The following is a 56124-nucleotide window of genomic DNA, read 5'->3' on the forward strand; positions in this document are numbered from 1 at the left end:
CCCGCTGAGCACGTCGCTGTAGTCCGGCACCACGTCGCCCAGCATTTGCCGGGCTCGTTCCTGGAAGGCGTCTTTGCCCGCGGCCGTCATGGCGTACACCGTGCGCTCCGGCCGTTTGCCGTCTCGCTGCGTCTCGACCACGTCGACGAAACCGTTGCGCTGCAACCGGTCCACCGTGTGATAGAGCGAGCCTGCCTTGAGCTTCACGCGGTTCTCGACGTGCCGTTCCCGCATGAGCTGGGCCATTTCGTACGGGTGCATCGGCCGCTCGTGCAGCAGCTCGAGCACGGCGACGCCCAGTGCCGTGAGCTTGGCCGCGACCATGACGTACTCCTCCAGAAGATCCGATCGAGTGACCCCACGTGGGTTATTCCACATGGACTATACGGTGTGGAACAAGCAGCGGTCCAGTGTGATCTGCGCTGGTGAGCAGCTTGTCGCTGACGGTGATGGGTGCTGCGAGATGGGGAGAGCGTAACCACGGCCACCGACAAAAACCGGCGATCGCCTGTTCGACGGCCCTTTCGCGGCCCTCGGCGGGCTGGTTGCCCGCAGCGGGAGACCCGGGCCAGGATCGGCTGATGGGCGAGAACCGGGCAGTGGCGTGGGAAGGCTTCTTCAACACCAGAGACCTCGGCGGTCCCCCGACCCGATCCGGCGGCCGCACCGATCCGGCGCGGTTCTACCGGTCCGCCAGCCTCCGCTTCGTCACCGGCGCGGGCTGGGCCAGCGCGCGAGAATCCGGCCTCCGCACCGTTGTCGACCTGCGAAACCCCGCCGAGGTCAGCACCTACGCCGCCGTCGTGCCGTCCGGAATGACGCGCCTCGAAGTCCCGCTGGACGACGTCGGAGACACCGAGTTCTGGCAGTACATCGCCGATGAGCAACTCGATGGCACCCCGCTGTACTACCGCGTTTTCCTTGACCGCAAAGCAGAACGCTGCGCAACCGTCCTGAAGACGCTGGCCCGAGCGGAAGGCGGCGTGCTCTTCCACTGCACGTCCGGACGAGACCGCACCGGCCTCGTCTCCCTCCTCCTGCTCGCCCTCGCCGACGTCGACCCGGAAACCATCGCCGCCGACTACGCCCTCTCGACCGAAGCCGTGCTGCCGCTGTACCGGGCGCTAGGCGTCGAAGATCAAACCGCACTGCTCGAAGCGGCTTTGGCTCGCCGCCAGACCACCCTTCGCGAAGCCGTCCTGGCCATCCTTGACGGCTTCGACGTCCGCGATTACCTCGTCCGCGCCGGAATGGCCGCGGACGAGGTAGACCGGCTCCGGGCCCGGCTCAGTCGGTGACCTGGTGCAGCTGCCGGGCCCGGCGGCTGCCCAGCGAATACCACCCGGCGATGCCGGTCCCGACGGTGAGCGCGGCCGCGCTGATGCCCAGCGACCAGTGCACCCCGACCGCGGATCCGAGCAGCCCCACGGTGAATCCGCTGCCGGCGCGAAGGCCGTTGGCGGACACGCTGTACACGCCGATCACCCGGCCGCGTTCCTCGGGTTTCGCCAGCAGCTGCACGACGGTCTGGCCGATCGACATCGACGCCAGGTTCGCCACGCCGCCGATCACCAGCAGTGCCACGGCGATCGGGTAGCTGGCGGTCAGCGCGAAGAACAGGCTCGAGAGCCCGTAGATCGCTGTGCTGATCACCGCCGCGGGCACGTTCGGTTTGATCTTTCCGGTCGCTTCCAGCAGGATCCCGCCGATCACGCCGCCCGCGCCGTTGGCGAACAGCAGCACGCCGTACGCGGTTCCGGCGCTGCCCGCGCCGAGGTCCTGGGCGAAGATCGGCATCGAACTCTGCATTGAAGCGCCGACGAAGAACGCGCCGAGCCCGGCGAGGATGATCATCCCGACCATCGTCGGATTCCCGCTGATTTCCTTCAGGATCCGCACCGAATCCATCAGCCCGACCCGTGGCCTGCGGACGATTCCGCCGTCTCGGGTGTGTCCGGTGAACTTGGTGCGGAACAGGAACACGGTCAGCGGCAGGTAGAACGCGACGTTCGCGAAAATGCCCGCCACCGGACCGAGCCCGAGCAGCAGTGCCGAACCGACGACCGGGCCGAAGAGAATGCCCAGGCTGCGGAAGGTGGCGTTGAGCCGGACCGCGCTCGGCAATTCGGCTGGGCCGACGAAATCGTGCAGCATCAGCTGTTCGCCCGGGCCCCAGATCGCGCCCGCGCAGCCGTGCAAAATCAGCAGTACGCAGGCATTCCACACCTCGAGCGTGTCGGTGACGATCAGGACGCCCCACGCCACGGACACCGCCATGAACAGCGCCTGCGCGGCCTGGATGATCCGGCGGCAGTCGTGCCGGTCGGCGAGGCCGCCGAAGTAGACCGAGAACAGCAGGAACGGCACCCAGTGGCTGATCACCTCGAACCCGGTCAGCGCGGGCGACTGGAACTTCTCCCACAGCACCCAGTAGGTGATGACGTGTTCGATGTTGTCGGCCATCATCGCCAGGCCGGTGCCGATGAGATACGGACGGCAATCCTTGTTGTACAGCGCCGCGAATTTGCGCGGGGCTGCGGCGACCCCGGATTCGGGTTGGTGCGTCGGCACCCCGCACGCGGAACACATGACTGAGAACCCCCTAGTGAGCTGGTGCTCGTAACGCTAGACGAGACGTTGCGTCTTGGCTAGACTTCCGCACGTGGGCGACGTCACTGAGTCCGGCCAGCGCCGGCATCACGGGAACCGATACGGCCGCAGCGAGAACGCGCGCCGCGCGGTGCTGCACGCGGTCGACGACCTGCTGGTGGAGGTCGGTTTCGCCCGGCTGACGATGGAGGGCATCGCGGCCAAGGCAGGAGTAGGGAAGCAGACCGTCTACCGCTGGTGGCCGTCCAAAGTGGACATCCTGCTCGAAGCGCTCGGCGACGACCTCGTCGAGGAACTCTCCCCGCCCGACTCCGGCGATCTGCGCAAGGACCTCTGCGCGCACCTCGCCGCGATCGCGTCCTTCTTGACCACGGCCGACGCCGGCGCGGTCTTCCGCACGCTGCTCGGTCAGGCCCAGCACGACCCGGACCTGGCGCGGCATCTGCGCGAGGTGCATCTTCGAGCCCAGCACGTGCGCGACCGATCGCCGCTCGAACGTGCCGTCGCCCGTGGCGAACTGCCGTCGGACGTCGACCTGGACAGCGCGGTCGAGCAGCTGGTCGGGCCGATCCACTACCGCGTGCTGGTCACCGGCGCGCCGGTGCCGCCGGAGTTCACAGATGGCCTGGTCGAGCGATTCCTCCGGGAGCATCCGCCCGGGTAGGCTCCTGGAGACATGGGAACGGTCTTGTGGCTGGTCGGGCTGGCTGTCGCCGCCGCGGTCGTGGCCGGGATTCTCTGGGTTTTCCGGGACCGGGCCGGCGGGCTCGATCAGCGGTTGCGCGCGGCCGAACAGGCCTCGCGCTGGCGATTCCTGCAGCAGCAATGGGAATCGGAACCGATGGCGCGGCTCGCGACCGTCCAGCAGGTGCACGCGCTCACCCAGAACGGCGGCTGCCAGGTCCGGATCGTCTGGACGGACAGCTACCACGCCGAGGACGTCGAGATCGAGCACGATCAGGCCGACGCGGGCGATTACCTGCTGCTACGGGGCGTTGGGCCGTTGGGGTCGATCACCCGGGAGGAACTGCTGGCGCACGCGGGTGCGGACGCGCCGGATTGGGCTCAGCGCGGGCGTTGAAGCCGCGTAGGTGGTCGTGAGTGCCGGCACCGGTTAGAACCGGCGCCAACACTCACGAGAACTTCAGCGAGGCAACGACGAAGCGCGCCAAGCTCCGTCGCCAGCTGCCACCGGCGCGTGCACCGCGGCCGCCCGGTCGCCCCACCACGACGTACGGCGCCGTGGAGGAGCGGGTGCCGACGCGGCCGCGGCAGTGGCGACCACCGCGGTGAGCGCGGCGAGTTCGGCGTCGTCCGGGTTGCCGCGGACTACGCGGAGCAGGGGAGTGTCCGTCATCGCGGCCTCACAGGGGGATGTTGCCGTGCTTCTTGGGCGGCAGCGATTCGCGCTTGGTACGCAGCAGGTTCAGCGCCTTGGCGATGTGGCCGCGCGTGTGCGCGGGCACGATCACCGAGTCGACGTAGCCGCGTTCGGCCGCCGCGTACGGGTTGAGCAGCGTGTCCTCGTACTCCTGGATCAGATCGGCGCGCAGTGCGTCGACGTCCTTGCCCTCGGCGGCCGCGTTGGCCAGCGTCTTGCGGTGCACGATGTTCGCCGCGCCCTGCGCGCCCATCACCGCGACCTGCGCGGTGGGCCAGGCAAGGTTGACGTCCGCGCCGAGGTGCTTGGAGCCCATCACGTCGTACGCGCCGCCGTACGCCTTGCGCGTGATCACCGTGATCAGCGGGACGGTCGCTTCCGCGTACGCGTAGATCAGCTTCGCGCCGCGGCGGATGATGCCGTTCCACTCCTGGTCGGTGCCGGGGAGGAAGCCGGGAACGTCCACAAAGGTCAGAACCGGGATGTTGAACGCGTCGCAGGTCCGCACGAACCGGGCGGCCTTCTCGGACGCGTCGATGTCGAGGCAGCCGGCGAACTGCGTCGGCTGGTTCGCGACGACGCCGACGCTCTGCCCGTCGACCCGGCCGAACCCGACCAGGATGTTGGGCGCGAACAGTTCGTGCACTTCGAGGAATTCGCCGTCGTCGAGCACGCGGGTGACGACCTCGTGCATGTCGTAGGGCGTGTTCGGCGAGTCCGGGATGAGCGTGTCGAGTTCGCGGTCGGTGTCGGTGACGTTCTCGAAGAACCCGGCCGGCGGCTGGTTCGCGTCGAACTCCGGCGGCTCGGACAGGTTGTTCTGCGGCAGGTAGGAGAGCAGTTCCTTGACGTAGGCGATGGCGTCCTCGTCGTCGGAACCGAGGTAGTGCGCGACGCCCGACTTGGTGTTGTGCGTGCGCCCGCCGCCGAGTTCCTCGAAGGTGACGTCCTCGCCGGTCACCGTCTTCACGACGTCCGGTCCGGTGATGAACATCTGCGACGTCTCGTCCACCATCACGACGAAATCGGTGAGCGCGGGGGAGTAGACGTGCCCGCCCGCGTTCGCGCCCATGATCAGAGAGATCTGCGGGATTACGCCGGAGGCCATGGTGTTGCGGCGGAAGATCTCGCCGTACAGGCCGAGCGAGACGACGCCCTCCTGGATCCGCGCGCCGCCGCCCTCGTTGATGCCGATGATCGGACGGCCGGTCTTGATCGCCAGGTCCATCACCTTGACGATCTTCTCGCCGTAGACCTCGCCGAGCGCGCCGCCGAACACCGTGACGTCTTGGCTGAACACGCACACCGGACGCCCGTCGACGGTGCCGTAGCCGGTGACGACGCCGTCGCCGTACGGGCGGTTCTTCTCCAGCCCGAAGTTCGTGGAGCGGTGCCGCGCCAGCTCGTCCAGTTCGACGAACGAGCCCTCGTCGAGCAGCAGATCGATCCGCTCGCGGGCGGTTTTCTTGCCCTTGGCGTGCTGTTTTTCGATCGCGCGCGCCGAACCGGCGTGCACGGCCTCGTCGTAGCGGCGATAGAGATCCGCGAGCTTGCCGGCCGTGGTGTGGATGTCCGGTTCTCCCTCGGGCGGCGTCCCGAGCGGCTGCGTCGCACTGCTCATGTGGCGGAGCTTAGCTACTGCGCGGTTGCCGCGCGTGTGGCGTAGGACTCTCTCCTTGCTGTTTCGCAGACCAGCACGCGGCCGTCGAGCGCGCCGATGACGAGCCGATCCGGGCCAGCCGCTCTGAGCGAAAGCGGGACGACGGAGTGGCCGTTGACCTGCAGGTGTTGCCGTCCGAGTTCGTGGCCGTCCGTGGCGTCGAGGGCGATGATCTCGCCGGAGTTGTACGCGACGTAGACGGTGTACCCGATGGTGTCCATCGCGGTGACCTGGTGGTCGGCGTGGTGCACCCAGCTGGCTTTTCCGTCCGGGTACGAGCGGCGGACGACGCAGGAGTTGCCAGGCAGGAGCCCTGCTCCGTGGTGGATCGCGGTGGCGTGGACGAGCGCGCCGTCGACGAACACGCCGGGGCCGCCGAAGAGGTGCCTGCCTTGGGCGGCGTCCCATTCCAGCGGGAACAAACGCTCGGTTCGCCGCCGTGCCGGATCGAAGGCGACGACCCATTTGTCTTCATGCGCTCGCGGGCCCATGCCTTGCAGGAACACCAGCGCCGGGGCTCGGCGGATGTCGAAGAAATGGTTGAACAGGTCGTAGTCGCCGAGGTCGAAGCGGCTTTCCGGGGACAGCACCTCGGTGGGGCCGGAATGGGGACGGATCGCGAGCTGTCCGGTCGCGTCGGTGGTGAGCACAACAGGATGGTCGAAGGTCCGGAGCGGTTCGACCTGCCCATCGGCCAGCCGGACGCGTTCGACGATCGAGGTGGATTCGTTCCAGCCAGACCAGGTGGCGAGGACGGCGGTGTCCTCCTCTCGGTCGACGAAGAGCTGGCAGCCGACGCCCGAGGCGGGCACGGACCATTCGCGTTCGCCGTCGGCCGACCAGCACTCCGCGGCGACGTGCTCGAGACTGGCGAGAATCCGTCCGTCGCTCAGTGCGGCGACCGCCCATACCTGCCGCCGGGTCCTTTCCCGCGAGACTGGTGTTACGCCCGGTGTCGTCGCGGGGCCGTCGACCCGCAGCGAACGCGCCTTCACAGCTCGCCAGTCCGGCACGGTGATCGTGGCGGCCATGGTGGGGGACCCGAGGTCTTCCTCGTCGTCCTCGTTGAGCACCGAAATTTTCGCTTCGAGAGTGTGGTGATTCCGCCAGCGAAGTTCGGTGACCTCACGACGGTCGTGCAGCAAAGAGGTCGCGCGGCCGGATTCGAGGTCGAGGATGGTCAGCTCGCCCTCATAGAAGTAACCGCCGTCGTAGGACCCGGAGCCGATGGCCAGGATTGGCAGCTCCGGGTGGAACGCCAGCGCATTGACCGGCCAATGCAGGCTCACGAGGTGAACGCATTCGAGCGTGTCGGCACGGTAGACGCCGACGCGGTTCCAGGCGGTCGGTTCGGACAAACTCATCACGCTGTGCCCGGCCCACTGCGGAGATCCCGGCGAACCCCCGACGGCCACGTAAGTTCCGCTGGGATCGGTTTCGGTCAGCCGCATCTCGCCGACTTCGGCGAACCGGCCGTCGCCGAGAACCTGCTGGACGGTCAGCACTTCGGAGTCGGTCACCAGCAAAGCCTATGCCGGGCGTCAGTTGAATTTTCGGCGTCGGCCTGGCCATCGGCGGCGTTCTCGGGCCTAGGGTGGGCAGCGTGCTGCTCGCCGACGCCTCGGTCCGCTCGCTCGGGCCCGCCGATCTGTCCGCTTGCCTCGACCTCGGAACCGATCGCGGGTGGCCGCGCGAGGATCGGAAATGGGCGATGCTGCTGGAGGTCGGCCGCGGATTCGGCATCGACGCCCCGGACGGCGGTCTCGCCGCGGCGGCGGTGCTGACCCGGACCGGGCCGACCGCGTCGGTGTCGATGGTCGTCGTGGCGGAACGGTTCGCGCGGCAGGGGCTCGGCCGTCGGGTGATGGCGGAGGCGCTCGGCGAGGCCGGTGACGCGGTGGTGTCCTTGCACACCACGGAAAACGCGCGTCCGCTGTACGAATCGATGGGCTTCGAGTTCGACGGCGGCTGCAACGACCATCGCGGCCGGTTCACTGACGACGGCGGCCCGGCGTCGCGGCCGATCGGTCCGGCGGACGTGGCGCGAGTGTACGAATTGGACAGTGCGTCGCAAGGCTTCGCGCGGCGGGAGTTGTTGAACCGCATGCTGTTCGAGGCCGAGCACGTCCACGTGACCGACGACGGTTACGCGCTCGGCACCGCGCAAGCCGGGGTGCTGGTGATCGGTCCGGTGGTGGCGGCGGACGAGGACCAGGCCCGTGCGCTGATCCGCGGCATCGCTCGCACCACGTCCGGCGATCTCCGGCTCGCGGTCGACCACCGCTTTCCGGAGCTGTCGGCGTGGTGCGAGGCGCGCGGGCTGGCGGTGCACGGTCCGGCGCCGCGGCTGGTGCTGGGAGGGAAAGCATTGCCGGGACCTGCGGAGGTGCGGTTTTCGCCGTACAACACTGCGCTGGGGTAGGGGGTGTCGTGAGTGCTAATCCCGGTTAGAACCGGCATAGACACTCACGAGCTGTACCGCCGCCGAACCGCTGCCCGCCGCTCCTCGCCCCACGGCTCCAGCTCCACCTTGAACGTCCCGGCGAACAACGCGTTCAGCTGCTCATGCCGTGCGGTCAGCAAGTCCGGCAGCTGATCGGCAAGCTCCGCCGGAACGGTCTGCGTCAGCTCCACCCGCACGCCGTCCAGCGGATCCGCGGTCACTTCCCACTGCACGCGCCCGGCCGGTTTCCCGTCGTGCAGCCAGGTGTAGGCGAGCACTTCCGGCGATCGCGACTCCAGCACCTCCGCCCCGTCTTCCGGCTGCGGCAACCGATTCCAGACATCCTCGGCAGGCGGCCAGACCAGGTCGCGGCGGAAGCGGATCGTCCCGTCGTCCAGGACTTCGCCGTTTTCCAGGCCGAATTCCTCGACGTAGCGCACCATCCGCGCGTGCCAGTCGGTCGGCAGCTCCGGCGTCCGGCCGTCCAGCGTGGCTTCGAGGGAATCCAGGCAGGCGACCCAGCCGGTGACGTGCCGTCCCGCGCCGAGCAAGGCGATGTCCGGTTCGCCGCGGTTGAAGACGTGCGTGAAGGCGAGCTTGCTGCCCGTGCCCTCGGCGGACACCTCGATCCGGATCAGGTCCGAGTTCCAGGTGAACTCGAAGACCTCCGGCGGCTGGTAGCCGACGATCTCGCCCTCGCTGACGTCCCCGGTTTCGGTGAAGGTGAACGTGATTTTCCCGCCCGGCGCGGGGGCGTCCGGCAGCGTGACCGCGGCGGGGAACCAGTGCGCCAGTTCTTCCGGCGAGGTGACCGCGCGCCACACCTTCTCCGGCGGATGGGCCAAGGTCCGTTCGAGGGTGACGCTCGGTCGCCCGGCAGGAGTGGTTCGCAGGATCGCCATGCCCGTATATAACCATGGAGGTATATACGGGTCAAGCCGTCAGATGCACGCCGTACCCGGTCTGACCTGGGGCGACCTCGGGAAGCAGGACGAGCCGCCGGTCGTAGTCGCCGCCGTCCTGGGTGCGGTACGGCAGCGGATCGGTCGTTTCCAGGGAGTGCAAACGTTTGCGCAGCCGCTCGACGACGCAGTCGTACTTCTCCAGTGTCATCCGGTTCGTGCCGGTCACCTTGAGCGGCGGCAGAACCGTCATGCCGGTGTAGAAGAGCGTGGCGTGCTGGACGTTGAACAGCAGATCGTCCAGCGAACCGTGCGCGCCGCGCGGGCCGAGGCTGTCCTCGTGCGCGCCGGCGGTGACGATGACCATCGCGCGTTTGCCTGCCAGGACGCCGTTGCCGTAGCGCAGGGTGTGGCCGGTTTCGTCGCGGTAGTCGTAGCCGAATCCCTGCACGAAAACGCGGTCGAACCAGCCCTTCAGGATGGCCGGGGTGTCCGCCCACCAGAGCGGGAACTGGACGACGACAGTGTCCGCCCAGCCGAGTTTTTCGTGCTCGATCCGGACGTCCTCGGGCACAGTCGCGATCTCGTCGACGACCGGGTTCCAGTGCATCGCGTAGAGATCGGATTCGCGCACGTCGTGGCCGAGATCGCGCAGCGTCGAGACGCCCTCGTCGCGAAGCGCGCCGTTGAGCGAGGCGGGGTCGGGGTGGGCGTAGATCCACAAGACGTTCATGAGGCCAGGGTGCAACCGGCGAAACGGCCAAAACAGTGGCCCGATGGCCACCTTGTGCAAGAATCGGGCCATGGCTGTTTTTCGTCATCCGGAGCGGCACAAGGTCGCGGTGCTGGTGCGGCACGGCATGCTCGTGATGGAGCTCGGCATCGTCCACCGGCTGTTCGGCCAGGCCAAATCCGCTGATGGGGAGCGGTTGTACGAGGTCGTCACCTGCACGCCGGAGCCCGGCGACATCCGCACTGATTCGGACTTCGCCATCCCGGTCGCGCAGGGCCCGGAGGCAGTAGCCGAGGCCGACACGGTGATCGTGCCCGCGTCGTCGCTCGAGTACGAGCCCACCGGACGGCAGCTGACCCCGCAGCTCAAGCACGCGATGAGCCTGGTGTGCCCGGACAGCCGGATCGCCTCGATCTGCACCGGCGCGTACGTGCTCGCCGCGATGGGCCTGCTCGACGGCCGCCGCGCGACCACGCACTGGCGTTCGGCGTGCGAGTTCCAGCTCGAATACCCGCGCGTGCAACTCGACCCGGACGTGCTCTACACCGAGGACGGCAACGTCTTCACCTCGGCGGGCGTCGCGTCCGGCATCGACCTCTGCCTGCACATGATCCGGCGCGATTTCGGCGCGGCGGTCGCCAACGAGGTCGCTCGCGGCACGGTCGTCTCACCGCATCGCGAGGGCGGGCAGGCTCAGTTCATCCGCCGCCCGGTGCCGGAACCGCGGTCGTCGTCCACCGCGGCTGCGCGGGCGTGGGCGCTGGAACATCTCGACCAGCCGATCACGCTGCGCGACCTGGCGGTGCGCGAGTCGATGAGCACGCGGACGTTCACTCGCCGGTTCCGGGACGAGGTCGGGATGTCGGCGTTGCAGTGGCTGACCCAGCAGCGAGTGGAGCGTGCGCGGCAGTTGCTGGAGGAGTCGGAGCTGCCGGTCGACCGGGTCGCCGAGGCGTGCGGATTCGGGACGGCGGCGTCGCTGCGCCAGCACCTGCAAGCCGCGCTCGGGGTGTCGCCGAGCGCCTACCGGACCACCTTCCGGCGTCCGGCCTGAACGCGGCGGTCCGTGGCAGCGCTGACCGCAGCTGCCACGGACCGACCCCCAGCGGGACTCATCCTTGCCAGCGGACCAGGGTGTTCGGTACCCCGGTGACCAGGTCTTACAGAATCTGACACGGGTCAGGAGACGACCGTCACCAGTACGTACACCGGACGGCGCGTGGAGAAGAACTCCGCGCCGTTCGCGTCGACCATCTTCCAGCCGATCCAGCAGCGCCCCGGCGCGGGCGAGGCGGTCAGCGGAACGCTCACCATCACGTGATCGCCCGGCGGGGTGTCGCCGATCAGCACCCGGTCCGGGGTGCGACACGTTCCCGGGCTCGGCGGCAGGTCCATCCGCTGGAGGTAGCGCTGGTGCCAGGCCACCGAGCCGGTGTTCTGCAGCTCCCATACCTTCTGGACGGTCTCGCCGACGTGGAGCACTGTGCCGTCGGGCACGGTCACGTCGCCGACGAACAGGGAGTTGTCGCCGGGAACGCGCGCGCCGACGTCGACCAGGCTGCCGCTCTTCAGCTTCGGCACCACGATCGCGCCGACCGCGGCGACCAGCACGACGACGGACGCGACCGCGGCCAGTGCGTACTTACGACGGCGCCGGGGCTTGTCCGGGACGTCCGGTTCCGCGCTGATCAGCACCGGTTCCGCCGCCGTATTGACGATGGCGGCCTCGGCCGCATCGACGACGGGCACGGCGGGTTCCGGAGGGACGCCCTTCAGCTCTTCCCAGCGTCGCCGCCACTGCTGTTCGTCCGCGTCGCAGGCCCGGACGAACTCGCGCGTGGTGTCCCACGACGGGAACCGGGTGCCGCGGACCGCCTCGTGCAGCGTGGTGTGCGAGATCCGCCCGGAGCGGTCGGCCATCTTGCGGAACGACGGATTCCCGGCCCGCGCGCGCAGTGCGGCCAGTTCCGCGGAGAGCACCTCGGCGGCAGATTGCCCGTCGCCCATTGCTCTCCCTGGTTGTCAGATCCGCTGGTCGGACCAGTCTGACATTCCAGTTCGGCACAGCTGGGCGCACCCCGGCCGCGGCCGCGGCGTGGCGGTCGCGACCGGTGCGCGTCACTGCCAGGCGTCGGTGATCGGCGTCTCGTTCGCCGCGTTGCCGAGGCCGGGGAGACCGTTGGCGGCCTCCATGGTGCGCAGGACGGTGTAGTGGTTGATCGTCTCCGCGTAGTCCCCCTGCTTCACGTGCGCGCCGGTGAACGACGTGTAGATCTGGTTCGTCGAGGTGCCTTCGTCCTCGTCGAACGTCACGATCAGCAGGCTGTTGTGCGTCTTGGCCCACTGTGCGTAGCCGTCGAGGTTGTTCTTCAGCCAGGTGTCGCCGGTGCCGACCGAGCAGTCGTGCATGTCGTTGCACATGTTCGGGGTCACGAACGCGACGCTGGGCAGCTGCGAGTAATCCGTCGGGAACCGGGAATAGCGCAGGTTGCTCGACGCGGGCACGTTCGAGAAGTCGACCCAGCTGTTGTGCTTGCGCCGGTACTCGCCGGACGAGCAGCCGGTGTAGCCGTCGGACGGCATGGACTCCGAGTAGCCGGTGAAGGTTTTCCCCGCGCCGGCGAGCTGCGAACCGAGGTTGTCCACTGCGCCGAGGTTTTGCGGGCAGGTGTCGTCGGTGACGCCCTGGGTGTCGCCCGAGAACAGTGCGACGTAGTTCGGCTGGCTTGGGTGCGTCAGGGCGTGCGAGTCGGTGAAGTTCGCGCCTTGCGCGGCGAGTGACGCGAAATAGGGCGCGGTTGTCGAGTCGATCGACGTCGACGATTCGTTCTCGAACATCACGAGCACGACGTGGTCGAAGGTGGGCACGGACGCCGCTGCTGAGGCGGGTTGGGCGGCGGTCGCCGCACCGAGAATTGCCGTCGCGACGGCGGCCACGATCCGCTTGCCGAACACAGGTCCTCCAAGATCGGTCGGGAAACGCGCTCAGGTGGGAGCGGCATAGACCGTGCCACGGCGAAGGTGTCCCGGAGAGCGATCGGTGGGTGAATAACTGGCGACCACTCGTCCGGGGCACGACTTTCGGCGGGTCAGCGCGCGAGCAGGTCCCGCAGCGATTTCGTAACGCTGGCAGGGGAAGTCTCGGCCATGAAATGTCCACTGTGTACGGTTTCGTGCACAAGGTCCGGTGCCCACGCGCGCCAGAGCGCGGCGGCGTCGTAGCCCAGTGCGACACCCCAATCCTGCTGAATCACCGTGGCCGGCATCTTCAGCTGATTGCCCGCGGCGCGGTCGGCGCGGTCGTGTTCGATGTCGATGCCCGCGGAAGCGCGGTAGTCGGCGACGATCGATGGGACGGCGTTCCGGCTCGCTTCGAGGTACCGGGCGCGGATGTCGGCCGGAATGGACTCCGGGTCCGCGCCCCACTGGTCGAGGAAGTAGCTGAAGAACGCGTCCGGCGCGCCGCTGATCAGCTGCTCGGGCAGACCGGGCGGCTGCGCCATCAGGTAGAGGTGGAAGGCGACGGACGCGGTGACGCCGTGTAGCACGTCCCACATGTCCAGCGTCGGCAGCACGTCGAGGATGGCCAGGTGGGACACGTGGCCCGGGTGGTCGAGGCCGGCCCGGATCGCGACGAGCGCGCCGCGGTCATGTCCGGCGAGCGCGAACTTCTCGTGGCCGAAGGCGCGCGCGAGGGCGACGACGTCGGCGGCCATGGTGCGCTTCGAGTAGGTCTCGCCCTCGTCGGCCGGCTTGTCGCTGTCGCCGTATCCGCGCAGGTCAGGGCACAGCACGGTGTGGTCGGCGGCGAGGTCGGCGGCGACGTGGCGCCACATCAGATGGGTCTGCGGGAAGCCGTGCAGAAGGACGACCGGCGAGCCGGAGCCCGCGACCGCCACGTTGAGGGACACGCCGTCGGCGACGGGCACCCGCTGGTAATCGAAGTTCATGCGACCCAGCGTGCGCCGGGCCGATCAGCAACCGATCAGCAACGAGCGAGCTGATTACAGTACGGAACTGATGACCATCTCGTTCTCGGTGCTGGGCCCGTTGGCGGCCTATGACGCGCGCGGGCCGGTGGCGTTGCCCGGGCCGCGGCATCGTGCGATGCTCGCGCGCCTGCTTGTCGCCCGCGGGCAGGTGGTGTCGACGGACGCGCTGGTCGACGCGTTGTGGGCCGAGCCTCGGGCGGGCGCGGTCGGTGCGGTGCAGACGTTCGTCGGCGCGTTACGGCGTTCGCTCGAACCGGACCGTCCGCCGCGGACGCCCGCGAAGCTGCTGGTCACCGCTGGACCGGGGTATGCGCTGCGTGCTGAACCTGAGCAGGTCGACGCGTGGCGGTTCGAGGCATTGCTGCGCGGTACACCGTCGGTCGCGCAGTTGGACGAGGCGCTCGGTTGGTGGCGGGGCGAGCCGTACGCGGAGTTCGCCGACGAGCCGTGGGCGCGTGCCGAACGGTCGCGACTGGACGAACTGCGGTTGCTCGCGCTGGAGCGTCGGGCAGCTGGTTTGCTGGATCTCGGCCGGGCTGCCGAAGCCGTGCCGGATCTGGAGTCCCTTGTGGACGCTCATCCGCTGCGCGAGGAGGCGTGGCGATTGCTGGCGCTCGCGCTGTACCGCGCTGGACGTCAGGGTGACGCGCTTGCCGCTTTGCGCCGGGCGCGGGCCGGGCTGGCGGCGGAGCTTGGAGTTGACCCTGGTCCGGCGTTGCGGCAGGTGGAGCAGGACATCCTGGCGCAGGCTCCGCAGTTGGCGCCGTCCGTACCCGGGCGGCTCGCCGGGCGAGATCCGGAGCTGGCCCGGCTCGCTGAGGTCGCCGCGGAAGTGGCTGACCGCAAGCGATTCCGGCTCGTGCTGGTGTCCGGCGAGGCAGGCGCGGGCAAGACGGCGCTGGTCGAGGAATTCGCCGCGCGGCTGGGCTGGACCACGGCGTGGGGCGTGAATCCGGACGGTGCCGGGGTGCCGCCCGCCTGGCCCTGGACGCGGATCCTCGCCGCGCTCGGCGAACCGGTCCCGCCGCGCTCTGCGGACGGCGATCCAGCGGTGGCGCGCTTCGAGTGGCATCAGGCGGTGACCGCGCGGATCGCGGAGGTGGCTCGCCGGGGTCCGCTGCTGCTCGTGCTGGACGATGTGCAGTGGGCGGGCGAGGAAACCCTGGCGCTGTTGACGTCGATGACCGCGGCTCCGGTGCTGTTGATCGCGACGTATCGGACCACCGAAGTCTCCGCGGAACTGACCGCGGCGTTGGGCAGACTCGCGCGCGCCGACCCGGTCCGGCTGTATCTGGGCGGGCTTTCGGTCGAGGCGGTGGCCGAATTGGTGGGTCCCGAGTCCGCCGCGGTGATTCACCGGCGATCTGGCGGAAACCCGTTCTTCGTCAAGGAACTCGCCCGCGCGCTGGATGCCGAAGGCGACCTGCCGGACGGAGTGCGCGACGTTGTCCGGAACCGGATCGCCGCGTTGCCCGACCACGTGCGCGCGGTGCTCGGCAAGGCTGCGGTGATCGGCGCGGACGTCGACCTCGGCCTGCTCGGCGATGTCCTCGACGAACTGGAAACTGCTGTGCAGGCAGGGTTTCTCTGCGAAAGCGGACCGCGCGCGTTCCGGTTCGCGCATGCGCTCGTCCGTGATGCTGTCTATAACGATCTTTCGCTCGCTCGACGCGCACAGCTGCACCGCGAAGTCGGCGAGGCTTTGGCAAGCCGCCGACCGTCCGAGATTTCCTTACTGGCCCAACATTTCCTGCTCGCCGGAGACGACCGTGGCACTGCCTACGCGCAAGCAGCCGCAGAACGCGCCGAACGAGATTTCGCGCCGCACGAAGCACTTCGGCTCTGGCAAGCGGCTTTGGCGCAAGGCCCGCGTACGGTGGAATTGCTGATGGGCCTCGCCCGGACATCCGCGTTCACCGGCTCACTCGCCGCCGCACGCCGCTACCGCGCCGAGGCGTTGGACCTGGCTGGCGACGATTCCGCTTTGACCATCCGGGTTTTGACTGCCTTCGACGTGCCGGGAATCTGGACTGAAAACGACGACCCCGCGCTGGCCCGCCGCATCGCCGGCGCCGCCGAACGCGTGCACACCACCGATCCGCTCGTCCGCGCCCGGCTGCTGGCGACCGTCGCGTTGGAACTGCGCAACGAAGGCGGTCAATGCGCCCACGACGCCGCTGTCGAAGCGGAGAAACTGGCGCGGTCCGCCGAGGATCCGGCGTTGCTGGCGTTGGCGTTGAACGCACGCTGGACGCAGACCTTCACCCGCGCTGGTCTGGCTCCAGAACGCGCCCGGATCGGCGAGGAACTGGTCGAACTGGCTGCTCGGCACCGTCTGGTGACCTTCGAAGTGCTCGGTCACCTGATACTGATGCAGGCTCGTTCCGCGCTAGCCGACTTCGTGGCCGCCGACACCCACGCGGCCGCGGCGGATCGGCTGGGGGAGCAGTACGACCTCCCGCTCGTCAGCGTGTTCACCGAGTGGTACCGCGCGCTCCGCCTGGCCGTCACCGGTCCGGTCGCTGCCGCGGAAGCCGCCTACCGCGGCGCCGCGGCCCGGTTGCCCGGCAGCGGAATGTCCGGAGTGGACCGTGGCCTGCTTCCGCTGGCCAGGCATTGCCTTTACGTCCAACACGGTCTGGAATCCACAGTGGACTTCACGCTGCCGCCGGATCGGCCGGACCTGTTCCTGGAACTGCGCGCTTGCCTCACCGCATCGACCGGAGACGCACGCGAGTTATACGCGCGCTTGGCCCCCGCGGAGAACGAACTGGCCGGTGCCGGTTCCGGCATGGTGACCCTCGGCCCGGTCGCCTATTACCTGGGCGAACTCGCTGTCCGGTTGGGATTGCCGCCCGGCGAGCACTACCGCAAGGCTGCCGAAGTAGCCCGCCGGGCCGGTGCGGCGCAGTGGGTCAGTCGACTACGTACCATGTGCCGCCGCGATTCTCCATAACCGCGTCGCCGAGGTCGCTGTCGGTGAACTTGACGGACGCCTTCACCGCGCGCGCCGGAATCTCGACCCGCTTGGCCCCTTCCTTGATCTTGGACCGGTCCACCGTGGCCGTCTGGAGTGCCTTCTTCTGCGCCGGGGAGATCAGCTGGAACGCCATCGGCATCGTCTTCTCGCACGGTCCCATGCCCTCGTCCTCCGCCTTCTTGGCGGCCGGACCGGCGATCTCGCACACCGTCGCGAGATCCTGCCTGCCTGCCGCGTGCATGAAGGCCTCATACCGCTCGACCGCGTCCCCGCCAGTCGATTCCGACTCCGCCGCAGCTGAGGACGACGGTGCCGCGGAGGTGGACGGCGACGGCGACGGCGACGGCTGCGTTGCGGCCGAGGAGGACGCGGGCGCGGTCGAGGGCGCGGGAGAGGCGGTGCCGCCGCTTTCGCCGGAGCAACTGCTGATCAGGAGGGCAGCGCCCACGGCAAGAAAGGGGAGGATGCGAGCGGACATGGCGTGCCTTTCCCGTCAGGAAGAATGCTCCGGAGCATAAGCGACAGACGGGTGCGGCGTGCGAAAACGGGAATCTTGGATACGGATCTCCGCCGAATCCGGCGGTCAGTTCGCCGGATGCCCCGCACCGGCGTAGTCGTCCCCGGGCCGGTGGAACGTGTGGATCTGAATCGCCTGTCCCTCGGTCGGCGCGTTGATCATCAGCCCGTTCCCCAGGTACAGCCCCACGTGGTGGATGCGCGTCGCCGGGCTGCCGTAGAAGACGAGGTCGCCCAGCTGCGGTTCCTGCCCGCCCGGAACCGGCGGCACCGAGCGGAACTGGCTGTCCGCCGTGCGCGGCAGGGAGACCCCGGCGCTGTCGTAAGACGCCTTGGTGAGACCAGAGCAGTCGAATCCCGCCGCGCCCGCGTCCGGGCCGTTGCCGCCCCACACGTACGGCAGGCCGAGTTGTCCGAGCGCGAATCGCGTGGCGTGCACGGAAGGCGCGTTCGCCTTCGCCGGGTCCAGCGAAAGCGTCGCGTACAGCTGGGCGTAGCCGAGCACTCGCTGCCGGAACAGCTCCATGCCGCTGCCGTTCTCGTAACCGGCGACCGCCTTCCACCAGCCATTGCCCGCGGACAGGTCGACACCGCTCGCGCACAACGCGCGTCCCGCGGCGACGGACGCGGCCGACGGGTCGGACAGCGCGGGGTTCGCGATGCCGGGGATCTGTGCGCCGTACTTCTTCCACTGCTGCGTCGAGAGCCCCATCGGCTCGCCGTCGCCACGGCCGTGGTTGTTGCCGGCGACGCCGAGGCCCGCCAGCGTGACCCACGACAGGTGGCAGTCCGGGCGCTCCTTGCGCATGGTCAGCTCGCCGTTGGCGTACCCGAGCAACGCGGGGGCCGGGATGTCCAGCGGTCCGGCGAGCGAATCCGCCCACTTCTGCAGCGGGGCCGGACCGCCGCCTCCGCCAGCCGCGCCCTGTGCCGGTTCCTGCGCTTGCACCGGCGCGCTCGCCTGCAGCACCGACGGACCGCTGACCGTCTGCGCGGGTGCCGGCGCGGTGAGCGCGGCCTGCGCCGGAACAGGAGCGGGCTGGTCGCGTCCGGCAACCAGCCAGCCCGCGGTGGCGAGGCCGGCGACCAGCGGCAACGCCACGAGTCCGCGATACAGCGCGCCGCGAGCCCAAGTGGGCTTCGGCGGCGCGTCGGCGGTGGGGGTCTCCGGCGTCACGGCGTCCAATCTAGAAGAGCGCACCTCTGGGTAACGAGCGAACGGCTTGCACGTTAGGGGGACTCTCATATTGTGGGCACATGGCTGAACTCGACGCGGCGCGGCTGCGGGACGGACTCGGCGGCCGCTACACCCGCCTCGACGTCGTGGAGACGACCGGTTCCACCAACGCTGACCTGCGGGAAGCCCTTGTCGCGGGCGCGGAGGACCGGACCGTTTTGCTGGCCGAACACCAGACGGCCGGGGTAGGACGACGGGCTCGGTCGTGGAGTTCGCCGAAGGGCGCCGGGCTGTACCTGAGCATCGCGCTGCGCCCGGCGGGCGTGCCGTTCTCCGCGCTCGGCTCACTGTCTGTGGTCGCCGGTCTCGCAGTGCACGCGCTCGCCACCGATTTGGGCGTCGACGCCGCCCTCAAATGGCCTAACGACGTGCTCGCCGGGCCCGAGCGGGCCAAGTGCGCGGGCATCCTCGCCGAGGCCGTCGGCACCGGCAACGCGGCCGTGGTGCTCGGCATCGGACTGAACGTCCTGCCTCTGGGCGACGACGTCCCGGCCGGCCCGGGCGGGCTGCCCGCGACCTCGCTCGCCGAGCAGGGCGCGACGACCACCGACCGCACCGAGGTCGCGCTCGGCCTGCTGACCAGGCTCGACGACCTCGAACGCCGCTGGCGGACGGCGGGCGGCGACCTCACCGAGGCCGGTCTGCTCGGCGACTACCGCGCCCGCTGCGCGACGCTCGGCCAGGACGTCCAGGTGCAGCTGCCGGACGGGTCGACGCTCACCGGCCGCGCCGCGGACCTCGACGCGTCCGGCCAGTTGCAGGTCGACGTCCCCGACGGGCGGCGGCTGACGGTTTTCGCCGGTGATGTGGTGCACGTCCGCCCCGCTTGACCGGAACGGGCGCGCCCGCGCGAGGCCAGCGCCGGTACGGTGGATCCACCACATCGGCACACATTCGCAGGGGAGCGCCCGCCGTGGCCTATCCGGACGATTTGCTCAGCCAGAACGAACGCGTGGTGGTGCACAGCCACCCGCATTTCAAGATGCTGATCTTCCCGTTCCTGGCGTTCGTGATCACCGTCGGGGCGGCGGTGTGGCTGCTCGTGGTCGCCAAGGACTTCGCTGGGCCGTGGAACAACATCACGATGATCGCGGTCGCCGCGGTGGCGCTGATCTTCGTGGTATGGCTGTTCCTCGCGCCGCTGGTCCGCTGGCGCACGACGCACTTCATCGTGACCACCGACCGGCTGATCGCGCGCGAAGGCGTGCTCAAGCGCACCGGCATCGACATCCCGCTGTCGCGGATCAACAGCGTGCAGTTCGAGCACGGCCTGCTCGACCGGATCTTCGGCTGCGGCACGCTCATCATCGAGTCGGCCTCGGACGAGCCGCTGCGCTTCGATGACATTCCCCACGTCGAGCACGTGCATACGGTCATTTACCGCGAAGTCAACGACAATCCCTACGACGACTACCACGGCGCGCCCGGTCCGCAGGACACCGAACCTCTGCCCCCGCGCGGCCGGGAACCGCGCGGAAGGAGACGCTGACGTGGGTGCTCGAGAGGTCGGCCTGCCGGAACGGGTCCCCGCGGGCGGGTTGCCGCCGCGGGTCGAGATCTGGGAGGTCGGGGCGCGCGACGGGCTGCAGAACGAGAGCTCGGTCGTGCCGGTCGAGGTCAAGCTCGAATTCCTGGACCGGCTCGCCGGCTCCGGGCTCACCACCCTCGAGGCGACCAGCTTCGTGCATCCGAAGTGGGTCCCGCAGCTCGCCGACGCCGAACAACTGCTCGCCGGGCTCGACCGCCACGACGGCGTCCGCTACCCGGTGCTGGTCCCGAACGACCGCGGCCTCAACCGCGCGCTCGAAGCGGGTGTCGACCACATCGCGATCTTCGCCAGCGCCACCGAGACCTTCGCCCAGCGCAATCTGAACTCGACCTTCGACGACCAGTTCGGCATGTTCGAACCGGTCGTCACGCGGGCCCGCAAGGAGGGCCTGGAGGTCCGCGGCTACCTGTCGATGTGCTTCGGCGACCCGTGGGAGGGCGTGGTCGACGTGGAGCAGGTCGTGCGGGCGGGCAAGCGGCTGCTCGACTTCGGCTGCTCGCAGCTCTCGCTCGGCGACACCATCGGCGTCGCCACCACGAACCAGGTCACCCGGCTGATCGAGGCGTTCGGCGACACGTCGGCCCTGGCCGTGCACTTCCACGACACCTACGGCCAGGCGCTGGCCAACACCGAGGCCGCGCTCCGCGCCGGGGTGTCCACTGTGGACTCCTCGGCAGGCGGGCTCGGCGGCTGCCCGTACGCCGAGTCGGCGACCGGCAACCTGGCGACCGAGGATCTGGTCTGGCTGCTGGAGGGGCTCGGCGTGGAGCACGGGGTCGATCTCGGCAAGCTGGTGGAGACCAGCGTGTGGATGGCCGGGCAGCTGGGCCGTCCGTCGCCGTCGCGGGTTGTGAACGCGCTTGCCGGATAGCACTCCCGAGTTCGTCCCGCTCAGCGCGGAGACGTGGCCGTTGTTCGAGCAGCTCTTCGGCCCCGGCGGGGTGCAGGGCGGCTGCTGGTGTTCGTTCTTCCGGCTCAGCGGCCCGGACTACAAGGCCGCCGGTCGCGACGGCCGCAAGGAGCATGTCCGAGGCGAGGCTCAGGACGGGAAATCGTTGGGGCTCTTGGGCATTGTCGACGGTGAACCGCTGGGCTGGGTGGCCGTGTCGCCGCGGAAGGACAATCCGCGGCTGGCCACCTCGCGCGTGATGGCGTCGGACGAACCCGGTGCGGTCTGGTCGGTGACCTGCTTCTACATCCACCGCCGCGGCCGTCGGCGCGGGCTGGCGACGGCGTTGCTGCGGGCCGCCGTGGACTACGCCGCCGAACAGGGCGCGGAAAGCGTCGAGGGGTACCCGGTCGAGATCGGGCCCCGGTCGACCTCGTCGGACCTCTATCACGGCAGCACCGGCATGTTCACCGACGCGGGGTTCGAGGTGGTCGAGAAGCGCGGCACGGCCCGCGCGTTGGTGCGTCGGCGCATCGCGATCGCCCGATAAGGTGGGTTTCCCGCTCGCCCGGAACCTTCCGGTACGGGCGAGCGTCCGATCCGGTGCCGGCACGACCGAGAAGAGGGTGCCAGTGTCCGACCAGCCCGAACCGGCAGACACCGACGTCGCCACCGGCCCGGTGCGCGTGCCCGCCCAATACGGCGGGCTGCTGCACCGCGGCTTCGACGAGGTGCCCACCCCGCCTTCGGGCACCGGCGTGCTGCCCGCGCACAGCCGTCCGCCGGTCGGTTCTCCGCGCACGGACCGGGAAAGCGTGCTGGCGCTGTTCGCGGTCCACATGTTCCCGCTCGGGCATTTGCCGGTGGCGGCGGACCGTCCGGACCGGCAGTTGCCGCTGCCCTCGGACGGGGTCGCCCGGCGTCCGCTGTTCGACCATCCGGAATCGGCATTGCTCGACGACACCGCGGTGCTCGGGTACGTCAAGCAGGGTTTCCGTCGTTCGCCCGCGCCGCCGGTGGATCCGGAGCCGCCCGAGTCGGTCGTCGAAGGCTATGTGCCGCCGGAAGGTCCCGAGTGGGAGCGCCGGTTCGTAGCCGGCGCCGAGTACGTGTGGCCGCCCGCGGAAGGCGGCGTCGAAGAGCCGAATCCGGTGGTACTGCCGGAAAACACGGTGCTGGACCGCTTCGGCAGCGACCACGGCCGGGTGTTCGCACCGGACGGCACGCCGTTCGCGGAACGCGCGTTGCCGCCCGCCGCGCTGCGTTCCGGCTACCGCCGTTACCGCGTGCTGAAGCCGATGCCGGTGTGGCAAGCCACGTCGGCGGAGTGGTTCGACGGGCCGGGCGGCGGGATCCGCTACCGTGCGGTGCTCTCCGCGGACGAACTGGTCACGCTGGGATTCCTGGTCGACGTCACGCGGGAGGCACGATGAACACCCAGTCGATTCGCAAATGGCTGGACGTCATCGGAGTGCCCGGGGAAGTCGTGTCGATCGGCAGGGAAGCGGACAACACGTGGTGCCTGCTGCCGACCGCCGACGGCGGCTGGGAAGTGTTCTGGCGCGAGCAGGGCAACCGCTACGACTGGGCCGCGTTCACCTCCGAACAGGTCGCCTGCCACTACCTCTTCGGCAGGCTGACCTGGTCACAGGTGGCGCGCGGCGCGGTCGGCGTGCTGCCCGGCGCTCACTGACGGCGCAGGACCGCCAGCGCCTCGTCGTGCAGGAGGCCGTTCGTGGACAGTGCTGAGCCGCCCTCGTAGGTCTCGGCACCGGAAAGATCGGTGAACCGGCCGCCCGCCTCGGTGACGATCACCTGCGCGGCCGCGACGTCCCACGGGTTCACGATGCACTCGGCGGCGACGTCCATCGCGCCCTCGGCGACGAGGCAGTGGCTCCAGAAATCGCCGAACGCGCGGGACTCCCAGCACGCCTCGGTGAGCGCGAGGTACTTCTCGCGGGAGTGGTATTCGGTCCAGCTGTTCAAGTCCGTCGTGGACAGATAGGCGTCGCCGAGCGTCGCCACCTTCGACACCGACATGCGCCGTTCGCCGGCCGCGTCGCGCAAGTGCGCGCCCTCGCCGCGAGCCGCCCACCAGCGCCGGCCCAGCAACGGCGCGCTGATCATGCCGACCACCGGCGTGCCGTCCTCGACGAGTGCGATCAGCGTCGCCCACACCGGGACGCCGCGGAGGAAGTTCTTGGTCCCGTCGATCGGGTCGATCACCCACGCCCGGCCCTCGCTGCCCGCCGAACCGCCGCGTTCCTCGCCCGCGACCGTGTCGCCGGGCCGCTGCGCGGCGAGGATTTCGCGGATCGCGTCCTCGACGGCCGTGTCGGCGTCGGTCACCGGCGTGCGGTCCGGTTTCGCGGACACCGCGAGGTCGAGCGCACGGAAACGGGCAGTGGTCAGCGCGTCGGCGGCGTCCGCCAGCCGGGTGGCGAGAACGAGGTCATCCGAGTAGGCAGGCACGGTCACGATGGTTTCACGCCCGTTCGCCGTAAGGTTGGCCAGGTGAGCATGGTCCTACTTGCCGAAGACGATCCGGCCATCGCCGAGCCGCTGTCCCGCGCGCTGCACCGGGAGGGGTACGAGATCGAGGTCGTCACCGACGGCCCGGCGGTGCTCGCCGCGACCGCCGCGCACCGGGTCGACCTGCTCGTGCTCGATCTCGGGCTGCCCGGGATGGACGGGCTGGAAGTGTGCCGCAGACTGCGCGCGAGCGGCACCGAACTGCCGGTGCTGATGCTCACCGCGCGCACCGACGAGGTCGATTTCGTCGTCGGCCTCGACGCGGGCGCGGACGATTACGTGGCCAAGCCGTTCCGGCTCGCCGAACTGCTCGCGCGGATCCGCGCGCTGCTGCGCCGCCGGGTGCCGGAGGTGCTCGAAGCGGGCGGCGTCCGGATGGACCTCGGCGCGCGACTGGTCACTGTGGACTCGCACGAGGTACAGCTGGCGAACAAGGAGTTCGAGCTGCTGCGCGTGCTGATGAGCCGGGCCGGGCAGGTCGTCAGCCGCGACGAGATCCTCGCCGAGGTGTGGAACGACCTCGAGTCCAAGACGTCGAAGACGCTCGACATGCACATGTCCTGGCTGCGCCGCAAACTCGCGGTCGCCGCCGACGAGGCGGCGGGCAGGCAGGCGAAGCCGGCGCACTCCGACGCCGAACGGCGCATCGCGACCGTGCGCGGCGTCGGGTTCCGGTTCAATGTCGAGTAGCCGCCGATGAGCATGCGCCGCCGGATCCTGCTGGCGATCCTCCTCGCCGTGCTGGTCACCGCGGCCGTTCTGGGCATCCCGCTCGGCGTCACCGCGTGGCGGCTGGTGGAGAACCTCAACCGGGAAAGCCTGGCCGAACGGGCGCGCAACATCGCCGCGACGGTCGACACGCAGGTCGCGAACGGCCAGGAGATCGACCTGGAGCAGTTTCGCGTCGGCGTTCCCGAGGGCGGCATGCTGATCGTGCGCGCCGAGGGCTTCAGCGAAAAACACCTCGGCGCGAACCCCGGCCCGGACCCCGTGGTCGAATCGGTCCCGACCGCACGCAGCGGCACCGTGATGCTGGCGATCCCCAGCGGTCCGGTGCGCACGAAGCAGACGCAGGTGACGCTGCTGGTCGTGCTGCTGGTGGTCCTGTCGGTCGGCACCGGGACCGTGGTGGCGACCGTGACCGCGCGCCGCCTGGCGAAACCGCTCCGGCACGTCGCAGACCGCGCCTCCCGCCTGGGCGGCGGCGATTTCCGCCCCGATCCCAGCCGCTACCGCGTGGCCGAACTGGACATGGTCGCGGAAGCCCTGGACACGTCGGGGTCCGCCTTGGCACAGCTCGTGCAGCGGGAACGGCAGCTGGTGGGGGACGTCTCGCACCAGCTGCGCAGCCGGTTGACCGCGCTGCAGCTCCGGCTGGAGCCGCTGACCGGCCATGAAGACCCGGACGTCGTCGAGGAGTCCCGAGCCGCGCAGGAGCAAGCGGACCGCCTCGCGCAGGCCCTGGACGAGCTGTTGGCCGCCGCCCGCGCTGCCCGTGAGGTAGACGCCGAGCCGGTCGATCTGCCGGTGACGCTGCCCGCTGTCGCGGAGGAATGGCGTCAGCTGCTGCGGGTCGAGGGCCGGAACTTGCGGCTGAAGGTCGCGGACGGCCTGATGGTGCGCGTGACCCCGGCGCGGCTGCGCGAGGTGATCGGAGTGCTGCTGGACAACGCCCTCCGCCACGGCGCGGGGACCGTCACGCTGTCCGCTCGCCGCGGCGATGCCGAGGGGACCGTGGTGATCGAGGTCGCGGATACCGGGTCCGGGGTGCCGGATGAAATCGCGCCGCACATTTTCGAACGCGGTTTTTCTGGCGGGGGTTCGACCGGGGTCGGGTTGGCTCTCGCCCGAGCACTGGTCGAGGCGGACGGCGGGCGGTTGGAACTGTCGAATAAGCGTCCGGCGATTTTCAGCCTGTTTCTGAAGGTGCCTCGGCCGGATGAGGTGGGGGAATTGCGGTGGCCTGCGGAGCCGGTTCCTCGCTGAGGATCTGAACGGCTTCCCGCAGATTTGCCGCAGTGCGATGCGGCGGTTGACCTTGTGGCCACATGCGGTCGTGGCTGATCCAAAGCGTGCGCGATCCGGCGTTGTGTCCGCCCGCGATGTCGAGGCCGGGGCTGTCGCCGATGATCCAATCGTCGGGGGACAGCGTGGTTCCGCAATTTCGCGCGGCGAGACGGAAGATGCGCGGATCGGGTTTGCGCAGGCCGACGGCGGCGGAAACGCAGTAACCGTCGACCGCATTGACGAGACCGGTGCGGCGGAGTTTCGCCAGCTGGTTGTCGGGCATCCCGTTGGTGACAATGCCGATTCGCCATCCAGCGGCACGAAGGGCGCCGAGATCGTGCAGCGCGCCGGGATAGAGCCGCACTAGCTGCGGAATCCTCGCGCGGTAACTCGCCCACAGTTGTTCAACAGGCTCAACCAACTCGAACTTCTGCCGGACCTGCGCGAAGAACCGGTCCATTGGTCCACCGCGTCGCGCCGAGATCAGCCAGGCGGCCGCGTCCTCGGGAAGCCGGTAGTCCGCAGCGAATTCCGCCGCCCAGCGGGAAAACGCCCCGCTGAGATCGGTCAGCGTGTCATCGAGGTCGAACAGCGCCAGCCGGGTCACCGGGGAAGCCGGGTGACCCCGTCCTTCCGCCGTTCCCCGAGCTCATCGGGGAACACCCACTTCTTGAAGCCCCAGAACCGGAACACCATCGCCAGCAGCATGCCGATGATCGATCCGCTCGCGAAGTCCGCGACCTCCTGCACGAACCGCGACACGTGCGGCACTTCCAGGTGCAGCCAGTAGCGCGAGATCAGCAGCGGAATCAGGTTCACGACCACCGCGACTCCGCTGATCAGGAAGAACAGCGTCGCCTCGTGGGCGCGTTCGCGGCCGCCGCGGGTGCGGAACGACCATTCGCGGTTGAGCACGTACGACACGATCGTCGCGACGATGATCGCGATCGCCTTCGCCGTGGTCGGTTTCGACTCCAGCACGCTGAGCTTCAGCAGGTACCAGACGCCGTTGTCGACCAGGAAGGTCGTGCCGCCCACGATCGCGAACTTCAGCAGCTCCCGGTGCCTCACGAGCACGGAGCGCAACGGCTCGGGCGTGCGGGCGAGCACGGTTTCGACGACGGTCACGTATCGCAGTCTAGAGAATTCGAGGTCACGGCAGGTCTCAGGCGGCCTTACGGTCCGGAATATCCGGATTGTCGTTCCGTGCGGGTTCCGTCCGGGCGCCCTCCGTGGGGAACACCCACTTTTTGAACGCCCACCAGCGGAACAACGTCCCGAGCAGAGTGCCGAGGAGCATCCCGCTGACGAAGTCGGCCGTCTCCTGCCCGACCAGGCTCACGTGCGGCACCTGCAGTTGCAGCACGTAGCGCGAAATCCACTGCGGCAACGCGTTCAGCCCCAACGCGACCCCGCTGATCAGGAAGAACAGCGCGGCCTCGTGGGCGCGTTCCCGCCCGCCGCGAGTGCGGAACGCCCATTCGCGGTTCGCGACGTAGGAGAAGATCGTGGCGATCAGCACACCGACGATCAGCGCCGTGACCGGATGCGTCCGCAGCACGGTGAACTTCAGGACGTACGTGATCGTCAGCGTGATGACGAAGCTCGTGCCGCCGACCAGGGCGAAACGGACCAATTCACGGTGCTTCGCCAGCAATTCGCGCACCTAGCGGACGCTACTCCGTGAACCAGCCGAAGAACCCCCGGGGTTCGACTGACGGCGGGCGTTTGTCGTGGTTATCGGGTTTGCCGGGCTTGCTGTCCGAACCGGGGTTCGGCGGCGCGCTCGTGGTGGCGGCCGGGCTGCTCGACGTCGGATCCGGCGTCTCTTCGTCAGTGGACGGCGTGGAGGGCGGCGTCGGCTTCGGGTGCTTCGTCGAATTCGGCGCGTGGCTCTTCGAGGTCGACGACGTCGGCGGCAGCGGCACCGACGTGGACGACAGCGGTCCGATCGTCGGATCGTGGCACATGTTCCACCAGCAGCCGAGATCCACCGAGACCGGTTTCGCCGAGGCGCTGCCGAGCGAGGCGTTGACCGTGACGGTGAGCGGGCCCTCGAACGGCTGGCGGTCCACCATCACCCACAGCGACGCCCGCTCGCCGGGAGCCAGCGGTTTGGCGCTGGTGCAGCTCGTGCTCGCGTCGCTGGACGTGCACTTGAACTGCTTGAAGCTGACTTGCCCCTCGACCTGATGGTCAAAGGTGATGGTCACCGGCTTCGTGCTCTCTCCGGTGTTCTGCACGTCAGCGTCGATGAGCGGCTTCAGCCGCCATGTCGCTCCGATCGCCTTGGCGGACAGCGACAGAGCATCCTTCGGAGGATTGACCTTCACCTGGACGTTGACGTCGACCTTGACCGAAGCACCCGCAGTGACCGAACCGGTCACCTCGCCGCCCTTCGCGTTCTCGTCCGCCTGCAGCCGGAACATCAGCACCGCCGACTGGCCAGGCTGCAATCCGCTGCCGGTCTTGCACGTGACCGTGCCCGTGCCGCCTGGACACGCGACCTGCATCGGCCCGGACTGCGCGGCCGCCTCACTGGAGTACGAGCCGACCGCGCCGCCGCCGTTCGCCTGAACGGCCCGGACTCCCGGCGGCAGGTTCAGCGTCGCCTGGACCGGATCGGACACGGAACCGCCGTTGTTGCGCACGGTGATCGGCAGCGCGACCGGCCCGCCGCCAGGCTGGAGTTCGACCCCGCTCGGCGGCAGGGACGCGGACAGCTGCGGCGGCGCGGCAGGCGGGTTCTGGGCCGGCGGCTGCGCCGGCGGGGCGGCCGGGGGTGCCGCGGGCGGCGGCACAGCCGGAGGCGCGGGCTGCGCGGGCGGCGGGGCCGGGGGAGCGGGCGGCGCGGCCGGCGGAGCTGGGGGAGCAGGCTTCGGCGCAGGTGCCGGCGCAGCAGCCGGCGGCGGTGCGGGTGCCTGCTGAGCAGCAGGAATGGTCTGTGTCCCGCCGCCAGCGGCCAATGCGACCGCGACAGCGGCCACCATCGCGGCCCCGGACATGGCGACCCCGGCGAACTGCCGCGGCGCGGACGCGGCTGCCGCCGCACCCGCCTTGGCCCCGCCTGCCGCGGCGGCTCCGGCACCGACCGCGGCGGCACCGGCGGTAGCCGCGCTCGCCTTGGCCGCGCCGATCGTCGCCAGGTAGCCGAGAGCGGCGCCGCCCAGGACGATCGGGGCGATGATCGCGCGCAGGCTGCCGTTGACGTCGGCCAGTTCGGCCGCCAGCACCCGGCACTTGTCGCATTCGTCGAGGTGGTTCTCCACCTGCGAGCGCTCGCGTTTGGAGAGTCCGTCGCGCGTCCAGGCACCGAGCCGCTCGGCCGTCGCGCGGCAGCGGTCCGCACCGGTTTCCTGGAGGTGGACCTGCAGATACGCCTGGCGCAGCCCTTCCCGGGCGCGGTACGCGAGCGCGGACACGCCGTTCGCGGTCAACCCGAGCAGCGGCGCGACCTCAGCCGGGCTCTGCTGCTCGATTTCGGTGTGCCACAGGACTGCCTGCCAGCGTTCCGGAAGCCGCGCGAACGCCTTCGCGGCCATCGTGCGCTCAAGGCCCGCGACGGCGGTGTCGGAGAACGGCACGGTGAGCGCCTCGCCGGCGGCACCGCCGACGTCGCTCATGTCCTCGTTGAGGTCGATCCGGCGGTCACGACGCGTCTTGTCGTAAGCGGTGTGACGCAGCGCGGTAAGCAAGTACGCACGGAAGGCGCTGTCCGGGCCCTTCCCGCCACGCAGCGTGTCCAGAACCTTCGAGAACGCCTCCGACACGAGGTCGTCGGCCTCCGAGCTGGACCGCGCGAGCTGGCGGGCGAGGTTGTGCGCGGCACCGCTGTGCCGCTCGTAGAGCGGACCGTAGGACGCGATCTTTCCCGCGCGCACCTCTGCGATCAGCTCGGCGTCACTCTTACCGGAGAGATCGGCGGGAACGGTGGACACGGGGCTCCTTTAATGCTGCGCGCGCGGCGGACTCCACGCGCTTTACTCCCTACAACGCACACCAAGTGTGACGGATGCGGCGACACTCGTCACGCCGTGGTCCGACACGTACCTCAGTAGGCGCAGCAAGTTCACCTCCTCGTCTGGGGATTAGGCGAAAAAGATCGGGGAAAACGCGTCACGAGGGGAGTTCCGCCGCGTCCCCTCCGTGATTGGGGAACAAGATCGACAGGTACCGGAAGGAGCTGGGGGTTCGGTGGACGTACCGGCGACCGGGGCGCGGTTCGGCTCCGCAGGCGACTCGTCGGGGGACGAGACGCGTGCGCGGTTCGAGCGGGACCGCCATTTGCGGGCATTGCGAGCTCGCTGGCGAACAGCCAGTCTCGCGGCCGGCTGGCGTTTCCCGAGCGACTGGGCACTGCCCGAAGTGGACGCGGTGTGCGCGGCTGTCGTCCGGCACGGTTCGACAGGCGCGGAGAACGCGCTGGCCGGACTGGGCAGGGCGCGGGCCGCGGCAGGCGCGGGGTTGTCGGAGACGCTGTCCGACCTGGCCGCTCTGCACGCGGTGCTCGCCGATCCGGACGCGGTCGACGGATTCGTCGCTCCGGATGTCGACGCCACCCCGGCCCGGCTGCTTCGCGTGACCGCGCTGGCCTGGGCAGACGTCGCCACCGACCAGCTCGTGCACACCGAGGTCACCGATCCGCTCACCGGCCTGCCGTCCGCGGCGTACCTGCGGACCCGGCTCGGCGAGATCTACCGCGGCGGGGTCAACGAGGCGAATGTGCTGCTGACCGTGTCGCTGGACCTGACGTCGGTGTCCGGCTGGCCCCGGTTGACTGCGATGATCCTCGCCGCGGACGCCGTCCGAGCCGTGTTCGACACCGGCGAGTGCTACGCGACGATCGGCCCGTCCGCGGTCGCGGTGCTGGCCGAACGCAACGAACGCCTGGCCACGCGCGGGGTCGCGCTGCGAAGGGCGCTCAACGAGCGGCTCTCCGTGGATCCGCAACTGCGCGACGTCGCCCGTCCGCTCGTGTCAGCCGTGCGGTTGCCCGGGACGCACGACCGGGCGTGCGAGCTGCTGACGGAATTGGCGCATAGCTGACCCCGGTCCCCCTTCCTGACCAGCATTCCCGCACTCGTGCTTTCCTGGTGTGGTGACCAGGACCGTACCCTCCGCTGCCGACGGCGAAGCTCCGGTGAATCGATCCGGGCAACCCCGGCTGGCTCTGCGCCGATCTCTGGCACGGCTGTCCGTGCGCCCGCGGTCGATGCTCATCCTCGCGGTGTTCCCGCTGCTCGCGATCGCGATCGGGTTCTGGGGCTGGACGCACGACTGGAACCTCGGCGTGGACAGCGCGGTCTACCGGGCGGGCGCGCTGCAGCTGCTGCGCGGCGACAACCTGTACGACGCGAACACGCTGCCCACCGAACCGGGCTGGGCGCTGCTCCCGTTCACCTACCCGCCGACCGCGGCCCTGCTGTTCGCGCCGCTCGCGCTCGTGCCGGTGCAGGTGGCCTGGGGTTTCCTGACCGTCGTCTCGCTGGCCGCGCTCGCCCTGTCGGTCCGGATCGCGATCGGCGCGCTGCCCCGCCCGGCCGCCGACGGCCCCCGCTGGTGGGCCTCGCCCGCCCGGTCGACCATCGTGTTCTTCCTGGTCTTCCTCGGTTTCGAACCGGTGTGGCGAACGATCTTCCTCGGCCAGATCAACCTGATCCTGATGGCGATGGTCCTGCTGGACATGCTCGTCATCGGCGCCCGCGGCAGCCGCTGGGGCGGCGTGCTGGTGGGCCTCGCGGCGGCGATCAAGCTGACCCCCATCGTGTTCCTCGGCCATCTGCTGGTCACCGGCCGCTGGAAAGACGCCCTGCGCGGCCTGGCGACCTTCGTCGGCATGCAGGCGCTGCTGTTCCTGATCAATCCGCACGATTCGTGGAAATACTGGACCAAAACGCTGCCCGACACCGGCCGGATCGGCCCGGTGCACTGGGCGGGCAACCAGTCGCTGAACGCACTGATGAACCGCGCCACGGACCTGGCCCCGTGGGCCTCGACCGCCGCGACCGCGATCGGCCTGGTCCTGGCCGTCCCGGCCCTGTGGCTGATGTTCCGCTTCCACCGCCGCGGCCAAGCGCTGGCCGCGCTGCTCGTCACCGCGTTCTGGATCCTGCTGATCTCGCCGATTTCCTGGTCGCACCACTGGGTCTGGGTCGCGCCGCTGGTCGTGCTCCTCGTGTCCAGACTGCCGAAAACCACTCCCGCGACCGCCTGGAAACGGTGGCTGGGAACGTTCCTCGTGGCGTTCGTTTTCGTCAGCTGCGTGCTGCTGATCTTGCCGAACGGCCGGAATGTCGAGCTGCATTGGAAGGTGTGGCAGAACATCCTCGGCGACGCGTACATCCTCATGCCGGTGGTGCTGGCTGTGGCGTTGGTCTTGCGGTGGGGGCTGCAGCGGCGTGCCCGCAACCGGGCTCAGCGGGAACCCGTGGGTTCTCCATAGCCTCTTTGCGCTGGTCAGAGGCTTGTTTGCGGTTTTTGTCGGTGGTGGCGGTTACTGTCTGGATCGCGGTGGTTACGCGGCCGTCCGGAGCCTCGCTCGCGGACGGGCACGGCCATTCGTTCTGATCCGGCGTTTGCCCGGGCAGATCAACCGAATAGTGAGCTCTTTTACTCCGCTTGACCGCCGTAGAAGTCGCCCAGCGCGGTGCGGGTGTACTGGATCAGCAGTTCGGCGTGCGCGAAGTCGTCCGGAAGACAGTCGCGCGCCGCGGTGAGCAACTCGTCGAACCGGAACGGTGGCGTGACGGTCTTGGCGAGCGGGTGCCGTTCGCGGAGCTGCTTCATCAGTTCGGCGAGGTAGATCACGGCCGAGTTGGAGTCGGTGCTCCAGAGCCAGGCGAGCACGTCGCCGAATCCCTTGGGGAAGGTCAGCGGCCGGGTCGCGCCGGTGAGCATCCCGGTGGCCACGCCGGGGAGGCTGGCTTGCCGGAGGGCGTGAAGAACCGGACGCGGGAGAGTGACGGATTCCATCCGGCCATCCTGCTGCAGCGGGACCGTCTGGGGTGGGTTCGGCGCGCGGGTGTTGCCTGCTGGCGGTTCTGGGTGCTGCTGGGCTGGTTTCGTCAGGTCGATACGCCTGGCGTCCAGTCGGGTCGGTTGTCTGTGGGCGCGCCACGGCCGGGTTGCCGCCGCGGTCGGTGCGCGCTGCGGCTGGGTTCCCGCCATGGTCGGTGCGCGCTGCGGCCGGGTTCCCGGCGCTAATCCGCGCCCCCAGCCGTCCCGGCCCAAGCGCACCCCGCTTGCCGCGACAGCCGGTGCACGCCCCCCGGTCCCCGGCATCAGCCCGCACCCCGTCAGCCATCACCTCCGCCGCAGGTCGCCGGTGGTCCGCCAGCTCCCGCCCAGTAACCTGGGCGGCGTTATGGACAAACGAACCGGTCTTCCCATCGTCGGCATGGTGGGCGGCGGGCAGCTCGCCCGCATGACGCAGCAGGCGGCGATTTCCCTCGGCCAGTCGCTGAAGGTGCTGGCTGCTGACGAGGGCGACGCGGCGGCTCTCGTGGCGAGCGACGTCGTCATCGGCCACCACACCGACCTCGACGCGCTGGTCGACTTCGCCCGCCAGGTCGACGTGGTCACCTTCGACCATGAGCACGTGCCCGGCGAGCACCTGCTCACTCTCGCCACCGAGGGCTTCGTCGTCCGTCCCGCGCCGACCGCGCTCGGGTTCGCGCAGAACAAGCTCGTGATGCGCGAGATGATGGCCGGCCTCGGCGTGCCCGGCCCCGCCTTCGCCGAAGTGTCCACTGTGGACGATGTGGTGGCGTTCGGCGACGAGCACGGCTGGCCGGTGGTGCTGAAGGCGTCGCGCGGCGGGTACGACGGCCGGGGCGTCTGGATGCTCGACACCGCACAGCAAGCCCGCGAGACCGTTCCCGAACTCCTCGAAGCCGGCACCGAGCTGCTGGTCGAGGAGAAGGTCGCGATGAAGCGCGAGCTGTCCGCGCTGGTCGCGCGCTCCCCGTTCGGCCAGGGCGCGGCGTATCCGGTAGTCGAGACCGTGCAGACGAACGGCATCAACACCGAGGTTCTCGCCCCGGCGCCGGGGCTGTCCGAGTCGCGCGTGCACGAAGCGCAGGAGCTGGCCCTGCGCATCGCGTCGACACTCGACGTCACCGGGCTGCTCGCGGTCGAGCTGTTCGAGACCGAAACCGGTCTGCTGGTCAACGAGCTGGCGATGCGCCCGCACAACTCCGGCCACTGGACCATGGACGGGTCGCGCACGTCGCAGTTCGAGCAGCATCTGCGCGGCGTCCTGGACTACCCGCTCGGCCGCACCGACCTGATCGCGCCCGCGTGCGTGATGGCGAACGTGCTCGGCGCGGACGTCTCGCCGCAGATGAGCCCGGACGAGCGCGTGCACCACCTGTTCGCGCGGTTCCCCGAGGTGAAGATCCACCTCTACGGCAAACAGGACCGGCCCGGCCGCAAACTCGGGCACGTCAACTTCGTCGGCGACCGCATGGACGACCTGCGCGATCGCGCGCTGCTGTCCGCGCACTGGCTGTCCCACGCCGTCTGGCTCGACGGCTACGAGATCCACTGAAGGGGAACACAATGGCGCCGCAGGTGGGCGTGATCATGGGCAGCGACTCCGACTGGCCGGTGATGGAGGCCGCGGGACAAGCGCTGGACGAGTTCGGCGTCGAGTACGAGGTCGGTGTCTACTCGGCGCACCGCACCCCGCAGCGGATGCTGGACTACGCGAAATCCGCGGCTGACCGGGGGATCCGGGCGATCATCGCGGGTGCGGGCGGTGCCGCGCACCTGCCGGGCATGGTCGCGTCGGCGACCGTGCTGCCGGTGATCGGCGTGCCAGTTCCGCTGAAGTACCTGGACGGCATGGACTCGCTGCTGTCGATCGTGCAGATGCCCGCCGGCATCCCGGTCGCGACCGTGTCCGTCGGCGGGGCCCGCAACGCCGGTCTCCTCGCGGTCCGCATCCTCGCCGCCGCCGACCTGCAGTTGCAGGCGAAGCTGACGCAGTTCCAGGAGGACCTGGAGCAGCTCGTCCTCGACAAGGACGCCAAGCTCCGCGAAAAAGCGGGCAAGTAAGCCGGGCACGCGGATGCCGGTCCGGCATCCGCGCACCCTGTCGGTTCAGGCCGGGTCAGGCAGCTGCTTCCGCAGTTCCCGCTTCAGCACCTTGCCCGCCGCCGACACCGGGATCTCCGCCACGAAATGCAGTTCTCGCAGGCGTTTGTACGGCAGCACCTTCTCGTTCACCGCCGCCATCAACTGCTCGGCGTCCACTGAGGAATCCGGCTTCCGCACCACGAACGCCACCGGCAGCTCGCCGACCTCCGGACTCGGCCGTCCGACCACCGCCGCGGACAGCACGCCCGGCGACGCGCTCAACAGTTCCTCGAGCTCGCGCGGAAAGACGTTGTATCCCTTGTACAGCAGCATGTCCTTCTTGCGATCCACAATGGACAGATAGCCGTCCTCGTCGAGCACGCCGATATCGCCGGTGTGCAGCCATCCGTCGACCAGCGCGGCGGCGGTTTCCTCCGGACGGTTCCGGTACCCGCGCATCACCTGCGGCCCGCGCAAACACACCTCGCCCTCCTGCCCAGGCGGCAGTGGCTCCTCGCTGCCGTCCGCGACGAGCTTGACCTCGGTGTCGAAGATCGGCCTGCCGACCGACCCCACCTTGCGCACACCGGACCGGTAGCTCGGCGAGATCACCGCGCCCATCGTCACCTCGGTGAGCCCGTATCCCTCGGCGATCACGACGTCCGGGAACCGCTTGTGCAGCGCGCGGATCATCTCGTGGCTCATCGGCGCCGCACCGGAGCCGATGTTGCGCACCGACGACAGGTCGGCAGTGTGGAACGCAGGCGTGGCCAGCAGTGCCGCGAACAGCGCGGGTGCGCCGCCGATGGTCGTGACCTGCAGCCGTTCCGCATCCGCGACGTAGGCGGCTGGATCGAAGCGGGCGTGCAGCACGGTCGTCCCGCCGCCGAGCAGCGGACCGTTGAGCCCCGCGATCACGCCCATCGCGTGGAACCACGGCGTCAGGTTGATCGCGGTGCCGGTGCCAAGCCGGGTCGGCCATTCGTCCGGGCTGCCGATCTGGTCGATCGTCACGTCGCCGTTCGCGTCGAGCGCCGGTACCGACCCGGTCGACCAGCAGGTGTGCTGCAGCGTGTTCGTGACGACGTTGCGATGCGTGAGCTCAACGCCCTTGGAACGCCCCGTCGTGCCACCCGTGTAGGCGAGATGAGCGAGGTCGGTATCGACGTCGATCGCTGCCTCTGGCCTGTCCGCAGGCTGGCCAGCGAAGAATTCGCGGAACTCCACACTCCCCTCGTCGAGGTCGCCAGCAGGCGAGACGACGATCGTGAGCCGCGCCGGAATCCGGTCGGCGACCGCCGCGAGCGTGCCCGAGACCGGTCCAAACGTCACCACCGCGGCCGCACCGCAGTCAGTGAGCTGAAAGGCGAGGTCGTCCGGCGGAAGGAGCGGATTCGTCGGGCTGAACGTCGCTCCAGCCAGCAGAATGCCGTGGTAAGCAATCGGATACGCGAGACAGTTCGGCAGGTGCACGGCGACCACGTCGCCCCGCCCGATGCCGCGGGCGAGCAGCGCCTGCGCGAACCGGCAGGCGGCCTGCCAGGTCTGAGCGAACGTGAGCTGGTCGTCGCCCATGGCGAACGCGACCCGGTCGCCGTAGCGTGTCGCGGCGCCCGCGAGCACCGAACTGATCGGCACCTCGGGGTAGTCAAGAGAAGCGGGCAATCCGGGCGGCGGGGTCGACGCAGTGGCAGCCATCGCTTGACCATACGAACGGTGAGGCCGAGGACACAAGAAGCGAGCGGCCGCGTTCGGAGTGAACGCGGGCTAACATCGAGGGACTTTCTCCCGTTTCGCTGCAGAAGAGGTGACTGAAGGTGGCCGAGGGCCTGTATCAGCTGGCCGAAGAGCACGAGGAACTGCGGGCCGCGGTCCGGGCTCTAGCCGAAAAGGAGATCGCGCCCTACGCGGCGGAGGTCGACGAGCAGGAGCGCTACCCGGTCGAGGCCAACGAAGCGCTCATCAAGGCAGGTTTCAACGCCGTCCACATCGGCGAGGAGTACGACGGCCAGGGTGCCGACGCCATCGGCGCGTGCATCGTGATCGAGGAAGTCGCGCGCGTCGACGCGTCCGCGTCCCTGATCCCGGCAGTCAACAAACTGGGCACGCAGCCGATCATTCTGTCCGCTTCGGAGGAACTGAAGAAGCTGGTCCTGCCGTCGATCGCCTCGGGCGAAGCTTCAGCGTCGTACGCACTGTCCGAGCGAGAGGCCGGTTCGGACACCGCGTCCATGCGAACCCGAGCCCGACTGGACGGCGACCACTGGGTCCTCAACGGAACCAAGTGCTGGATCACCAACGCCGGCGAATCCTCGTGGTACACGGTGATGGCCGTAACCGACCCGAACGCGGAAAAGAAAGCAAACGGCATTTCCGCCTTCGTCGTGCACAAGGACGACCCAGGTTTCTCGGTAGGCCCGAAAGAAAAGAAGCTGGGCATCAAGGGCTCCCCGACCCGCGAAATCTACTTCGAAAACTGCACCATCCCCGCGGACCGCATCATCGGCGAACCGGGCACCGGCCTGAAAACCGCCCTGCGCACCCTCGACCACACCCGCCCGACGATCGGCGCGCAAGCCCTGGGAATCGCCCAGGGCGCCCTGGACGCCGCCGTCGCGTACGTCAAGGAACGCAAGCAGTTCGGCAAAGCAATCGCAGATTTCCAAGGAGTCCAGTTCATGCTGGCCGACATGGGAACAAAAATCGAAGCCGCCCGCCACCTCGTGTACGCCTCCGCAGCCTCCTCCGAACGCGGCGACAAACGCGCCGGTTTCACCGCATCAGCGGCCAAGGCCTACGCCTCCGACGTGGCAATGTCGGTGACCACAGACGCCGTGCAACTGTTCGGCGGCGCAGGCTACACCCGAGACTTCCCGGTAGAGCGCATGATGCGCGACGCGAAGATTACGCAGATTTATGAAGGCACGAACCAAATCCAAAAGGTCGTCATGGCGCGGGCCCTGCTGAAGGGCTGAGCTTCCGGCATCACTTGAAGAGCCCCACTGCCCGGATCGGGTGGTGGGGCTCTTTTCGTGCCCGAACCTGCCGCCGCCTGGTGCGCGACTTGGCTACTGTTGCGCCGCGGAGACTGTGTCACAGGGGAGAGACTGTCGTATGAAGGTGCGGTTCGCGAGCCTGACCGCTGTTGCACTGGAGGAACCATGTTCGCGACAGCGTGCTCCGCCGATAGAGCATCCACCGTCGGAGTCGGTGTTGCCAGCACATCCATGCTATAGCGCTCTCACGCCTGACCAGGTGGGCGAGGCTCCGGTGCAAAACCCCGCGGGGGCATGACGATAAGACTGAACTCGGCGCGCAGTGTCATCGGAATTCCGGCAGTTGTTCACTCAACATACAGTGCCCAAAGGGCGAGGTCATTCTGTCAAATGAGTTTCGGTATCGGAGAAAAATATACTTTCGGCGTTTCAGTTAACCTTGGTCTGGCAGAGGTCGACGCACAGAAGGATCCGTGTGACGCTGCGGTACGAGTTGCGGGCATGGTAGTCGCGAAACTGAAACAAAGGGGGGCGTGTGACCCGGCCTCGCGTCGTTGATGGTGCGGTTGCTCCGTTCGGCGTAGTGCACAGTGGGGTGAGTTTGCTCGTTTCTGTCACCCCGCTGTGAGCGGTTGGCTACAGTAACCGCGGGAGGAGCCTCAGGACTGGATGCCTGGTCGAGTGGCGTGCGATGCAGGGGAGGGCGGGCATGGCTGAGAACGATCCAGGGTCAGCAATCGAAACGACCGGCTGGCTGACCGGGTTGCCGATCACTGTCATGGGTGCGGCGATGAACGTGGCCAAAGGGGTGTCGGACGCTGCCGCGGTGGCATCCGCCACGAAGGCGGGGGCCGGGTTCACCTTGAATCGCGACGAGGCGCAGTCGCTGCTCGAACGGGCGAAGCGACTTCAGCACAATACGCGGATGATGATCCCGGACGCGGAGGTGTTGACGCGACTTACTCCGCCGGCGGCGGATCCGGGCAGTACAGGATTCAATCAGCAGGCGGTAAAGGCCTTCGGGAGCGGCAAAGAGTCGCTGGAGGCAATGCATCAGTACATGGCGGAACTGATTGACCGCCTTGAGAAGGCGTTGGGCATTGTCGGCGAATCGGATAGCCAGGCGGCTGCGGATGTGAAGACTGCGGCTAACAGCGATCAGGGTAAGGGGATTCTCGGATGAAGGCGCGGTTCTCGATGTCGGTTGCTGGCGTGGCGGTGGTCATGCTCGCGGCGGGATGTTCTGGAGGATCAACGCCTGTGCAGCCAGTTGGTTCCGGGTCTTCCCCGGCGCAGTCGCCCGCGCCGGGGAAGACGTTGCCGTACGGGGGTGCGCCGAAGGTGGAACATCCATTGCCCGCATCGGTGTTGTCGACGCATCCATGCGATAGCGCGCTTACTCCAGACCAAGTGGCGAGCCTCCTTGGGCAGAAGCGGCAAGGCGCACACAGGGATGACCCTTCGCTCGGTACGGAATGCCAGTGGTCGAACGACGAGACTGGTGCGCTGGCAACGGTCTTGTACGCTACTAAGCTTTCTGACGGACTCAGCGCGGTTTTTGCGAACAGTAAACCGCAGGCAACTTTGTGGCGACCGCTTCCTCTTGTGCAAGGGTTTCCGGCCGTGGCTCACTCGACCTTCAAGCAAGAATCGGTGGTGAAGTCTTTCTGTCAGGTCAGTGTTGGGATCAGTGACCAGAAGACAGTCGACGCATCAGTCTCGCTTGGCGATTCGCAGGTCGGCAAGAAAGACCCGTGCGATGCGGCCGCGATCCTTGCTGACATGGTGGTCACCAATCTGAAGCAGAAGGCGGGTGCGTGACCGATGGGGTTCTTCGACTTCATCGGCGAGGGTGCTCAGTGGATCGGCGACCGGATCAGTGACGCGGACGACTGGGTCAACGACCGGCTCAAGGACGCGGGGAACTGGTTTTCCGACTTTTACCACGGAAACCTCGGTGATCAAGCCCTTCCGGCGCCGGCGATTGTGCAGCAGGTTCAGCAGGGGCCGGGGACTTCGTCGTGGGACAACGGTAGTTCCACGGTTCAGAAGATGATCCAGGAACACAACCAGAATAGCGACGACGCGCAGCAGATCACCACCATGCTGGAATCTGTCTGGACTGGCGACGGTGCGGACGCGGCTCGGGCGCGGCTGAGGCCGTTATCCGACGCGTCTTCGACCTCTGCGCAGGCTTACGTCGTCAATGGGCAGAAGCTGGTCGACACCACGCACGGCTATAACGACATGAAGATCGCGTTGCAGGCGATGCCTCCGGTGCCTCCGCACAAGAATCTTTGGGACCAGGGGACTCCTTGGGATACCGACACCGAGAAGCAGATCAACGAGTACAACGCCGCTGCCAACCACAACGTCGAGCGGTATCAGAAGTACGCTGACCAGGCCAAGGCCAACGGCCAGGGGCTGAACAGCAACTACGGTCAGGTGTCCGGGTTCGACGGGCAGAATCTCAAGATCGACTCCGGCGGCGATCACGCCAAGAGCAAGACCGGACCGCACGAGAGGGCTTATCGGGGGCCTGGGCAGGATTCTGGCGGGTTCGCGAGTGGGCCGGGAGCCAACGGTCCAGGAGTCGGCGGGCAGGGAACTAACGGGCCGGGAACTAACGGGCCGGGAACTAACGGGCCGGGAACTAACGGGCCGGGAGGCAGCGGGCCGGGAACCAGCGGGCCGGGAGGCAGCGGGTCTGGGGTTACTGGCGGACCTGGTGGGGTGTCGTTCCCGCCGGGAGGTGTCACGGTCCCACCGGGCGGCGGAGGGTATCGGCCGGGCGACAACGACGGGACTTCGACGGCTGGGTGGACACCGCCGTCGGTTGATCGGGTTGGCGGGGCGAACTGGACTCCGCCGACGCCGACGCCGACACCGACGCCGACCTCCTGGGGTGGCGGGAGCAGTAACAGCAACAGCGGCTGGACACCCTCGCCCGGCGGGTTTGGGCCGCTCGGCGGCGGAGGAGGCGAAGCCGCAGGCCGCAGTGGAGGAATTGCGGCGCGGCTTGGCGGTGGCGCGGGCGTAGGTGCCGGGGCCGGTGTCGGCGCGGGGGAGGAAGGCGCGGCCCGCGGCGGGGGAGCCGGGGCGGCGGGGAAAGCCGGAGCCAAGGGGAGTCCGGGAATGGGCGGCATGGCCGGTGCCGGAAAAGGCAAAGGCGAGGAAGACAAAGAACACCAGCGCAAGTACGGAATCGACGACGACTCGGCGTTCTCGCTCGTCGACGAGAACGGCGAGCGGACCCTCGACCCCCGCACGGGGCTGCCCCCTACACCCCCGACGATTGGTGGTTGAGGGGCTCGATGACGATCATCGACAGACCGCTGCGGATGCCGCGGTCGGTGTTTTTGGCGCTGTGGCACGGGGAGGATCTCGGGAAAGCACCGGTGGTGGTCGAGGACACGCCGATGTATCTCACCGAGGAAGGCGCGGCTGAGCGGGCGAAGCGAACGCGGGAGCTGCTCAACGCGCTTGGCGACACGGCGGATGCGTTGCGGAGCACGTTGAGGCTGCTCGCTACTGCGCGGCATGAGGTGTACGGGTGGACTGACTTCGGCACTCACCAGGAGGACAACGGCGCGATTCTCGTCGCGGCGACCAAGCCGGACGCCGTTCGGTTGATTACGGACTCGGAGTTCGTTCAGCTGGATCCGGTGTCGCCGGATGAGCTCGCGGCTTGTCTGGTCATGGCGATGCCGGAATGTCCTCCGGCGGCGGTTCGGGCGATGCGGGTCAGCCGGGAGTACTACGACGGGGGCGGCAGTGCGGACCCGCTCGCGGAGGAAGGTGGCGACGCCGACGAGTTGCGGTATCTGATGCGGGCACCGCGTGCTGCGGTGCATCAGTTGCATGCCGCGATCCGGGACGGGCGGGGCGAGCGGAGGTACAGCTCGCCGTTGTCGGTCATCGATCTGAGCGGGCGAGGGCGGGTGTTGAGCTTCCAGAGCAGCCGGGACGGCGAGGCCCAGATCAGTGTCTACCCGGGAAACCGGGCCTCCTTGATCGATGCGGTGAACCGTACGCTCACCAGTCTGCGATAAAAACTAGTAACCGCGTTTCCCTTTCTCGTGTTCCGCGTTAACCAAGGCGTCGGGTTCACAGAGAGGTGAAACGGAATGGGCGTACGCGCGTTCGGACGGGGCATGGTCCTCCTGGCGGCGGCGGTGGTCGCGCTCGGCGGCGGCACTGCGGTGGCATCGGGGGCAACCGGGAAAGAACCGACCGGTCCGGTGCAGCCGAACATCATCGCCGCGGCGATCTACTCGGTCGGGCAGCCGACGATCGCGCCGCCGGGGGCCAACGACTGGGATTGCAAACCTTCCGCGGAGCATCCGAACCCGGTGCTGCTGTCCAATGGCACCACGGCCAACGCGTACGAGAACTGGGCGAATCTGTCCCAGCGGCTCGCCGACGAGGGGTACTGCGTGTTCGCGGGGAACTTCGGCGGGTCGCCGGGCGCGTTCCTGCAGACGGTGGGGCCGGTGGCGGGGACCGCTGGCCAGCTCGCGACATTCGGGGACAAGATTCTCCAGGCCACGGGGGCCTCGAAGCTTGATGTCGTCGGGCATTCGCAGGGCGGGATGAACCCGCGCTACTGGATCAAGTACCTCGGCGGCGCGAGCAAGATCGGCAAGCTGATCGGGCTGTCTCCGTCCAATTACGGCACCAACCTGTTCGGTCTGCTCACCGCGATCCAGGCGATCCCGCCCGCGCGCGATCTCGTCGGCGTGGCTTGTGCGGCTTGCAACGAGCAGTCGACCGGATCGGCGTTCCTCAACGACCTCAACGCGGGCGGCGACACTGTTCCGGGCGTCGACTACACCGTGATCCAGACCAGGTATGACGACGTTGTCACCCCGTACACCAATGCCTTCCTCAAGCCCGCGCCCAACGTGAAGAACCTTGTCCTCCAGGACGTCTGCGGGCTCGACTACACCGACCACCTCGGCATCACCTACGACCCGATCGCGCAGCGCGAGGTGCTCAACGCGCTCGACCCGCAGCATGCGAAAAAGCCCAACTGCACGTTCGTGCCCCCGGTGATCAGCTGAGATACCCCCGCCCCGGGGTAAAAACGCGAACACTTTCGCCGACTTGGTTGTGCGGACTCCGGTGCCGATGTCACAGTCGGTGACATGTTCTGGCTGCTCCCCGACACCTGGACGCCGCACGACGAGGCCGAGCTGGTCGCCGGATGGCGGCTCTGGCTCGAGCTGAGCGACCGCGCGTGGCCCACCGCGTCGTGGGACGGCACCCCGTCCGGCGCGGTGGGTCCGTTGCGCGAACTGCTCGACGCGTGCGACGAAATCGAGAGCACGTACCGGGAAACGGCCGAACCGTCCGCGGAGTTCACGGACATCGTTCAGCCGCTGGTGTTGTGCGCGAGCGCGGTCATCTGCCTGTGGTGGGATGACCACGCCCCGCTCGATTCCGCCCGCGCGAAGGCGCTCCACGAGGACCTGCGCCGGTTTTCGGCCCTCGCGGAGCGCGTTCTCACGCTGTTGTCCGCCCACGGCGGCTGGACGGAACTCGACGTGGCCCGCCGCCACCCGGCTTGAGCCGGTATTCGGCGAAATTGGTGACGAGCGTGCCCTCGCCTTGGGTGAGGGCGGGCAGTGCTTGTTCCAGTTCGTGTGCGGAGGCGGCGGGGAGATGACCGTCCACAGTGCATCGATCGCCGGTGATCACTGGTTCGCCGGGGACTGCGCGCAGTTCGATCAGCTTGCGCAGCACGGCGCTGATCGCGGACGCCGGGGCTTCCAATTCAAACGCGTGAACCGGTTCGTACACGCGGGTTCCGGCCTCACGAAGGGCTTCTTGCAGTACCAACCGGGTCATGCCGCGGAAATCGCCGGCGGTGCTGGCCGGTGGATAGAACGCGGTGTCGGTGAGGGTGACTGCGCAGTCGATCACTTCCCGGCCGTGCAAACCCTCGTGCAGGATCTCGTGGACGGTGTCCTCGATGGCAGTGTGGAAGGAAAGCGGCAGTGAGCCGAGTTCGACTTCCAGCCGGTAGTCGGTGCCGGAGCCGGGCGGGCCGGGTTCGACGCGGAGTCCGACGGTGGCCCAGAAGAACACGCGTTCGTCTGGAGCGGGGCGGCGCACGCGGTGTCCAGTCCCGTGTAGACGTTCGACCAGCAGTGGTCGCGATTCCTCGAATTCGGCGGCGATGCCGAACTCTTCGGCGAGGGTTGCCCGGATGACTTCTTTCTGCACTTCGCCGTACAAGCGGACGGTGATTTCCCGGTCCTGCCGGCGGATGCTGATCAACGGGTCCTGTTCGGACAGCCGAGTCAGAGCGGTGTACAGGGCGCTGGTCTGGTCTGGATCGACCGGGTAGACGAGCGTTTCCAGGCTCGGCGGGGCGAAGAATCGGTCCTGGGAAAGGTCGGCGCGTTCGCCCAGCCGGTCGCCGATCCGGATTTCCGGCAAACCCCAGACTCGCGCGACATCTCCGGCCAGTGCCTCGCCGGACACGGGGGTCGCGCCGTGTTCGAATACCCGTACTGCGGTGGGGCGGCCGATGCCTTCCGTGCCTGAGCGTCGGAAAGGAACCGGCCGGCGTGCGGCAAGGGAGCCGGAAAACATTCGCACATAAGCGATTTTCTCGCCGGAACGGCCGCGTTCGATTTTGAAGACGGTGGCGTCGAGCGGACCGTCGCCGCGCCGTTCGCGGGATGGCAGCAGTTCGTAAACCCCGGCGATGAGGTCGCGAACGCCTGCGCCGGTGACTGCGGAACCGAAGAAGACCGGGTACACCGAGGCGGCGGCGACCTGGCGGACCAACGCTTTGCGGTAATCCATTGAGGACGCTGTACCGGCCACATAGGACTCGACGAAGGCGTCGTCTCCGGCCAGTGCGTCAGCGAGTCGTTCATCGAAGGGGAGCGGCGTCGGGTGTGCGCTGGCGGTGCCGATCCCCGTTACGGTGCTCACCGCGACACATTGCGGGGAAAGCTTGGTACGCAAGGAATCCAGCAGCGACGCTGCACGCGCGCCGGTGCGGTCGATCTTGTTCACGAACACCAGCACCGGAATGCTGAGCCGGACGAGCGTGCGCATCAGCACGCGGGTCTGGGCTTGCACTCCTTCCACCGCGGACACCACGAGCACTGCGCCGTCGAGCACGCCGACGGCGCGTTCGACCTCCGCGATGAAATCGGGGTGGCCGGGGGTGTCCACAAGGCTGAGCCGGTGGCCGGGCGTGCTGACCGCCACGACGGCGGACTTGATGGTGATGCCGCGCCTGCGTTCGAGGTCGAGCGAATCGGTCTGGGTGTCGCCGTCGTCGACCCGGCCGGCGTGGTCGATCACGCCGGTCTCGAACAGCAGTCGTTCGGTGAGGCTGGTTTTACCTGCGTCGATGTGCGCCAGGATGCCGATGGTCAGTGCTTTCATGCGGGCAGAAGTCCTCAGATGCGGGAGACAGGCCGAACTGGGGTCGATCGGACTGTCGGCGCATCGGGACTCCTCGCGGGTCGGGAACACGAAAACACGGCCGCGAGCAGCGCACACTCGCGGTCAGCGGCACCGTACCGCCGGGCCGGGCGCGGTGTACAGCGAGTTTTCGGGTGCCTGTCGGTTTCCTGTCGATCACTGGCTGACACCCCCGCGACGGTGTTCAGTGCCCTACCGTGGGCCCGGTCAGTTGAACTTTCACCTATCGGGGGAGCTGTCTCCATGTTGACTCGAGTCAAGGACGTCGCGCTGCTGCTCGGCCGGATCGGCATCGCGGTGGTGTTCTTCGCCCACGGCCTGCAGAAATGGGACAGCGGCGTCGGGGCGACCGCCGACATGTTCAGCCAGATCGGCATCCCGCTGCCGAGCGTCTCCGCGTTCCTCGTGATCGTGCTCGAACTGCTCGGCTCGATCGCGTTCGTCGTCGGTTTCCTGCTGCCGGTGGTCGCCATCGGCTACGCGATCAACATGGCAGGCGCGCTGATCTCGGTCCACGCGGCGCACGGTCTCACCGGCGAGGGCGGCTACGAACTCGTGCTGGTGCTCGGCCTCACCGCGCTGGCGCTGGGCTTCAACGGCGGACGGCTGTCCCTGGACCACGTGCTGTTCCGGCGTCGCCGCGAGGGCGCGAACGAGCTGCAGACGGCCTGACCTCCGCCAGCGCTCACGCGGTCAGGTCGGCGGTGGTGCGTTCGGCCTCGCGGCGGGCGGACAGCTTCGCCGGGTCGGCGTTCGTCACCTGGACCAGGTGCGCACTGGCGGCGAGCGGGACGAGCAGGCCGTCGAGCACGCCGTCCGGCACCGTCCAGTCCATCGTGGACAAAACTCGGTCTGCCGCGGTCAGGCCGAGTTTTGCCGCGCGTGCGGTGGCTTCCGCCCACACTTCGTCCACTGTGGAGGAACCGAGTGCGGGAGTGTCGCCTGGCGTCGGCTGCATCGGGAAGAACTGGTCGCCGGACATCCGGGCCTCGCTGAGGTAGTCGAGCGCTCCGCCGGACGGCGGGGTCGACAGGCCGCGGCCCATCGGGTCGAGCGACACGACCGCGACGGCCGGTGCGTCGATCTCCTCGTCCGGGGTGGTGAAAACGACCCGCGCGCCCTCGGGCTCCGCGACCACGCGGGCTCCGCACCACCACGCGCCGAGCAGCACGCCCGCGGTCTGCCAGTGCGCGGGCAGCCGCACCGCGACGGCGTCGCCCTGTTCCACGTCGAACTCGTCGACCAGCCAGTTCGCCGTTTTCGCGGCCCAGTTCTGCATCGTCGCCACGGACAGCTCGACCCGGCTGCCGACCCGGTCGTCGTAGTGCGTGATCAGCGGTTTCGCCGGCGAGGCAAGAAGCGGGCGCAGCAGCTGCTCGGTGAGGCTCATGTTCTCAGGCTAGTCGCGGCGTCAGTCGACGCAGGGCACGCCCGGGATTCCGGAGTCGAGGCTCTGCGACACCGCGCCGGCCGCCGCGCCGCCGCCCCCGGTGCCTCCTGTGCCACCGGTGCTGCTGCGTCCGGCCAGTCCCGCGACGAACTTCCGCACCGCGGCCGGGTCGACCTCGACGATGCTCTGCCCGTCCTCGCTGCGGCCGTTCGTGGTGATCACCGGAATCGTCGCGAAGGTCAGATCGCCGGACGCGACGCCCTTGACCTGCTGGGCGAATTCGAGCACGTCGAGGCTGTCGTCGAGGACGAACGACCGGTGCACCGCGTCCATCAGGCTGTTCAGCGTGCTCGGATTGGTGAGCGTGCCCGCGGACAGCACCTTGCGCATCGCCGAGGACAGGAACGCCTGCTGCCGTTTGATCCGGTCGAGGTCGCCGTTGGGCAGGTTCTTGCGCTGGCGCACGAAGGACAGCGCCTCGCCGCCGCTCACCGTCTGCACGCCGCGGCGGAAATTCGCCCCGGAGTCCTTGTCCGACGTCGCGTGGTTGAGGCACACCGGCACGCCGCCGACGGCCTCGGTGATCAGGTAGAACCCGAGCAGGTTGACCTCGGCGTAGTGGTCGATGCGCGCCTGGGTGAGGTCCTGCACGGTCTGGACCAGCGCCCGCCGCCCGGCGGCGTCCGAATCGCGGGCGATCTTCGCCTGGTCGTGCTCGCCCTGCGCGCGTTCCTCCTGCTCGGCGCGCGCCTTGGCGACGCCGTACGCGGAGTTGATCTTCGCCTTGCCTCGGCCCGGAATGTCGACCCAGCTGTCGCGCGGGATCGACACCGCGGACGCCTTGCCGCCGTTCTTCGGGATCCGCAGCAGGATGACGGTGTCGGTGTTGATGCCGGCTTTGTCCTCGGTGCGCAACGACTTCAGCATGCTCAGCGGCAGCGGGTTGCCCTGCTGGTCGGTGCGCGCGTCGCTGCCGACGAGCAGGATGTCGGTGCCGCCGTCGTCGGCGGGCGGGGCCGGGGGTTCGCCCGCGCGCGGGGTGAGGACGTCGGCGGTCGCGACGTTGTCCTGCAGTTTGTCCTTGGTGACGTACGCGTAGCCCGTGCCGCTCAGCGCGAGCAGGGAGACCAGGCCGATCGCCACGCGGCGGGTGATCCGGGCGGCCCGGCCCGGGCGGCGCTGCGGTTCCGGCGGCGGTGCCGGGTTCGACGGCTGGGGGAGTTCGACGCGCGGGTGCGGCGAGGGTTTCCACTCGGAAGTGGCCGCCGTCTCGGCTGCGGCGCCCTCGGTGACTGGCTTGGCGTCGTCGTCGGCCGCCGCCTCGGTGACCGGTTCGGTTTCTTCGGCGGCAGGCTCAGCGGCAGCGTGCTTCGGCTCCGGCGTTCCGTCGGATTCACGGTCCGAGGCGTCGGAAACCGCCGGACTGTCGGCGGAATCCGCCGTCCGGTCCGGTTTGTCCTGATTTTCGCTCACCCCGGCTACCTCCCCGCTCACCAGCGTACGGCCTGCGGCGCGCCGCCACGCTGGGTGCTCGACTCTAGTTGACGCAGGGAACATCGCCCGCCGTGATGAGCGGCGCGGGTGAGTTCGAGGAACTGGAAGGAGGGGTCCCGGACGGCGAGGACGCGGGCGGTGCCGCAGGAGGAGCCGAGGACGTCGTGGCCGGCGCGCCGGCGGTGTCGCGCGCGTCCTTGCCGAGGATCACCCGGACGTGCCCGGCGGCGACGTCGGCGTCCGGCTCGGCCTGTGCGGTGCTGCCGAGGGCTTGGCGGACCAGATCGGCGGCGGCCTCGTCCGACGGGTGGTAGCGCAGCACGGTCGTCGCCCGGGTGGACAGCTTCGTGCTGGCGCCGATCTGGAAACCCTTGCCCTGCAACAGGCTCTGCATCTGGTCGGCGGCACCCGAGCCGGAGCCGTCGAACAGTTCGACGGTGGTCTGCGCGGCTCCGGGCAACGGCGCGTTGCTGGAGGTCGGGGCGCTGCCGTCGGAGGTCAGCCGGTCGATCTCGGCGCGGACCTTCGCCGGGTCGACGCGCAGCACGTCAGCGCCGCCCATGACCGCGTTGCCCTCGGTGGGGATGGTGTGGAATTCGACGTTTCCGCCGGTCAGCCCGCGCATCTGGTCGACGAACTCGGACAGGTCCCATCCCGCGGACAGCACCACGGACTTCTTGACCGCGTCGATGAGCTGCGCGATCCGCACCGGGTTGGCCAGGACCTCGGACGAGAGCACCTTGCTCGCCAGTCCGGACAGGAACGCCTGCTGGCGCCCGATCCGGTCGAGGTCGCCGTTCTGCAGGCCGTAGCGCTGGCGGACGAACGCGAGCGCCTGGACGCCCTCGATGGTCTGCTTGCCCGCGGGCAGGTCGACACCCGACTTCTTTTCCTTCACCGGGTTCTTGAGGCACACCTGCACGCCGCCGATGGCCTTCGTGACCTCGTAGAAGCTGGCCAGGTTCACCTCGGCGTAGCGGTCGATCATGCCCGGTTTGCCGATGAACTTCTCGAGCGTCGCGACGAGGTTCTTGCGTCCGGCGAGCTTGGCTTTCTCGTCGACGTCCTTGAGGTCGGCGTTGCCCTTGGCCTGCAGTGTCTTGGCGGTGTCGTTGTAGGCGTAGACGTACGCGCTGTTCAGCTTGTGCTTGCCGAAGCCGCCGGTGATCTCGACGTAGGAGTCGCGCGGGAAGGAGATGGCGATCGCGTGCTCCCCGTTCTGCGGGATGTGCACGAGGATCATCGTGTCGGTCTGCTTTTCGCCGTCGGACTCGCCCGCGTGCAGCATGTCGAGCACCTCGCGGGGCAGCGGATTGCCCTGCGCGTCGGTGCGGCTGTCCTGGCCGACCAGGAGGATGTCGATCGCGCCGTCGAGCGGTTTCGCGTGCGGCTGCTGTTCGCCGAAAATCGCCGTGGTGGAGAAGCCGGACTGCGGGTCGCCGATGAACTGCCAGCCGTACCAGGTCACCGCGAGCACGACCACGGACACGACGGACAGCAGGATCTTCCCGCCTCGCCGCAGCACGACGACCACGCCGCGACCGCGGTGCACCGGCAGCGGTGTCCCCGGCCATTCGGCCACTGTTCCTCCCCAGGATGCTCGCGCTTTTCGCGCTTTGTCGAACTCTACCGACCCTTGAGTGAGCCACCCGTAGGCTGGTGGCGAGAATGCCCGGTCGGGCGGAAGGGTGGATGAGGATGCGGGTCCTGGTCACAGGCGGTGCCGGGTTCATCGGTTCGCACTACGTGCGGCAGGTGCTGTCGGGGGCGTATCCGACGCTGGCCGACGCCGAGGTCGTGGTGCTCGACAAGCTCACCTACGCGGGCAACGAGGCGAATCTCGCCCCGGTCGCCGACAGCCCGCGGCTGCGCTTCGTGCAAGGCGACATCTGCGACACCGCGCAGGTCACCGAGCTGATGAGCGGCGTCGGTCTGGTCGTGCACTTCGCCGCGGAGTCCCATGTGGACCGCTCGATCCTCGGCTCGGCGGACTTCGTGCTCACCAACGTGCTCGGCACGCAGACGTTGCTGCAGGCCGCGCTGGAGGCGCAGGTCGGGAAGTTCGTGCACGTCTCGACGGACGAGGTGTACGGGTCCATCCAGGACGGTTCGTGGTCGGAAGAGCACGTACTGGAGCCGAATTCGCCGTACTCCGCCTCGAAGGCCTCGTCGGATCTGATCGCCCGCTCGTACTTCCGGACGCACGGATTGCCGGTGTGCGTCACGCGGTGCTCGAACAACTACGGCCCGTACCAGTTCCCGGAAAAGGTCATCCCGCTCTTCGCGACGAACCTGCTGGACGGCAAGAAGGTCCCGCTGTACGGCGATGGTCTGAACATCCGGGACTGGCTGCACGTGGACGACCATTGCCACGGAATCCAGCTGGTCGCCGACGGCGGCCGTCCCGGCGAGATCTACAACATCGGCGGCGGCACCGAACTGACCAACCGGGAACTGACCGAACGCCTGCTCGACGCGGTCGGCGTCGGCTGGGAAATGGTCGAACCAGTGGCCGACCGCAAGGGTCACGACCGGCGGTACTCGGTCGACATCGCGAAGATCAGCGCCGAACTCGGTTACGCTCCGCGGGTGTCGTTCGAGGACGGTTTGGCGGAGACGGTGCGCTGGTATGCCGACAACCGCGCGTGGTGGGAGCCGCTGAAGGCCCGCGCCGCGCTCGGCACGTCCTGAAACCCTTTTCGCAGTAGGAGGTACGCCGGTGCGGCTGGCAGTGCTCGTGCCCGGCGGTTCTGGTCAGCTGGGCCGGGACCTGGTGAATACCGCGGGCCCGGAAACGGAGGTGATCGCGCCTTCGTCGGCGGAGCTGGATGTCACGGCTACCGGCCAGGTGATCGCCGCGGTCGGCGAGCTGGCCGAACGGGCCGCGGCTGCTGGTGCGGTGCCGGTGGTGATCAACGCCGCGGCTTATACGGCGGTCGATGCCGCGGAGTCGGATGAGGCCCGGGCGTTCGCGGTGAATGTTGACGGACCTCGGGTGTTGGCCGCGGCTTGCACTTCGCGGCGGGTGCCGTTGATTCACATCTCTACGGATTATGTTTTTCCGGGGGACGGGGATCGGCCTTATGCGGTTGATGATGCTTTGGGGCCGCGGAATGCCTACGGGCGGACTAAGGCTGCCGGGGAGGATGCGGTACTCGGGTCGGGGGCGTCGGCCTGGGTGGTGCGGACTAGTTGGGTCTATGGGAAGACCGGGGCGAATTTCGTAGAGACGATCCGGCGGTTGGAGTCGGAGCGGGATCAGTTGTCTGTGGTGGACGATCAGGTGGGCGCGCCTACCTGGTCGGCTGATTTGGCTCGCGGCCTGTGGGAGCTGGCCGAGGCGGTCGCTTCCGGCCGGGGGCCTGCCGGGAAGGTCCTGCATTGCACCGGCGGCGGCGAGACTTCCTGGTACGGGTTCGCGCGGGCGATCTTCGAGGAGATCGGAGCGGATCCTGAACGGGTCAAGCCCTGCACTACCGAAGAATTCCCTCGACCAGCTCCCCGCCCGGCGTACTCCCTGCTGTCCAACGCCTCCTGGCAAGACGCGGGCCTGACTCCGCTGCGAAACTGGCGGGAAGCGCTGCACGCCTACGTCACGGCCTCGTGAGCGGCGATCCCGGTTCTAACCGGGATCGGCACTCACGAGGGTCAGCGCGCTACGGCCTGGCGGTAGGCGTCGAGAGTCCGCAGTGCGGTGTTGTGCCAGGTGAAGCTTGCTGCGTGGGTTCTGCGGGCGGTGGAGGTGGCCAGGCCGTGCGGGTCTGTCACGGCTTGCCGTAAGGCTTCTGCGAGGCCGTCCACGTCGTCGTAGGGAACCAGGGTCGCGCAGTCGCCCGCTACCTCGCGCAGGGCTGGGATGTCGGTGCACACGACGGGAACATCCGAGGCCATTGCTTCCAGGACGGGGAGGCCGAAGCCCTCGTCCCGTGAAGGGAGAACCAGGGCGGCCGCGCCGGCCACCACCGTGCGAAGGTCCACATCGGACAGATAACCGGTCTGTCCGGACCGTGGCAGCCTCGGAAACGGGCCGGGGCCGGCGAAAACGAGCGGCGGCAGGTCTGGAGCGGCGGCATGGGCAGCGGCCAGCCAGTCCAGGCCCTTGCGCGGACCGGCGGCACCGGCGAACAGCAGGTACTTCTCCGGCAAGCGGAGTTTCGCCCGCACTCCGTCATCGGGCGGCCGGGCGGTGAACCAGGCTGGGTTCACTCCGAGCGGGGTGGCGATGATTTTGGCTCGGTCGACGTCCAGCTTTTCCGCGACGGAATCCGCGACCGCCTCGGTGGGGGTGCAGATGACATTCGCCCGATGCGCGCCACGTCGGACCAATTCCGGGAGAGTCCGGTCGGAGTGCGCCAATTCCTGGGGGGCGTCGATGAAAGCCAGATCGTGAATCGTCAGGACTCCGGCGGCGCGGAGGCGGCCGGGGAGGACGAAGTTCGTGCCGTGCACGACGTCGGTCGGCCCGGCGAAAAGTTCGACCGGCGGCAACTGGGTGCGTAGCCAGGTGGCGCGGAGAAGCCTTGCGGAGACTGGCATTCCCCGTGCTTGAACGCCGTGGGGCAAGACATGTCGCAGTTTCCGCCAGCCTCGCAGGGTGAAGGCGACGGCGCGAAGGTCCACTTCGGACATGGAAGCGAGTTCTTCGCTCAACGCGGCGGTGTACCGGCCGATGCCCGTCCGGGAACCGAGCAGAGGGGTGCCGTCTAGCAGGACGCGCAGCGGACGGTCAGCCACGGCGCAACCGCTCCCGCGCTACCTTCGTGACCCGTCCGGCTGCTCGCTTCGCCAGCTCGCCTGGGCCGCCAGCGGCGAGATATTCCCGTACCAGAGCCAAATCGCGCCGTACCATCGCGGTGCCGCGTACGGGGTCGCTGACGGTGAGGTCGGCGCCACCGGGCAACCGGTCCGCGGCGGGGCGTGGGTTGCGGCAGAACTCCACTAGCGGCTTCAGCGCCTCCGGCCAGGCGTACCGCTGCGCGACCACGCGGATTCGTTCGACGCAGGCGTCGGCGAATTCCCGGTCGTACAAGGACTTTTCCAGCGCGTCTGCCAGCGCGCCGGCGTCTTCGGCGGGGACGACGACGCCCAGGCCTTCCGCCCGGACGAGGTCGGCGAACGCGTCCCCGTCGGTCGTCACGATCGGCAAGCCGGCCCACAGGTAGTCGAGAACCCGGGTGCGGAAAGCGAAAGTCGTCTCGACGTGTTCATAGTGCGTGGTGACACCGCAATCGGCGTCGAGAAGCCAGTTCTGCCGGTCCGAATAGGGGACCCATTGTTCGTTGAAGAAGACGTTCTTGTCCGTGAGGCCCAGCGAATCCGCCAACCGAACAGTCCGGGCGCCGATGTCCATTTCGGCGACCTCGGGGTTCGGGTGCTTCATGCCGAGGAACACCAGACGGGCGTCGTCGCGGCGGTGGCGCAGGAGGTCGAAGGCGCGGATCAGGGTCAGCGGGTCGAACCAGCTGTAGACACCGCCTGCCCACAGGACGACACGGTCGGATTCGCCGATGCCCAGAGCGGAACGCAGGCCGGGGCCGGTGCGCGCCGGGGCCTGCGGGGAGAGGCCGAACGGGACGACGGCGAGCAGCGACTGGGTGGTCGGGTCGGCGTCGTAGAGGCGCGGGGACAGGCGGCCGAGCGCGGCGAGGTGGCCCAGCCAGAAATGGCGCTGGCGTTCGGAGGCACAGAGGAAGAAGTCGGCGCGTTCGAGCTGGGCGTCGAGGACGCGGGTGACGCCGGCCAGGTCGAGCGCGCGCTGGTCGTCGGGGGCGTCCTTGCCCTGTTCCAGCAGCTCCAGGTGCATCGGGTCGTACACATCGGCGACCACGATCTTGTGCTCGTGCTGCTTCTTCAGCGACGGCGCCAGCTCCAGCACGTGCCCCTGAAGGATCACGACGTCCGCCCATTCGATCGGGCCGTCGAGGTCGCGGTGTTTGCCCGAGCTGACCTGGAAGGCCGCGGGCGGGGGCGAGACCAGCGGGTTCGTGGTCATGAGGTGTACGTCGTGCTCGGCGGACAGCGTCGAGGCGATGTTCCACGCCCGGATCGCCGGGCCCGCCATCCGCTCGGTGATCGAATCGCCGGTCAGGACGAGGATCTTGCGGCGCTGGCCGAACACGTCCTTGATGCCGAACGCTTCGACGAGGATTTCGTGTGCGCGGAGGTAATCCGGCAGCGGGTACGCGGGCTCAAGTGCCTTGCGCAGCAACGGAAGCAGGTCGGCGTCGGTACGTACGCGCGCGGCTTGCTCGACTGCGCGGGATTCAGCCAGTGCCGGCATCATCTCGACGAATCGGTCCACCGCCAGCACTCCGGCGAGCGTGGTGCGCGGGACCGGGACTTCCGAGGTGTCGACGGGGCCGACGCCCTTCTCCAGGTCCAGCTGATCCGGGTCGATGCCGCCGCGTGCGGTCGCCCGGCGGACGGCCAGTGCGAGGGCCGCGGGGAGGGCGCGGGCCAGGGATTCGTCGGAGAGGTTCTTGTACAGCGCGGCCAGTGCGTTGCGTTCCAGCAGGAAGGTCTCGCGGCCGGTGTCGGGCGCGTCGACGGCGGCCATGGTGCCGTGGTGGCGGTGGTAGGTGAGCGATTCCGGCACGTAGCGCACGCGCCAGCCGCGCAGGTTGAGCCGCCAGCCGAGGTCGACGTCCTCGTAGAACATGAAGAAGCGCTCGTCGAAACCGCCGAGTTCGGCGAACACCGACGCGCGCACGAACAGCGCGGAGCCGGTGCCGAAGAGGACGTCCTTGGCGACGTCGTGCTCAGCCTCGGGCACATCCGCGAGCGGGCTGCCGGCGTGGCGCTTGTAGCCCATGCCGAACCAAGTCAGACCCGCGTCCACGAAGTCGGTGCCGGTGCCCTCCCAGTCGACGACCTTGCTCGCCACCGCGGCGACGGTCGGCTGTGCGCGCAGTTCGGCGACAGCCGCGGAGACCCACGCCGGAGCGGGGCGGGCGTCGTTGTTGAGAAAGCCGAGGACGGTGCCGTTCGCGTGCTGCGCGCCGAGGTTGCAGCCGCCCGCGAACCCGGTGTTGACCGGCGATTCGATGAGCTGCACGTCGGGCGCCGCGGCGCGGATGCGGGCCGCGTCGTCGCCGCCGGAAGCGTTGTCGACGCAGATCAGCTCGACATTCGCGTAATCCAGGTCGGTCCGCAGCGCCCGCAGGCAGGTGATGGTGTCGTCGGCGCCGCGGTAATTCACCACGATCACCGAGACGAGCGGTTGCGGGTCCCCCACTGCCAAGACGAGCTCCTCCGTCGAATTTCCGCCCAGCTTAAAGGCCAGCCCAGGCATCCCAGATCGCGCCTCGGCCCAGCGCCGAGATCCGGCTCACGCGACCGCGTTCCCGCAGCGTGCGGGGGAGCCGGAGGACGACCTCCGCCAGCACCCGCGTACGCAGCGCGGGGTCGAAGTTCGCCGCGTCGGGACGGTGCCGGCGCAGCGGAAGCAACGCGGTGATCGCGGCGAAGCGGGCCAGTTCGCGAATCGCTGCTTTCGCAGGTGCGCAGCGCAGCAGCATGAGCAGGCGGTTGCGTTCGTTCCAGCGGTGAAATTGCGGTGAACCGGGGTTCGTGCTGGCTCCGTGCAGGTGCTGGACCCGCGCTTTGGGCGCGGCGGCGACGTGCCATCCGGCCAGCCGCAGCCGCCACGCGGTGTCGGTGTCCTCGTAGTAACAGAAGAAGCTCGCCGGGACGCCGCCGACCGCGCGCACGGCGTCCGTGCGCAGCAGCGCGGCACCGCCGCAGAAGCCGAAGACCTCGTCGCTGGGTTCGGTGAGGTCGGCGCCGTGGCCGTCGGCGGTGAGCCGGACGCCGGTCGACTGGGTGCTGCCGTCGGGCAGTTCGAGCCGCGAGGTGACGGCGGCGGCCAGCGGCTGGCTGTCGAGGGCGTCTTCGAGGTTGGCGAGCCAGTCCGGTTCGGGGGCGGCGTCGTCGTTGAGCCAGGCGACACGCGGGGTGCGGACGCGGTCGAGCGCGTGGGCCATCGCACCGGCGTAACCGGTGTTGCGACGCAGCCGGAGGACCTCCGGACGGCTGGGATGCGCGGCCAGAATCGTTGCGGTGCCGTCGGTTGAGGCGTTGTCCACCACGAGTGTCCGATGTGGACGGTCTTGGGCGGCGAGCGCGTCGAGGCACGCGGCGAGGTGGTCCGCCCCACGCCAGGTCACCACGACGACGGTGGTGCCGGATTCCGCGCTGGTCACCTGGGAGACAATAGCGGCGTGCCCGAACTGGTCGTGATCGCCGAGCAACTGCTCGCCCCCGTTCCGGGTGGCACCGGCCGGTACA

At 68.8% G+C, this 56124-nt stretch carries 55 protein-coding genes (2 of these 55 only partly in view); 29 read left to right on the forward strand and 26 right to left on the reverse strand.

Going from position 1 to position 56124, the window contains the following annotated elements; translation table 11 throughout:
* Window positions 1-324: the 5' portion of a PadR family transcriptional regulator gene (locus L3Q65_RS40950; protein ID WP_182894472.1), read on the reverse strand. 285 nt of this gene lie to the left of the window's left edge; 324 of the gene's 609 nt are visible here — the first part of the coding sequence; the start codon lies at window positions 322-324; its stop codon lies off the left edge, out of view.
* 257 nt (window positions 325-581) lie between these two features.
* Here L3Q65_RS40950 and L3Q65_RS40955 point away from each other — a divergent pair, with 257 nt between their 5' ends.
* Complete coding sequence (locus L3Q65_RS40955; RefSeq protein WP_237598042.1) at window positions 582-1298, forward strand: tyrosine-protein phosphatase; 717 nt, start codon at window positions 582-584, stop codon at window positions 1296-1298.
* On the opposite strand, the gene L3Q65_RS40960 is transcribed toward L3Q65_RS40955, so the two are convergent.
* Complete coding sequence (locus tag L3Q65_RS40960) at window positions 1288-2589, reverse strand: MFS transporter (RefSeq protein WP_182894470.1); 1302 nt, start codon at window positions 2587-2589, stop codon at window positions 1288-1290. The genes L3Q65_RS40955 and L3Q65_RS40960 overlap by 11 nt on opposite strands.
* Before the next feature lie 73 nt (window positions 2590-2662).
* Between L3Q65_RS40960 and L3Q65_RS40965 the strand changes: the two genes are divergently transcribed.
* Window positions 2663-3274 carry a TetR/AcrR family transcriptional regulator gene (locus L3Q65_RS40965; RefSeq protein ID WP_237598043.1) on the forward strand — a complete coding sequence of 204 codons (612 nt, stop codon included), beginning with the start codon at window positions 2663-2665 and terminating at the stop codon, window positions 3272-3274.
* Between the two features lie 12 nt (window positions 3275-3286).
* Window positions 3287-3691 (forward strand): hypothetical protein, encoded by a 405-nt coding sequence (locus tag L3Q65_RS40970; RefSeq protein ID WP_067589789.1) that lies wholly within the window; start codon window positions 3287-3289, stop codon window positions 3689-3691.
* Between the two features lie 63 nt (window positions 3692-3754).
* On the opposite strand, the gene L3Q65_RS40975 is transcribed toward L3Q65_RS40970, so the two are convergent.
* From L3Q65_RS40975 to L3Q65_RS40985, 3 genes are read right to left on the reverse strand one after another with little or no spacing between them, the layout of a single operon-like run.
* A complete protein-coding gene (locus L3Q65_RS40975; protein ID WP_182894468.1) occupies window positions 3755-3967 on the reverse strand; it encodes an acyl-CoA carboxylase epsilon subunit in 213 nt (70 codons plus the stop codon).
* A gap of 7 nt (window positions 3968-3974) precedes the next feature.
* On the reverse strand, window positions 3975-5612 hold the full coding sequence (locus tag L3Q65_RS40980; protein WP_182894467.1) for an acyl-CoA carboxylase subunit beta: 1638 nt from the start codon (window positions 5610-5612) through the stop codon (window positions 3975-3977).
* A gap of 14 nt (window positions 5613-5626) precedes the next feature.
* The gene (locus tag L3Q65_RS40985; RefSeq protein WP_237598044.1) at window positions 5627-7171 is read right to left on the reverse strand and encodes a hypothetical protein; all 1545 of its coding nucleotides are present in this window, start codon (window positions 7169-7171) and stop codon (window positions 5627-5629) included.
* Window positions 7172-7254: 83 nt separating this feature from the next.
* Here L3Q65_RS40985 and L3Q65_RS40990 point away from each other — a divergent pair, with 83 nt between their 5' ends.
* On the forward strand, window positions 7255-8073 hold the full coding sequence (locus L3Q65_RS40990) for a GNAT family N-acetyltransferase (protein WP_237598045.1): 819 nt from the start codon (window positions 7255-7257) through the stop codon (window positions 8071-8073).
* Window positions 8074-8117: 44 nt separating this feature from the next.
* Here the strand turns inward: L3Q65_RS40990 and L3Q65_RS40995 are convergent, their stop codons facing one another.
* Entirely contained in the window at window positions 8118-8996 is an 879-nt protein-coding gene (locus tag L3Q65_RS40995) for an SRPBCC family protein (RefSeq protein WP_237598046.1), read from the reverse strand.
* A 31-nt stretch (window positions 8997-9027) separates the two neighbouring features.
* On the reverse strand, window positions 9028-9729 hold the full coding sequence (locus L3Q65_RS41000) for an NAD(P)H-dependent oxidoreductase (RefSeq protein ID WP_182894463.1): 702 nt from the start codon (window positions 9727-9729) through the stop codon (window positions 9028-9030).
* Between the two features lie 70 nt (window positions 9730-9799).
* On the opposite strand from L3Q65_RS41000, the gene L3Q65_RS41005 reads away from it, so the two are divergent.
* Window positions 9800-10783: a GlxA family transcriptional regulator gene (locus L3Q65_RS41005; protein ID WP_237598047.1), complete on the forward strand. Its 984-nt coding sequence runs from the start codon at window positions 9800-9802 to the stop codon at window positions 10781-10783.
* A 125-nt stretch (window positions 10784-10908) separates the two neighbouring features.
* Here L3Q65_RS41005 and L3Q65_RS41010 read toward each other — a convergent pair whose 3' ends face one another.
* The 3 genes from L3Q65_RS41010 to L3Q65_RS41020 all read right to left on the reverse strand — a co-directional run bounded on the left by L3Q65_RS41010 (window position 10909) and on the right by L3Q65_RS41020 (window position 13679).
* Window positions 10909-11736, reverse strand: a complete 828-nt coding sequence (locus tag L3Q65_RS41010; protein ID WP_182894461.1) for an NBR1-Ig-like domain-containing protein — start codon at window positions 11734-11736, stop codon at window positions 10909-10911.
* A 111-nt stretch (window positions 11737-11847) separates the two neighbouring features.
* Window positions 11848-12684, reverse strand: coding sequence for an alkaline phosphatase family protein (locus L3Q65_RS41015; RefSeq protein WP_237598048.1), 837 nt, complete (start codon window positions 12682-12684; stop codon window positions 11848-11850).
* A 134-nt stretch (window positions 12685-12818) separates the two neighbouring features.
* Window positions 12819-13679, reverse strand: a complete 861-nt coding sequence (locus L3Q65_RS41020) for an alpha/beta fold hydrolase (RefSeq protein ID WP_182894459.1) — start codon at window positions 13677-13679, stop codon at window positions 12819-12821.
* A gap of 70 nt (window positions 13680-13749) precedes the next feature.
* Between L3Q65_RS41020 and L3Q65_RS41025 the strand changes: the two genes are divergently transcribed.
* A complete protein-coding gene (locus L3Q65_RS41025) occupies window positions 13750-16677 on the forward strand; it encodes a BTAD domain-containing putative transcriptional regulator (RefSeq protein WP_237598049.1) in 2928 nt (975 codons plus the stop codon).
* On the opposite strand, the gene L3Q65_RS41030 is transcribed toward L3Q65_RS41025, so the two are convergent.
* Both L3Q65_RS41030 and L3Q65_RS41035 read right to left on the reverse strand, forming a co-directional pair.
* Window positions 16637-17149, reverse strand: coding sequence for a hypothetical protein (locus L3Q65_RS41030; protein ID WP_237598050.1), 513 nt, complete (start codon window positions 17147-17149; stop codon window positions 16637-16639). The genes L3Q65_RS41025 and L3Q65_RS41030 overlap by 41 nt on opposite strands.
* 135 nt (window positions 17150-17284) lie before the next feature.
* Complete coding sequence (locus tag L3Q65_RS41035; RefSeq protein ID WP_237598051.1) at window positions 17285-18394, reverse strand: C40 family peptidase; 1110 nt, start codon at window positions 18392-18394, stop codon at window positions 17285-17287.
* 80 nt (window positions 18395-18474) lie between these two features.
* Here L3Q65_RS41035 and L3Q65_RS41040 point away from each other — a divergent pair, with 80 nt between their 5' ends.
* The 6 genes from L3Q65_RS41040 (at window position 18475) to L3Q65_RS41065 (ending at window position 22585) form a co-directional block, all read left to right on the forward strand.
* Window positions 18475-19284 (forward strand): biotin--[acetyl-CoA-carboxylase] ligase, encoded by an 810-nt coding sequence (locus L3Q65_RS41040; protein ID WP_182894455.1) that lies wholly within the window; start codon window positions 18475-18477, stop codon window positions 19282-19284.
* 83 nt (window positions 19285-19367) lie between these two features.
* The gene (locus L3Q65_RS41045) at window positions 19368-19943 is read left to right on the forward strand and encodes a PH domain-containing protein (RefSeq protein ID WP_182894454.1); all 576 of its coding nucleotides are present in this window, start codon (window positions 19368-19370) and stop codon (window positions 19941-19943) included.
* 1 nt (window position 19944) lies between these two features.
* Window positions 19945-20874: a hydroxymethylglutaryl-CoA lyase gene (locus L3Q65_RS41050; protein WP_182894453.1), complete on the forward strand. Its 930-nt coding sequence runs from the start codon at window positions 19945-19947 to the stop codon at window positions 20872-20874.
* Window positions 20864-21442, forward strand: coding sequence for a GNAT family N-acetyltransferase (locus L3Q65_RS41055; RefSeq protein WP_182894452.1), 579 nt, complete (start codon window positions 20864-20866; stop codon window positions 21440-21442). The genes L3Q65_RS41050 and L3Q65_RS41055 overlap by 11 nt, the downstream gene beginning before the upstream one ends.
* An 82-nt stretch (window positions 21443-21524) precedes the next feature.
* Entirely contained in the window at window positions 21525-22325 is an 801-nt protein-coding gene (locus L3Q65_RS41060; protein ID WP_237598052.1) for a TNT domain-containing protein, read from the forward strand.
* The gene (locus L3Q65_RS41065; protein WP_037816012.1) at window positions 22322-22585 is read left to right on the forward strand and encodes a hypothetical protein; all 264 of its coding nucleotides are present in this window, start codon (window positions 22322-22324) and stop codon (window positions 22583-22585) included. The genes L3Q65_RS41060 and L3Q65_RS41065 overlap by 4 nt, the downstream gene beginning before the upstream one ends.
* On the opposite strand, the gene hisN is transcribed toward L3Q65_RS41065, so the two are convergent.
* Window positions 22579-23370, reverse strand: coding sequence for a histidinol-phosphatase (hisN, locus tag L3Q65_RS41070; RefSeq protein WP_182894450.1), 792 nt, complete (start codon window positions 23368-23370; stop codon window positions 22579-22581). The two genes, L3Q65_RS41065 and hisN, sit on opposite strands and share 7 nt — an antisense overlap.
* A 42-nt stretch (window positions 23371-23412) precedes the next feature.
* Between hisN and L3Q65_RS41075 the strand changes: the two genes are divergently transcribed.
* Window positions 23413-24114, forward strand: coding sequence for a response regulator transcription factor (locus tag L3Q65_RS41075; protein ID WP_009072764.1), 702 nt, complete (start codon window positions 23413-23415; stop codon window positions 24112-24114).
* A gap of 12 nt (window positions 24115-24126) precedes the next feature.
* Window positions 24127-25410 carry an ATP-binding protein gene (locus L3Q65_RS41080; protein WP_182894666.1) on the forward strand — a complete coding sequence of 428 codons (1284 nt, stop codon included), beginning with the start codon at window positions 24127-24129 and terminating at the stop codon, window positions 25408-25410.
* On the opposite strand, the gene L3Q65_RS41085 is transcribed toward L3Q65_RS41080, so the two are convergent.
* Genes L3Q65_RS41085 through L3Q65_RS41100 form a run of 4 tightly spaced genes read right to left on the reverse strand, consistent with a single transcriptional unit; the run spans window position 25334 to window position 29369 of the window.
* Window positions 25334-26038: an HAD family hydrolase gene (locus L3Q65_RS41085; protein ID WP_237598053.1), complete on the reverse strand. Its 705-nt coding sequence runs from the start codon at window positions 26036-26038 to the stop codon at window positions 25334-25336. The genes L3Q65_RS41080 and L3Q65_RS41085 overlap by 77 nt on opposite strands.
* The gene (locus tag L3Q65_RS41090; RefSeq protein WP_182894448.1) at window positions 26035-26559 is read right to left on the reverse strand and encodes a GtrA family protein; all 525 of its coding nucleotides are present in this window, start codon (window positions 26557-26559) and stop codon (window positions 26035-26037) included. Before L3Q65_RS41090 ends, L3Q65_RS41085 begins: the two co-directional genes overlap by 4 nt.
* A 37-nt stretch (window positions 26560-26596) precedes the next feature.
* Window positions 26597-27097 carry a GtrA family protein gene (locus tag L3Q65_RS41095; RefSeq protein WP_182894447.1) on the reverse strand — a complete coding sequence of 167 codons (501 nt, stop codon included), beginning with the start codon at window positions 27095-27097 and terminating at the stop codon, window positions 26597-26599.
* Between the two features lie 10 nt (window positions 27098-27107).
* On the reverse strand, window positions 27108-29369 hold the full coding sequence (locus L3Q65_RS41100; RefSeq protein ID WP_182894446.1) for a sigma-70 family RNA polymerase sigma factor: 2262 nt from the start codon (window positions 29367-29369) through the stop codon (window positions 27108-27110).
* Window positions 29370-29625: 256 nt separating this feature from the next.
* Between L3Q65_RS41100 and L3Q65_RS41105 the strand changes: the two genes are divergently transcribed.
* Window positions 29626-30477 (forward strand): hypothetical protein, encoded by an 852-nt coding sequence (locus tag L3Q65_RS41105; RefSeq protein ID WP_182894445.1) that lies wholly within the window; start codon window positions 29626-29628, stop codon window positions 30475-30477.
* 52 nt (window positions 30478-30529) lie between these two features.
* Window positions 30530-31873 (forward strand): glycosyltransferase 87 family protein, encoded by a 1344-nt coding sequence (locus L3Q65_RS41110; protein ID WP_182894444.1) that lies wholly within the window; start codon window positions 30530-30532, stop codon window positions 31871-31873.
* Between the two features lie 167 nt (window positions 31874-32040).
* On the opposite strand, the gene L3Q65_RS41115 is transcribed toward L3Q65_RS41110, so the two are convergent.
* On the reverse strand, window positions 32041-32403 hold the full coding sequence (locus tag L3Q65_RS41115; protein WP_182894443.1) for a hypothetical protein: 363 nt from the start codon (window positions 32401-32403) through the stop codon (window positions 32041-32043).
* A 391-nt stretch (window positions 32404-32794) separates the two neighbouring features.
* On the opposite strand from L3Q65_RS41115, the gene L3Q65_RS41120 reads away from it, so the two are divergent.
* Together L3Q65_RS41120 and purE are read left to right on the forward strand one after the other, a co-directional pair.
* On the forward strand, window positions 32795-33979 hold the full coding sequence (locus L3Q65_RS41120) for a 5-(carboxyamino)imidazole ribonucleotide synthase (protein WP_182894442.1): 1185 nt from the start codon (window positions 32795-32797) through the stop codon (window positions 33977-33979).
* A gap of 11 nt (window positions 33980-33990) precedes the next feature.
* On the forward strand, window positions 33991-34488 hold the full coding sequence (gene purE, locus L3Q65_RS41125; RefSeq protein ID WP_037815998.1) for a 5-(carboxyamino)imidazole ribonucleotide mutase: 498 nt from the start codon (window positions 33991-33993) through the stop codon (window positions 34486-34488).
* A 45-nt stretch (window positions 34489-34533) separates the two neighbouring features.
* On the opposite strand, the gene L3Q65_RS41130 is transcribed toward purE, so the two are convergent.
* Window positions 34534-36207, reverse strand: coding sequence for a class I adenylate-forming enzyme family protein (locus L3Q65_RS41130; protein WP_237598054.1), 1674 nt, complete (start codon window positions 36205-36207; stop codon window positions 34534-34536).
* A 119-nt stretch (window positions 36208-36326) separates the two neighbouring features.
* Here L3Q65_RS41130 and L3Q65_RS41135 point away from each other — a divergent pair, with 119 nt between their 5' ends.
* From L3Q65_RS41135 to L3Q65_RS41165, 7 genes are all read left to right on the forward strand, one after another.
* Entirely contained in the window at window positions 36327-37484 is a 1158-nt protein-coding gene (locus tag L3Q65_RS41135) for an acyl-CoA dehydrogenase family protein (RefSeq protein WP_237598055.1), read from the forward strand.
* 730 nt (window positions 37485-38214) lie between these two features.
* Entirely contained in the window at window positions 38215-38688 is a 474-nt protein-coding gene (locus L3Q65_RS41140; RefSeq protein WP_237598056.1) for a hypothetical protein, read from the forward strand.
* The gene (locus L3Q65_RS41145; protein ID WP_237598057.1) at window positions 38685-39326 is read left to right on the forward strand and encodes a DUF3558 domain-containing protein; all 642 of its coding nucleotides are present in this window, start codon (window positions 38685-38687) and stop codon (window positions 39324-39326) included. The genes L3Q65_RS41140 and L3Q65_RS41145 overlap by 4 nt, the downstream gene beginning before the upstream one ends.
* Window positions 39327-39329: 3 nt before the next feature.
* Window positions 39330-40811 (forward strand): hypothetical protein, encoded by a 1482-nt coding sequence (locus L3Q65_RS41150; protein ID WP_237598058.1) that lies wholly within the window; start codon window positions 39330-39332, stop codon window positions 40809-40811.
* Between the two features lie 8 nt (window positions 40812-40819).
* Window positions 40820-41557: an ESX secretion-associated protein EspG gene (locus L3Q65_RS41155; protein ID WP_237598059.1), complete on the forward strand. Its 738-nt coding sequence runs from the start codon at window positions 40820-40822 to the stop codon at window positions 41555-41557.
* A 75-nt stretch (window positions 41558-41632) separates the two neighbouring features.
* The gene (locus L3Q65_RS41160) at window positions 41633-42568 is read left to right on the forward strand and encodes a triacylglycerol lipase (RefSeq protein ID WP_237598060.1); all 936 of its coding nucleotides are present in this window, start codon (window positions 41633-41635) and stop codon (window positions 42566-42568) included.
* Window positions 42569-42652: 84 nt separating this feature from the next.
* On the forward strand, window positions 42653-43075 hold the full coding sequence (locus tag L3Q65_RS41165) for a hypothetical protein (protein WP_237598061.1): 423 nt from the start codon (window positions 42653-42655) through the stop codon (window positions 43073-43075).
* Here L3Q65_RS41165 and L3Q65_RS41170 read toward each other — a convergent pair.
* Complete coding sequence (locus L3Q65_RS41170; RefSeq protein ID WP_237598062.1) at window positions 43011-44915, reverse strand: translation factor GTPase family protein; 1905 nt, start codon at window positions 44913-44915, stop codon at window positions 43011-43013. The two genes, L3Q65_RS41165 and L3Q65_RS41170, sit on opposite strands and share 65 nt — an antisense overlap.
* Window positions 44916-45197: 282 nt before the next feature.
* Between L3Q65_RS41170 and L3Q65_RS41175 the strand changes: the two genes are divergently transcribed.
* Entirely contained in the window at window positions 45198-45626 is a 429-nt protein-coding gene (locus tag L3Q65_RS41175; protein ID WP_182894434.1) for a DoxX family protein, read from the forward strand.
* Window positions 45627-45639: 13 nt separating this feature from the next.
* Here L3Q65_RS41175 and L3Q65_RS41180 read toward each other — a convergent pair whose 3' ends face one another.
* From L3Q65_RS41180 to L3Q65_RS41190, 3 genes are all read right to left on the reverse strand, one after another.
* On the reverse strand, window positions 45640-46344 hold the full coding sequence (locus L3Q65_RS41180; RefSeq protein WP_237598063.1) for a TIGR03089 family protein: 705 nt from the start codon (window positions 46342-46344) through the stop codon (window positions 45640-45642).
* Between the two features lie 21 nt (window positions 46345-46365).
* The gene (locus L3Q65_RS41185) at window positions 46366-47817 is read right to left on the reverse strand and encodes an LCP family protein (protein WP_370648148.1); all 1452 of its coding nucleotides are present in this window, start codon (window positions 47815-47817) and stop codon (window positions 46366-46368) included.
* A gap of 64 nt (window positions 47818-47881) precedes the next feature.
* Window positions 47882-49420, reverse strand: coding sequence for an LCP family protein (locus tag L3Q65_RS41190; RefSeq protein WP_237598064.1), 1539 nt, complete (start codon window positions 49418-49420; stop codon window positions 47882-47884).
* Between the two features lie 116 nt (window positions 49421-49536).
* Here L3Q65_RS41190 and rfbB point away from each other — a divergent pair, with 116 nt between their 5' ends.
* Together rfbB and rfbD are read left to right on the forward strand one after the other, a co-directional pair.
* A complete protein-coding gene (rfbB, locus tag L3Q65_RS41195) occupies window positions 49537-50529 on the forward strand; it encodes a dTDP-glucose 4,6-dehydratase (RefSeq protein ID WP_182894430.1) in 993 nt (330 codons plus the stop codon).
* A gap of 28 nt (window positions 50530-50557) precedes the next feature.
* Window positions 50558-51445 (forward strand): dTDP-4-dehydrorhamnose reductase, encoded by an 888-nt coding sequence (gene rfbD / locus L3Q65_RS41200; protein WP_182894429.1) that lies wholly within the window; start codon window positions 50558-50560, stop codon window positions 51443-51445.
* A gap of 41 nt (window positions 51446-51486) precedes the next feature.
* Here the strand turns inward: rfbD and L3Q65_RS41205 are convergent, their stop codons facing one another.
* The 3 genes from L3Q65_RS41205 to L3Q65_RS41215 are packed head-to-tail and all read right to left on the reverse strand — an operon-like array spanning window position 51487 to window position 56039.
* Window positions 51487-52572, reverse strand: coding sequence for a glycosyltransferase family 1 protein (locus L3Q65_RS41205; protein WP_182894428.1), 1086 nt, complete (start codon window positions 52570-52572; stop codon window positions 51487-51489).
* Window positions 52565-55078 (reverse strand): glycosyltransferase, encoded by a 2514-nt coding sequence (locus L3Q65_RS41210; RefSeq protein WP_182894427.1) that lies wholly within the window; start codon window positions 55076-55078, stop codon window positions 52565-52567. The genes L3Q65_RS41205 and L3Q65_RS41210 overlap by 8 nt, the downstream gene beginning before the upstream one ends.
* Window positions 55079-55109: 31 nt before the next feature.
* Window positions 55110-56039: a glycosyltransferase family 2 protein gene (locus L3Q65_RS41215; RefSeq protein WP_182894426.1), complete on the reverse strand. Its 930-nt coding sequence runs from the start codon at window positions 56037-56039 to the stop codon at window positions 55110-55112.
* Between the two features lie 18 nt (window positions 56040-56057).
* On the opposite strand from L3Q65_RS41215, the gene L3Q65_RS41220 reads away from it, so the two are divergent.
* A protein-coding gene (locus tag L3Q65_RS41220) for a glycosyltransferase family 1 protein (protein WP_182894425.1) crosses the window boundary here: on the forward strand, window positions 56058-56124 show its 5' end (the start). Its footprint extends 1019 nt past the window's final position; 67 of the gene's 1086 nt are visible here — the first part of the coding sequence; its start codon is at window positions 56058-56060; its stop codon lies off the right edge, out of view.

Source organism: Amycolatopsis sp. FU40 (assembly GCF_021903635.1).
In the GTDB taxonomy this organism is placed as follows: domain Bacteria; phylum Actinomycetota; class Actinomycetes; order Mycobacteriales; family Pseudonocardiaceae; genus Amycolatopsis; species Amycolatopsis dendrobii.

Excerpts from the sequence above, each read along its gene's own strand:
- L3Q65_RS40955 (WP_237598042.1), top strand. The coding sequence starts at position 582 with ATGGGCGAGAACCGGGCAGTGGCGTGGGAAGGCTTCTTCAACACCAGA.
- L3Q65_RS40960 (WP_182894470.1), bottom strand. The coding sequence starts at position 2,589 with ATGTGTTCCGCGTGCGGGGTGCCGACGCACCAACCCGAATCCGGGGTC.
- L3Q65_RS40970 (WP_067589789.1), top strand. The coding sequence starts at position 3,287 with ATGGGAACGGTCTTGTGGCTGGTCGGGCTGGCTGTCGCCGCCGCGGTC.
- L3Q65_RS40975 (WP_182894468.1), bottom strand. The coding sequence starts at position 3,967 with ATGACGGACACTCCCCTGCTCCGCGTAGTCCGCGGCAACCCGGACGAC.
- L3Q65_RS40980 (WP_182894467.1), bottom strand. The coding sequence starts at position 5,612 with ATGAGCAGTGCGACGCAGCCGCTCGGGACGCCGCCCGAGGGAGAACCG.
- L3Q65_RS40995 (WP_237598046.1), bottom strand. The coding sequence starts at position 8,996 with ATGGCGATCCTGCGAACCACTCCTGCCGGGCGACCGAGCGTCACCCTC.
- L3Q65_RS41000 (WP_182894463.1), bottom strand. The coding sequence starts at position 9,729 with ATGAACGTCTTGTGGATCTACGCCCACCCCGACCCCGCCTCGCTCAAC.
- L3Q65_RS41005 (WP_237598047.1), top strand. The coding sequence starts at position 9,800 with ATGGCTGTTTTTCGTCATCCGGAGCGGCACAAGGTCGCGGTGCTGGTG.
- L3Q65_RS41010 (WP_182894461.1), bottom strand. The coding sequence starts at position 11,736 with ATGGGCGACGGGCAATCTGCCGCCGAGGTGCTCTCCGCGGAACTGGCC.
- L3Q65_RS41020 (WP_182894459.1), bottom strand. The coding sequence starts at position 13,679 with ATGAACTTCGATTACCAGCGGGTGCCCGTCGCCGACGGCGTGTCCCTC.
- L3Q65_RS41025 (WP_237598049.1), top strand. The coding sequence starts at position 13,750 with ATGACCATCTCGTTCTCGGTGCTGGGCCCGTTGGCGGCCTATGACGCG.
- L3Q65_RS41040 (WP_182894455.1), top strand. The coding sequence starts at position 18,475 with ATGGCTGAACTCGACGCGGCGCGGCTGCGGGACGGACTCGGCGGCCGC.
- L3Q65_RS41065 (WP_037816012.1), top strand. The coding sequence starts at position 22,322 with ATGAACACCCAGTCGATTCGCAAATGGCTGGACGTCATCGGAGTGCCC.
- L3Q65_RS41075 (WP_009072764.1), top strand. The coding sequence starts at position 23,413 with ATGGTCCTACTTGCCGAAGACGATCCGGCCATCGCCGAGCCGCTGTCC.
- L3Q65_RS41080 (WP_182894666.1), top strand. The coding sequence starts at position 24,127 with ATGCGCCGCCGGATCCTGCTGGCGATCCTCCTCGCCGTGCTGGTCACC.
- L3Q65_RS41115 (WP_182894443.1), bottom strand. The coding sequence starts at position 32,403 with ATGGAATCCGTCACTCTCCCGCGTCCGGTTCTTCACGCCCTCCGGCAA.
- L3Q65_RS41120 (WP_182894442.1), top strand. The coding sequence starts at position 32,795 with ATGGACAAACGAACCGGTCTTCCCATCGTCGGCATGGTGGGCGGCGGG.
- purE (WP_037815998.1), top strand. The coding sequence starts at position 33,991 with ATGGCGCCGCAGGTGGGCGTGATCATGGGCAGCGACTCCGACTGGCCG.
- L3Q65_RS41130 (WP_237598054.1), bottom strand. The coding sequence starts at position 36,207 with ATGGCTGCCACTGCGTCGACCCCGCCGCCCGGATTGCCCGCTTCTCTT.
- L3Q65_RS41140 (WP_237598056.1), top strand. The coding sequence starts at position 38,215 with ATGGCTGAGAACGATCCAGGGTCAGCAATCGAAACGACCGGCTGGCTG.
- L3Q65_RS41145 (WP_237598057.1), top strand. The coding sequence starts at position 38,685 with ATGAAGGCGCGGTTCTCGATGTCGGTTGCTGGCGTGGCGGTGGTCATG.
- L3Q65_RS41150 (WP_237598058.1), top strand. The coding sequence starts at position 39,330 with ATGGGGTTCTTCGACTTCATCGGCGAGGGTGCTCAGTGGATCGGCGAC.
- L3Q65_RS41155 (WP_237598059.1), top strand. The coding sequence starts at position 40,820 with ATGACGATCATCGACAGACCGCTGCGGATGCCGCGGTCGGTGTTTTTG.
- L3Q65_RS41160 (WP_237598060.1), top strand. The coding sequence starts at position 41,633 with ATGGGCGTACGCGCGTTCGGACGGGGCATGGTCCTCCTGGCGGCGGCG.
- L3Q65_RS41165 (WP_237598061.1), top strand. The coding sequence starts at position 42,653 with ATGTTCTGGCTGCTCCCCGACACCTGGACGCCGCACGACGAGGCCGAG.
- L3Q65_RS41170 (WP_237598062.1), bottom strand. The coding sequence starts at position 44,915 with ATGAAAGCACTGACCATCGGCATCCTGGCGCACATCGACGCAGGTAAA.
- L3Q65_RS41175 (WP_182894434.1), top strand. The coding sequence starts at position 45,198 with ATGTTGACTCGAGTCAAGGACGTCGCGCTGCTGCTCGGCCGGATCGGC.
- L3Q65_RS41180 (WP_237598063.1), bottom strand. The coding sequence starts at position 46,344 with ATGAGCCTCACCGAGCAGCTGCTGCGCCCGCTTCTTGCCTCGCCGGCG.
- rfbB (WP_182894430.1), top strand. The coding sequence starts at position 49,537 with ATGCGGGTCCTGGTCACAGGCGGTGCCGGGTTCATCGGTTCGCACTAC.